This window comes from Tetragenococcus halophilus subsp. halophilus DSM 20339 (assembly GCF_003841405.1).
Classification (GTDB): Bacteria; Bacillota; Bacilli; order Lactobacillales; family Enterococcaceae; genus Tetragenococcus; species Tetragenococcus halophilus.
The window spans coordinates 287,459-345,129 of record NZ_PXYA01000003.1 but is presented as its reverse complement, the minus strand read 5'-3'; the positions used below and the strand labels follow the sequence as shown (position 1 = coordinate 345,129).

The 57,671-nt window shown below is 35.3% G+C and carries 55 protein-coding genes and 2 pseudogenes (2 of these 57 running past the window's edge); 44 read left to right on the top strand and 13 right to left on the bottom strand.

Annotation, left to right across the window (positions count from 1 at the left end):
* Positions 1-148, top strand: partial view of a ribosomal protection-like ABC-F family protein gene (gene abc-f, locus C7K42_RS11400; RefSeq protein WP_103091967.1) — the final stretch only. The gene continues 1,343 nt to the left of window position 1, outside the view; 148 of the gene's 1,491 nt are visible here — the last part of the coding sequence; its start codon lies off the left edge, out of view; it ends in the stop codon at positions 146-148.
* A gap of 170 nt (positions 149-318) precedes the next feature.
* Here abc-f and C7K42_RS11395 read toward each other — a convergent pair whose 3' ends face one another.
* Positions 319-1,338, bottom strand: a complete 1,020-nt coding sequence (locus C7K42_RS11395) for a lactonase family protein (protein WP_103099560.1) — start codon at positions 1,336-1,338, stop codon at positions 319-321.
* 170 nt (positions 1,339-1,508) lie between these two features.
* Between C7K42_RS11395 and C7K42_RS11390 the strand changes: the two genes are divergently transcribed.
* Both C7K42_RS11390 and C7K42_RS11385 read left to right on the top strand, forming a co-directional pair.
* Positions 1,509-1,859 (top strand): PTS glucitol/sorbitol transporter subunit IIA, encoded by a 351-nt coding sequence (locus C7K42_RS11390; RefSeq protein WP_014123949.1) that lies wholly within the window; start codon positions 1,509-1,511, stop codon positions 1,857-1,859.
* Positions 1,860-1,874: 15 nt separating this feature from the next.
* On the top strand, positions 1,875-3,050 hold the full coding sequence (locus tag C7K42_RS11385; protein WP_014123950.1) for an AI-2E family transporter: 1,176 nt from the start codon (positions 1,875-1,877) through the stop codon (positions 3,048-3,050).
* Positions 3,051-3,094: 44 nt separating this feature from the next.
* On the opposite strand, the gene C7K42_RS11380 is transcribed toward C7K42_RS11385, so the two are convergent.
* A complete protein-coding gene (locus C7K42_RS11380) occupies positions 3,095-3,385 on the bottom strand; it encodes a rhodanese-like domain-containing protein (RefSeq protein ID WP_041591761.1) in 291 nt (96 codons plus the stop codon).
* Positions 3,386-3,644: 259 nt separating this feature from the next.
* Here C7K42_RS11380 and rpsO point away from each other — a divergent pair, with 259 nt between their 5' ends.
* The 3 genes from rpsO (at position 3,645) to C7K42_RS11365 (ending at position 7,012) form a co-directional block, all read left to right on the top strand.
* Complete coding sequence (gene rpsO / locus C7K42_RS11375) at positions 3,645-3,914, top strand: 30S ribosomal protein S15 (protein WP_014123952.1); 270 nt, start codon at positions 3,645-3,647, stop codon at positions 3,912-3,914.
* Between the two features lie 451 nt (positions 3,915-4,365).
* Entirely contained in the window at positions 4,366-6,513 is a 2,148-nt protein-coding gene (pnp, locus tag C7K42_RS11370; protein WP_103099559.1) for a polyribonucleotide nucleotidyltransferase, read from the top strand.
* A gap of 88 nt (positions 6,514-6,601) precedes the next feature.
* Positions 6,602-7,012, top strand: a complete 411-nt coding sequence (locus C7K42_RS11365) for a hypothetical protein (protein WP_014123954.1) — start codon at positions 6,602-6,604, stop codon at positions 7,010-7,012.
* A gap of 78 nt (positions 7,013-7,090) precedes the next feature.
* Here the strand turns inward: C7K42_RS11365 and C7K42_RS11360 are convergent, their stop codons facing one another.
* The gene (locus tag C7K42_RS11360) at positions 7,091-7,549 is read right to left on the bottom strand and encodes a GNAT family N-acetyltransferase (RefSeq protein ID WP_014123955.1); all 459 of its coding nucleotides are present in this window, start codon (positions 7,547-7,549) and stop codon (positions 7,091-7,093) included.
* A gap of 174 nt (positions 7,550-7,723) precedes the next feature.
* Between C7K42_RS11360 and sufC the strand changes: the two genes are divergently transcribed.
* The 11 genes from sufC to C7K42_RS11305 all read left to right on the top strand — a co-directional run bounded on the left by sufC (position 7,724) and on the right by C7K42_RS11305 (position 20,194).
* Positions 7,724-8,497: a Fe-S cluster assembly ATPase SufC gene (gene sufC / locus C7K42_RS11355; RefSeq protein WP_014123956.1), complete on the top strand. Its 774-nt coding sequence runs from the start codon at positions 7,724-7,726 to the stop codon at positions 8,495-8,497.
* 14 nt (positions 8,498-8,511) lie between these two features.
* A complete protein-coding gene (gene sufD / locus C7K42_RS11350) occupies positions 8,512-9,804 on the top strand; it encodes a Fe-S cluster assembly protein SufD (protein WP_103099558.1) in 1,293 nt (430 codons plus the stop codon).
* The gene (locus tag C7K42_RS11345; RefSeq protein WP_103099557.1) at positions 9,801-11,036 is read left to right on the top strand and encodes a cysteine desulfurase; all 1,236 of its coding nucleotides are present in this window, start codon (positions 9,801-9,803) and stop codon (positions 11,034-11,036) included. Before sufD ends, C7K42_RS11345 begins: the two co-directional genes overlap by 4 nt.
* Positions 11,023-11,496, top strand: coding sequence for a Fe-S cluster assembly sulfur transfer protein SufU (gene sufU / locus C7K42_RS11340; RefSeq protein WP_014123959.1), 474 nt, complete (start codon positions 11,023-11,025; stop codon positions 11,494-11,496). Before C7K42_RS11345 ends, sufU begins: the two co-directional genes overlap by 14 nt.
* Before the next feature lie 110 nt (positions 11,497-11,606).
* On the top strand, positions 11,607-12,311 hold the full coding sequence (locus C7K42_RS11335) for an NAD-dependent protein deacylase (RefSeq protein ID WP_014123960.1): 705 nt from the start codon (positions 11,607-11,609) through the stop codon (positions 12,309-12,311).
* Between the two features lie 226 nt (positions 12,312-12,537).
* A complete protein-coding gene (locus tag C7K42_RS11330; RefSeq protein WP_014123961.1) occupies positions 12,538-14,277 on the top strand; it encodes an ABC transporter ATP-binding protein in 1,740 nt (579 codons plus the stop codon).
* Positions 14,267-16,129, top strand: coding sequence for an ABC transporter ATP-binding protein (locus C7K42_RS11325; protein ID WP_103083650.1), 1,863 nt, complete (start codon positions 14,267-14,269; stop codon positions 16,127-16,129). Before C7K42_RS11330 ends, C7K42_RS11325 begins: the two co-directional genes overlap by 11 nt.
* Before the next feature lie 38 nt (positions 16,130-16,167).
* Positions 16,168-16,902 (top strand): hypothetical protein, encoded by a 735-nt coding sequence (locus C7K42_RS11320; RefSeq protein ID WP_103083651.1) that lies wholly within the window; start codon positions 16,168-16,170, stop codon positions 16,900-16,902.
* 447 nt (positions 16,903-17,349) lie between these two features.
* Positions 17,350-18,375: a branched-chain amino acid aminotransferase gene (locus C7K42_RS11315; RefSeq protein ID WP_094243243.1), complete on the top strand. Its 1,026-nt coding sequence runs from the start codon at positions 17,350-17,352 to the stop codon at positions 18,373-18,375.
* A 110-nt stretch (positions 18,376-18,485) separates the two neighbouring features.
* The gene (locus C7K42_RS11310; RefSeq protein WP_103083655.1) at positions 18,486-19,427 is read left to right on the top strand and encodes an L-lactate dehydrogenase; all 942 of its coding nucleotides are present in this window, start codon (positions 18,486-18,488) and stop codon (positions 19,425-19,427) included.
* A gap of 17 nt (positions 19,428-19,444) precedes the next feature.
* Positions 19,445-20,194 carry a 2-keto-4-pentenoate hydratase gene (locus tag C7K42_RS11305; protein WP_103099556.1) on the top strand — a complete coding sequence of 250 codons (750 nt, stop codon included), beginning with the start codon at positions 19,445-19,447 and terminating at the stop codon, positions 20,192-20,194.
* Between the two features lie 98 nt (positions 20,195-20,292).
* On the opposite strand, the gene C7K42_RS11300 is transcribed toward C7K42_RS11305, so the two are convergent.
* On the bottom strand, positions 20,293-20,781 hold the full coding sequence (locus C7K42_RS11300; RefSeq protein ID WP_041591762.1) for an EF0163 family protein: 489 nt from the start codon (positions 20,779-20,781) through the stop codon (positions 20,293-20,295).
* Between the two features lie 168 nt (positions 20,782-20,949).
* On the opposite strand from C7K42_RS11300, the gene C7K42_RS11295 reads away from it, so the two are divergent.
* On the top strand, positions 20,950-22,350 hold the full coding sequence (locus C7K42_RS11295; RefSeq protein WP_103083653.1) for a class II fumarate hydratase: 1,401 nt from the start codon (positions 20,950-20,952) through the stop codon (positions 22,348-22,350).
* A 232-nt stretch (positions 22,351-22,582) separates the two neighbouring features.
* On the top strand, positions 22,583-22,837 hold the full coding sequence (locus C7K42_RS11290) for a hypothetical protein (protein WP_103083654.1): 255 nt from the start codon (positions 22,583-22,585) through the stop codon (positions 22,835-22,837).
* Between the two features lie 66 nt (positions 22,838-22,903).
* Here C7K42_RS11290 and C7K42_RS11285 read toward each other — a convergent pair whose 3' ends face one another.
* Positions 22,904-23,404, bottom strand: coding sequence for a DoxX family membrane protein (locus tag C7K42_RS11285; protein ID WP_103083963.1), 501 nt, complete (start codon positions 23,402-23,404; stop codon positions 22,904-22,906).
* 386 nt (positions 23,405-23,790) lie between these two features.
* Between C7K42_RS11285 and C7K42_RS11280 the strand changes: the two genes are divergently transcribed.
* The 3 genes and pseudogenes from C7K42_RS11280 to C7K42_RS11270 all read left to right on the top strand — a co-directional run bounded on the left by C7K42_RS11280 (position 23,791) and on the right by C7K42_RS11270 (position 27,852).
* Complete coding sequence (locus C7K42_RS11280) at positions 23,791-25,122, top strand: gluconate:H+ symporter (RefSeq protein WP_103091963.1); 1,332 nt, start codon at positions 23,791-23,793, stop codon at positions 25,120-25,122.
* A 30-nt stretch (positions 25,123-25,152) separates the two neighbouring features.
* Positions 25,153-26,713, top strand: a pseudogene (gene gntK / locus C7K42_RS11275) (gluconokinase).
* Positions 26,714-26,991: 278 nt separating this feature from the next.
* Positions 26,992-27,852, top strand: a complete 861-nt coding sequence (locus tag C7K42_RS11270; protein WP_103083966.1) for a GH25 family lysozyme — start codon at positions 26,992-26,994, stop codon at positions 27,850-27,852.
* Between the two features lie 49 nt (positions 27,853-27,901).
* Here C7K42_RS11270 and C7K42_RS11265 read toward each other — a convergent pair.
* The 3 genes and pseudogenes from C7K42_RS11265 to C7K42_RS11255 all read right to left on the bottom strand — a co-directional run bounded on the left by C7K42_RS11265 (position 27,902) and on the right by C7K42_RS11255 (position 30,670).
* Positions 27,902-29,140, bottom strand: a pseudogene (locus tag C7K42_RS11265) (NAD(P)H-dependent oxidoreductase).
* 17 nt (positions 29,141-29,157) lie between these two features.
* A complete protein-coding gene (locus tag C7K42_RS11260; protein ID WP_014123975.1) occupies positions 29,158-29,766 on the bottom strand; it encodes an NADPH-dependent FMN reductase in 609 nt (202 codons plus the stop codon).
* 199 nt (positions 29,767-29,965) lie between these two features.
* On the bottom strand, positions 29,966-30,670 hold the full coding sequence (locus C7K42_RS11255; protein WP_014123976.1) for a deoxynucleoside kinase: 705 nt from the start codon (positions 30,668-30,670) through the stop codon (positions 29,966-29,968).
* A 342-nt stretch (positions 30,671-31,012) separates the two neighbouring features.
* Between C7K42_RS11255 and C7K42_RS11250 the strand changes: the two genes are divergently transcribed.
* The 5 genes from C7K42_RS11250 to C7K42_RS11230 all read left to right on the top strand — a co-directional run bounded on the left by C7K42_RS11250 (position 31,013) and on the right by C7K42_RS11230 (position 38,698).
* The gene (locus C7K42_RS11250) at positions 31,013-32,482 is read left to right on the top strand and encodes a peptide MFS transporter (RefSeq protein WP_014123977.1); all 1,470 of its coding nucleotides are present in this window, start codon (positions 31,013-31,015) and stop codon (positions 32,480-32,482) included.
* Between the two features lie 227 nt (positions 32,483-32,709).
* Positions 32,710-34,422 (top strand): ABC transporter ATP-binding protein, encoded by a 1,713-nt coding sequence (locus C7K42_RS11245; RefSeq protein ID WP_014123978.1) that lies wholly within the window; start codon positions 32,710-32,712, stop codon positions 34,420-34,422.
* Positions 34,422-36,188 (top strand): ABC transporter ATP-binding protein, encoded by a 1,767-nt coding sequence (locus tag C7K42_RS11240; protein ID WP_103083365.1) that lies wholly within the window; start codon positions 34,422-34,424, stop codon positions 36,186-36,188. The genes C7K42_RS11245 and C7K42_RS11240 overlap by 1 nt, the downstream gene beginning before the upstream one ends.
* Positions 36,189-36,209: 21 nt before the next feature.
* Complete coding sequence (locus C7K42_RS11235; RefSeq protein WP_014123980.1) at positions 36,210-37,742, top strand: ABC transporter permease/substrate-binding protein; 1,533 nt, start codon at positions 36,210-36,212, stop codon at positions 37,740-37,742.
* Positions 37,742-38,698: an ABC transporter ATP-binding protein gene (locus tag C7K42_RS11230; protein WP_014123981.1), complete on the top strand. Its 957-nt coding sequence runs from the start codon at positions 37,742-37,744 to the stop codon at positions 38,696-38,698. The genes C7K42_RS11235 and C7K42_RS11230 overlap by 1 nt, the downstream gene beginning before the upstream one ends.
* A gap of 88 nt (positions 38,699-38,786) precedes the next feature.
* On the opposite strand, the gene C7K42_RS11225 is transcribed toward C7K42_RS11230, so the two are convergent.
* Together C7K42_RS11225 and C7K42_RS11220 are read right to left on the bottom strand one after the other, a co-directional pair.
* Positions 38,787-39,527 (bottom strand): hypothetical protein, encoded by a 741-nt coding sequence (locus tag C7K42_RS11225; RefSeq protein WP_157727958.1) that lies wholly within the window; start codon positions 39,525-39,527, stop codon positions 38,787-38,789.
* Between the two features lie 14 nt (positions 39,528-39,541).
* Positions 39,542-40,258 carry a demethylmenaquinone methyltransferase gene (locus C7K42_RS11220; RefSeq protein ID WP_014123983.1) on the bottom strand — a complete coding sequence of 239 codons (717 nt, stop codon included), beginning with the start codon at positions 40,256-40,258 and terminating at the stop codon, positions 39,542-39,544.
* A gap of 168 nt (positions 40,259-40,426) precedes the next feature.
* On the opposite strand from C7K42_RS11220, the gene C7K42_RS11215 reads away from it, so the two are divergent.
* Both C7K42_RS11215 and C7K42_RS11210 read left to right on the top strand, forming a co-directional pair.
* Positions 40,427-41,845: a glycoside hydrolase family 1 protein gene (locus tag C7K42_RS11215; RefSeq protein WP_014123984.1), complete on the top strand. Its 1,419-nt coding sequence runs from the start codon at positions 40,427-40,429 to the stop codon at positions 41,843-41,845.
* Between the two features lie 200 nt (positions 41,846-42,045).
* Positions 42,046-42,663, top strand: a complete 618-nt coding sequence (locus tag C7K42_RS11210; protein WP_094243247.1) for a hypothetical protein — start codon at positions 42,046-42,048, stop codon at positions 42,661-42,663.
* Positions 42,664-42,698: 35 nt separating this feature from the next.
* Here the strand turns inward: C7K42_RS11210 and C7K42_RS11205 are convergent, their stop codons facing one another.
* A complete protein-coding gene (locus C7K42_RS11205; RefSeq protein WP_094243248.1) occupies positions 42,699-43,250 on the bottom strand; it encodes an RNA 2'-phosphotransferase in 552 nt (183 codons plus the stop codon).
* A gap of 185 nt (positions 43,251-43,435) precedes the next feature.
* Here C7K42_RS11205 and cysK point away from each other — a divergent pair, with 185 nt between their 5' ends.
* The 6 genes from cysK (at position 43,436) to epsC (ending at position 48,986) form a co-directional block, all read left to right on the top strand.
* Positions 43,436-44,362: a cysteine synthase A gene (cysK, locus tag C7K42_RS11200; protein WP_014123987.1), complete on the top strand. Its 927-nt coding sequence runs from the start codon at positions 43,436-43,438 to the stop codon at positions 44,360-44,362.
* 479 nt (positions 44,363-44,841) lie between these two features.
* Positions 44,842-45,549, top strand: coding sequence for an acetolactate decarboxylase (budA, locus tag C7K42_RS11195; RefSeq protein ID WP_014123988.1), 708 nt, complete (start codon positions 44,842-44,844; stop codon positions 45,547-45,549).
* 23 nt (positions 45,550-45,572) lie between these two features.
* Positions 45,573-46,133, top strand: coding sequence for a DJ-1 family glyoxalase III (locus tag C7K42_RS11190; RefSeq protein WP_014123989.1), 561 nt, complete (start codon positions 45,573-45,575; stop codon positions 46,131-46,133).
* Between the two features lie 267 nt (positions 46,134-46,400).
* Positions 46,401-47,309, top strand: a complete 909-nt coding sequence (locus tag C7K42_RS11185; protein ID WP_014123990.1) for a PLP-dependent cysteine synthase family protein — start codon at positions 46,401-46,403, stop codon at positions 47,307-47,309.
* Between the two features lie 16 nt (positions 47,310-47,325).
* Complete coding sequence (locus C7K42_RS11180; protein ID WP_103099555.1) at positions 47,326-48,471, top strand: trans-sulfuration enzyme family protein; 1,146 nt, start codon at positions 47,326-47,328, stop codon at positions 48,469-48,471.
* Between the two features lie 2 nt (positions 48,472-48,473).
* Positions 48,474-48,986 (top strand): serine O-acetyltransferase EpsC, encoded by a 513-nt coding sequence (epsC, locus tag C7K42_RS11175; protein WP_103099554.1) that lies wholly within the window; start codon positions 48,474-48,476, stop codon positions 48,984-48,986.
* Between the two features lie 295 nt (positions 48,987-49,281).
* On the opposite strand, the gene C7K42_RS11170 is transcribed toward epsC, so the two are convergent.
* Complete coding sequence (locus C7K42_RS11170) at positions 49,282-49,485, bottom strand: hypothetical protein (RefSeq protein WP_014123993.1); 204 nt, start codon at positions 49,483-49,485, stop codon at positions 49,282-49,284.
* Between the two features lie 327 nt (positions 49,486-49,812).
* Between C7K42_RS11170 and pgaC the strand changes: the two genes are divergently transcribed.
* Positions 49,813-50,778: a poly-beta-1,6-N-acetyl-D-glucosamine synthase gene (gene pgaC / locus C7K42_RS11165; protein WP_014123994.1), complete on the top strand. Its 966-nt coding sequence runs from the start codon at positions 49,813-49,815 to the stop codon at positions 50,776-50,778.
* 151 nt (positions 50,779-50,929) lie between these two features.
* Here pgaC and C7K42_RS11160 read toward each other — a convergent pair whose 3' ends face one another.
* The gene (locus C7K42_RS11160; RefSeq protein ID WP_124175434.1) at positions 50,930-52,036 is read right to left on the bottom strand and encodes an IS4 family transposase; all 1,107 of its coding nucleotides are present in this window, start codon (positions 52,034-52,036) and stop codon (positions 50,930-50,932) included.
* Positions 52,037-52,122: 86 nt separating this feature from the next.
* Here C7K42_RS11160 and C7K42_RS11155 point away from each other — a divergent pair, with 86 nt between their 5' ends.
* The 8 genes from C7K42_RS11155 to C7K42_RS11120 all read left to right on the top strand — a co-directional run.
* Positions 52,123-52,446, top strand: coding sequence for a hypothetical protein (locus tag C7K42_RS11155; protein WP_041591763.1), 324 nt, complete (start codon positions 52,123-52,125; stop codon positions 52,444-52,446).
* Positions 52,410-52,739: a polysaccharide biosynthesis protein gene (locus tag C7K42_RS11150; protein ID WP_014123997.1), complete on the top strand. Its 330-nt coding sequence runs from the start codon at positions 52,410-52,412 to the stop codon at positions 52,737-52,739. Before C7K42_RS11155 ends, C7K42_RS11150 begins: the two co-directional genes overlap by 37 nt.
* Entirely contained in the window at positions 52,723-53,607 is an 885-nt protein-coding gene (gene icaB, locus C7K42_RS11145) for an intercellular adhesin biosynthesis polysaccharide N-deacetylase (RefSeq protein ID WP_014123998.1), read from the top strand. The genes C7K42_RS11150 and icaB overlap by 17 nt, the downstream gene beginning before the upstream one ends.
* Positions 53,594-54,607 carry an acyltransferase family protein gene (locus C7K42_RS11140; RefSeq protein WP_014123999.1) on the top strand — a complete coding sequence of 338 codons (1,014 nt, stop codon included), beginning with the start codon at positions 53,594-53,596 and terminating at the stop codon, positions 54,605-54,607. Before icaB ends, C7K42_RS11140 begins: the two co-directional genes overlap by 14 nt.
* 410 nt (positions 54,608-55,017) lie before the next feature.
* Entirely contained in the window at positions 55,018-55,329 is a 312-nt protein-coding gene (locus C7K42_RS11135; RefSeq protein ID WP_170157611.1) for a LacI family DNA-binding transcriptional regulator, read from the top strand.
* A complete protein-coding gene (locus C7K42_RS11130) occupies positions 55,274-56,044 on the top strand; it encodes a substrate-binding domain-containing protein (RefSeq protein ID WP_124175432.1) in 771 nt (256 codons plus the stop codon). The genes C7K42_RS11135 and C7K42_RS11130 overlap by 56 nt, the downstream gene beginning before the upstream one ends.
* Positions 56,045-56,144: 100 nt before the next feature.
* Entirely contained in the window at positions 56,145-57,443 is a 1,299-nt protein-coding gene (locus C7K42_RS11125; protein ID WP_014124001.1) for a PTS sugar transporter subunit IIC, read from the top strand.
* A 22-nt stretch (positions 57,444-57,465) separates the two neighbouring features.
* Positions 57,466-57,671, top strand: partial view of a tyrosine-protein phosphatase gene (locus C7K42_RS11120; protein ID WP_103083587.1) — the 5' portion only. It continues 505 nt past the right edge of the window; the window shows 206 of its 711 coding nt (coding positions 1-206); it begins with the start codon at positions 57,466-57,468; its stop codon lies beyond the right edge, outside the window.

Here is a 57,671-nt window from a genome sequence, read left to right as displayed (position 1 = left end):
TATTTGGGATGAACCATTAAATTATTTAGATGTGTTTAATCATGAGCAGTTAGAAGCTGTTATTCAAAGTGTGCAACCGTCTATGCTAGTTGTAGAGCATGAGGCGACTTTTTTGAAAAATATTGCAACTAAAATGATTTATTTGTGATTTATATTTTATAAGCACATAAGATTGACAAACTAGTGTGGTTATCGGTAAATAAGCACATAAGTACGAAAAAGTAGTGTGCTAAAGACGCCTATAGCCCATAAAAAAGAACCAAGCGACTTTTTATCTAAAAATAAAAATCGCTTGGTTCTTAAACTTTATTTTAAAACTTAATCAAACAATACACAAACACATTCAGGAGCATAGAAGTCGCTATTGATGAGCTTTAGTTTGCCTGTTTGATCATTACGTTCAAATAATGAAAGATGATCAGATTTTTGGTGGCCGCAGACAATAAATTGTTCTGTTGGGTCTAAATTAAAATCGCGGGGGAAATCACCTTCAGTTGAAATGTTTTGAACAGTTTCTAAATTTTCACCATTATCTTTAACAGCAAAAACAGTAATCGAATTATGACCGCGATTTGAAACATAAAGGAATTTCCCATCTGAAGTAATGCGAATAGCTGCTCCTCCATTAAAGTCGTGATAGTCTTTTGGAATGGTCGATATTTTGTTTTTTTGCGTGAATTTACCTGTACTTGCGTTATAAGATAATACTGTGACTGTACTATCTAGTTCACCAAAAAGATAAGCGTATTTTCCATTTGGATGAAAAACAAGATGACGTGGACCTGTTCCTGCGGGTGCTTCAAATTCAGCAATTTCAGTTAGTTTTCCCTCATCAGATATATCATAGGTGTATACACGGTACGTACCTAAATCACAAACAGCCAAGCGTTTGTCAGGAGTTAAATTTGCATAGTGAGCGTGTGCATGGTCTTGATTTTCATGAGGGCCGGTTGGTTCGTCGTGATATATTGCATCACTAGCTTTTAACGAACCATCTGCTAAAATTTGATAGACATTTACTTCACCTTTGTGATAATTCGCCCCATACACGAGTTGGCGATCATTATCCACTGCAACATAACATAAAGGCGCACCTTCTTCTGTGACAGCATTTAAATAGTGAAAAGATGAATCATAAGCTGCAACTCCGCCCTTGTCATCAACAGTGGTTACACTATAAAGATTTTTGGCTTTACTTAGGGCTAAATAAGTAGGGCTAGTTTCTTTAGCAGCCAGTGTTAGATCCGTTAATTTTTTATTTTCCGTATCTAACTGCGCTGAATAAACTCCTTTACTTTCACCTCTGGTATAAGTTCCTAGTAAAATTTTTTCAAGCATTGTATTCCTCCTTGTCTTGTAAGTTGACTACACTTTATTTTATCATAGAATAATAAGAAAAAAATCTGTTTTATTTGTTAAAAAGCATTATTTTAAAACGGAAATCCCTTTGGCTGGTGGATGAATGTGGTATAATTTTAATTATAAAAGAAACTAGGAGGAACTTATGCATGCAACAAGGTAAAATTTTAAGCATCGGTGATCAAGCAGTTGATGAAAATGAAAAAATGCTAATCTTTTTCGGTAAAAGCGTGACAAAAGGATTGGCACCTTATTCGATTATCCAAGAGATCAACGAGCCAGAAAAAGTCGAACTAACTGTTGGAGATAAGATTTTTTTTGGTCAGCAAGAATATCAGATTACTTATGTAGGTCATCTGGTAAACCAAAATTTACAAACAATACAACATAGCTCATTTGTATTTTCCGATGACACACAAGATAAATTATCCAGCAGTGTTTATTTAACACCGGCAAAAGTACCGGATATTTCTGAAGGGATGACGATTACTTATTGCTAGAGGGGGAAGTTTGTTATGGATAAAAAAGGAAAGCGATCATTTTCGTGGTTTTGGAAATGGTTTTTAAATAATCAGTTTGTAACAGGATTGTTGATTGTTTTATTAATTTTATTAATTATCAATCTTTTTACAAAAGTTTCTTATCTTTTTTTCCCTGTAGGACAATTTTTGGCTATTGTTGCTTTGCCGATTATACTAGCTGGGATTTTATTTTATTTGCTAAATCCAATTGTTGATTTTTTCGAAAGAAAAGGCATAAACCGATATTACAGTATTATTGGTTTATTTATTCTTGTTGCAGGTTTAATTGCTTGGGGTATCATTGTAATCATTCCAGAAATACGTGAGCAGACCACTACTTTTGTTGACCGTTTACCTGGCTATATCGATACTGTTCAGGTATCTTTGGCGAACTTTTTTTCTGATCCTATTTTTGACAAGGTGCAAGATCAAATTGCTATTTCTGGTGAAAGAATTATGTCATCTATTACTGGAATGGTACAAAATATTTCGAAGACGACAGTGCAAAGTATTGGAAATTTTTTCGGCGCAGTCGCCTCAATTTTTATTGCGATTGTTACAATGCCGGTAATTTTATTTTATTTATTAAAAGATGGGAAAAAAATTGCGCCTTATTTTGTGCAATTTTTACCTACAAAAATGCGACAGCCTACTTTAAGAGTGCTAAAAGAAATGAACCAGCAAGTATCTTCTTATATTAGAGGACAGTTAGCTGTTGCTTTTGCGGTAGCCATTTTGTTTATGGTAGGTTTTTCAATTATTGGTTTGGATTATGCAATTACCTTAGGTGTTATTGCTGGCTTTTTGAATTTAGTTCCTTATATTGGTTCATTTTTAGCGATGATACCGGCGATCTTTCTAGGAATTGTTGGAGGTCCTGTACTGTTAGTTCAAGTGAATATTGTTTTTGCTATTGAGCAGCTCATTGAGGGACGATTGATCTCGCCTTTGGTGTTAGGAAATCAACTTGCTGTTCATCCAGTAACAATTTTGTTTGTATTGCTGACGGCAGGTAAATTGTTTGGCATTTTTGGGGTTGTGTTAGGAGTTCCCGCTTATGCAGCTATCAAAGTAGTGATAACAAACATCTTTAATTGGTATAAAACAGTCTCAGGATTATATACTGAAGACGAGGACCAAAAACAAGCAACAGAAGATAAAAATAAATAAAAAAGCGTTACAGTTTTCTGCAACGCTTTTTTTGGGGTCTAAGTTTAAGCAGCAGCTTTTTTCAATGCTTTCATTCCGCCAATGACATGAATGGCTTGAAATCCATTGTTGTTTAAAAACTCAGCGATAATTTCAGAGCGACGTCCAGAATGACTGAGGACGTAATAAGTTGTACTTTTATCTAATTCGCTCAAGCGATTAGGTAGGCTGGTGGTTGGTATAGAAATTGCCCCTGCCAGATGATTTTCTTTATAAGCGCCTTTATCACGAATATCCAAAATAGCAATAGATTCTTCAAGTAATGAACGGAAATCTTGTATAGCAATTGATTGCATATTATCCCTCATTTCTTTTTGGATAAACTTGATTTTAAGTGTTTTTCTTCTATGATGCAAGTTTTTGAACTAGAATACAAAAGATATGAAACTTTTCTTAATAATTACAGCAAGAGTTTAATAAGTAAAACTTGCTTTTTTTGCTAGAATCAAGTAAAGTGTACCTGTGTCTATTATAGGCATGGCCTGTCTCTTAGTTTGACGAATCACCAACGTTTTACTCAGTTACAGGAATAAGTAAAAAAAAGAGGTGAAGAAAATGGCAATTTCACAAGAACGCAAGACTGAAATCATCGAAAAGTTTGCGCGTCATGAAGGAGATACTGGTTCCCCAGAGGTTCAAATCGCTGTTTTGACTGAAGATATCAATTCATTGAATGAACATCTTCGTGAACATAAAAAAGATCACCATTCACGTCGTGGTTTGATGAAAAAGATTGGACATCGTCGTAACCTTCTAGCATATTTGCGTAATAAAGATGTTACTCGTTACCGCGAATTGATCCAAGCCTTAGGATTACGCCGTTAATCAAGTCAAAAAGAAAAGTGGGGTTCTTATGGATCTCACTTTTTTGCTGTGAATCACTGCGATTTAGCGACCAACGGGAGCTAAGAGAGGATGATGAACAGTACTAGGCGAGAGGAACGAGCGTAGTTCCCCAAACCGAATCACTGCGATTTAGCGACCAAAGGGAGCTAAGAGAAGATCCTTCAAGAGCTTAGCGGCTGTGCCGCTTAGCACTTGATGAGATTAAAGCGCGGGCGAAAGCGAGACGTAGTGTCCTTTGCTTTCGAATCAAAGAAATAGGCAGTATGGTTTGCAAAAACAATGGTGTCTTTTTTTAAAATATATTGAAATAAACTATAAAAGCTGTGAGTGTTGGCTTGATCTAACTACTAACCAAATAAAAGCACTGAATATTTTCAATGTTTTTATTTGTTTAGTAGCAAGCCCTACACACAGTGGAAAAGGAGAAGTTATGACAAAACAAGTTTTTGAAACAACTTGGGGAGGACGTCCTCTACAAGTGGAAGTTGGACAACTGGCCAAACAAGCAAATGGTGCTGTATTAGTACGATATGGTGAAACAGTAGTATTAAGTGCAGTTGTGGCTTCAAAAGAAGCTAAGGGAACGGACTTTTTCCCACTGACTATCAATTATGAAGAAAAAATGTACGCTGTAGGAAAGATTCCGGGAGGCTTTATAAAAAGAGAAGGCCGTCCTAGTACCGATGCAACTTTAACTGCGCGGTTAATTGATCGCCCTATTCGCCCAATGTTTGCAGAAGGCTTCCGTAATGAAGTACAAGTAACAAACACAGTTATGAGTGTGGAACAAGATTGTTCGCCAGCCATGGCAGCTATGCTAGGTTCTTCTTTAGCTTTGTCAATTTCTGACATCCCATTTGAAGGTCCTATTGCGGGTGTAGAAGTTGGACGTGTGAATGGTGAATACATTTTAAACCCGACAGTAGAACAACATGAAAGTTCAGATATTGATTTAACCGTTGCTGGTACTAGTGAAGCAATCAATATGGTCGAATCAGGTGCTCAAGAAGTGACTGAAGCAGATATGCTTGGCGCTTTGATGTTCGGGCAAGAGGCTATTCAAGAATTGGTAGCTTTTGAAGAAGAAGTAGCCGCAAGTTGCGGTAAAGAAAAAATGGATATTTCTTTATTACAAGTAGATGAAGATTTACAAAAAGCTATTTATAATAATTACTATGAAACCATGAAAACGGCAGTTTTAACAGAAGAAAAATTAGCGCGTGAAGATGAAATTGAAAATGTAAAAACAATTGTTAAAGAAGCTTATGAAGAGCAAATCACAGCACTAGAAGAAGAAGCTAGTGATCATCTGGCTCAAGAAGTAAATCAAATTGCTGAAGATTTAGAAAAAGATGTCGTTCGTGAACTCATAACCATTGACAAAATACGTCCTGATGGTAGAAAAGTTGATGAAATTCGTTCACTTTCTTCTGAAGTTGGTTTATTACCACGAGCTCATGGTTCAGGACTGTTTACTCGTGGACAAACGCAAGCTTTATCAGCTTGTACATTAGCGCCTTTAGGTGAACATCAAGTAATCGATGGTTTAGGTGTAGAAGAATCTAAACGTTTCATCCACCACTATAATTTCCCTAAATACAGCGTAGGTTCAACGGGCCGCGCAGGTTCTCCAGGTCGCCGAGAAATTGGTCACGGTGCATTAGGTGAACGAGCATTGTCGCAAATTATCCCAAGTGAAGCAGAATTTCCTTATACTATTCGTTTAGTTGCAGAAGTTCTAGAATCTAATGGTTCTTCTTCACAAGCAAGTATTTGTGCTGGAACTTTAGCATTAATGGATGCAGGTGTTCCTATTAAAGCACCTGTTGCTGGTATTGCGATGGGACTTGTATCAGATGGTGAAAATTATACGATTTTGACTGATATTCAAGGTATGGAAGACCACTTAGGAGATATGGACTTTAAAGTTGCCGGAACTAAAGATGGTATCACTGCTTTACAAATGGATATTAAAATTCAAGGAATCACCGAACAAATCTTACGTGAAGCTTTAGCTCAAGCTAAACAAGCGCGAATGGAAATTTTACAACAATTAACATCAACGATTGCTCAACCAAAAGAAGAATTAAGCCCTTATGCGCCGAAAATCGAAATGATGTCTATTGACCCTGAAAAGATCAAAGATGTTATTGGTAAAGGCGGCGACGTGATTAACGGTATTATAGATGAAACCGGCGTTAAAATTGACATTGATCAAGAGGGAAATGTGTCCATTGCTTCTTCAGACGCTGAAATGATTAAAAAAGCAAGTGGAATTATTAAAGACTTGACCAAAGAAATCAAGCCAGGAGAAGTTTATTTAGGAAAAGTTGTTCGAATTGAAAAATTTGGTGCTTTTGTTAATATTGCTAAAGGAAAAGATGGCTTAGTTCATATTTCGCAAATTGCAAAGGAACGTATCAATAAAGTAGAAGATGTTCTTCATGTAGGCGACGAAGTACTTGTCAAAGTAACTGAAATAGACAAACAAGGGCGCATTAATCTTTCAAGAAAAGCAATGCTAAAAGATGATGAGAAGAATGATGATAAAAAAGATAGTAAAAGTACTAAAGAATAATTGAAACTTAAAAAATACCTTATAAGCGATTTTTGTTTGCTTATAAGGTATTTTTTAAAGATAATAATAGAGATAGGGGGAATGGTAAATGCGGTCAAATTGGCAAAATAAAATTATTCAGTTCATGCGAGGAAGATACGGTGTATTTGATCCGTTAAATAAGAGGTTACTTATTTTAACAGCGGTGTTAATCATTTTTAATGTGTTTATTACGATTCCATTCGTGAATTTACTTCCATTACTGCTATTGGTTATTGTTTATTACCGTTTCTTCTCCAAACGTATTTATGTTCGTTCAAATGAAAATCAGAGATACTTACGTTGGGAAAATAAAATAAAAAACTTCTTTCGTCTAAGAAAAGAAGCTTTTCAAAATCGTAAAACATATACTTATTTTCATTGTCCAGAATGTAAGAAAGCACTGCGGGCGCCTAAAGGCAGAGGTAAGATCAAGATAACTTGTTCCCAATGTCGTCATCAGTTTACTAAAAAAGTATAAGTTATGCTTTAAATAATTACAAAAAGCTGAGATAGCTTAATATTCATTAAATGATGTTAAGTTGTCTCAGCTTTTTTACTATCGTTGTACTTCACGCCACATTAACTTTTTACCTGTTTTAGGATCTTTTTGTCCTGTTAGTTCGAAATTAAACGACTCATAAAAAGGAATTGCTTGTTCATTTTTTTGATGGACACGAATATAGATATGATTCACTTTAAAGCGATCTTCTAAATAAGTTAATACCGCTTGGAAAAGGGCATGTCCGTAACCTTTCTTTTGCTGGTTATGGTCAATCATAAAACGATCAAATAAAATCGTCCGATTTTGTTTATCTTCTGCTCCGATCATAGCAAAACCGACAATTTGGTTGTCTACACACAGTGCAATCGGTGTCCAGTCATAGGATGAATCATAAGCAGCTTCTAATAGGGATTCAGCATTATCTTCGATCAATTCTTCTTGTTCAGGTGCAACGGATAATTGGATGATTTTATGCCAATTTTTTTGCGTGACTGGTTCCAAATGATATCTCATTGAAATCGCCTCCTTTTATATAAAGTATAACAAAATAAAAAAATTTTTCTAAGGATTTAACTCAAAACAAAAAATAGTTTTGCAAAATCAAAAATTAATTAGGATTAGTATTTGAACTTTATTCACAATTGGTCTACAATGAATGAGAATGCAAAAGAGTTTGGAGGGAAATTAATGTCCGTTTTAGAGATAAAAGATTTACATGTATCCATTGAAGATAAAGAAATTTTAAAAGGGGTTGATCTTAGGCTTAATACAGGCGAAGTTCATGCGATTATGGGGCCTAACGGGACTGGGAAATCTACACTATCAGCTGCCATCATGGGCAGCCCTAATTATGAAGTTACCCAAGGAGAAATCCTATATGACGGTCAAAACGTTTTAGAAATGGAAGTAGATGAGCGTGCGCGTTTAGGCTTATTTTTAGCCATGCAGTATCCTAGTGAAATTCCTGGTATCACGAATGCCGAATTTATGAGAGCTTCAATTAATGCCAAACGCGCAGAAGAAGATCAGATCCCAGTTATGCAATTTATAAAAAAATTGGATAAGACGATGAAATTATTGAATATGCCTGAAGAAATGGCTGAACGTTATTTGAATGAAGGTTTTTCTGGCGGGGAGAAAAAACGTAATGAGATTTTACAACTTTTGATGTTAGAACCAACTTTTGCGGTTCTAGATGAAATCGATTCCGGGCTTGACATTGATGCGTTAAAAGTGGTTGCTAAAGGTGTAAATGCTATGCGAGGAGAAAACTTTGGCGCTTTGATTATTACTCACTATCAAAGGCTGTTAAACTATATTACACCTGATGTCGTACATATTATGATGGATGGCAAAATTGCTTTGACTGGGGATGCGGAACTGGCAAAACGCTTGGAAAATGAAGGCTATTCAGGCATTAGTAAGGAATTAGGTATTGAATATCAGGAAGAAGAAGCGTAAGGAGGTCAAGTGACATGAAGAAAAGTTTAATGAATCGTCTTGATGCGATTGACGTTTTTTCATCCCGTAAAAACGAACCTAATTGGATGCGCGAAATGCGACAAGCTGCGTTAAAAAAAGTAGATGAATTAGATTTGCGAAGGATTGAACGAGTGCGTTATGATCGTTGGCCGCTTTTTAATATTGACGAAAAAAGTTTAACAACAGAGCAAACGATAAGTGAGAATACTTCTGATTTTAATGAAAAAAAAGAAGGTCCTGTTTTAGTTCAACAAGATGATAATAATATTTTTGAGCAATTACCCCAAGAATTAGTAGATAAAGGGGTTATTTTAACTGATATATTTACAGCTATGCAAAAATACCCTGACTTAGTCCAAAAATATTATATGACAAGCTGCGTATTAATGGATGAAGATAAAGTAACAGCTGCTCATGCCGCTTTTATGAATGGTGGTTTGTTTTTATATGTCCCTAAAAATGTGGTGATTGAACAACCCATTGAAGCGGTTTTCCATCATAATGGTGATTCGAGTGCACATTTTTACAAACATGTATTAATCGTAGCAGAGGAAAATAGCGAATTTAGTTATCTTGAGCGGTATATGTCAGAAGGTAATGCTGCACAAAAAATATCTGGTAATATAATCGTTGAAGTGATTGCAAAAAATGAAGCCAAAATTAAGTTTTCCGGTATTGATCAATTAGGAGAAAATCTTTCTTGTTATATCAAACGACGTGGATATTTAATGCGTAATGCTTCGATTGAGTGGGCAATGGGTATCATGAATGAAGGCGACGTTGTGGGGGATTTTGATTCTGAATTGGAAGGAGAAGGTGCTCACGCAGAAGTTAAAGCCGTTGCTATTAGTGCAGGCGATCAAAAACAAGCAATCGATACGCGCGTAAGCAATAAAGCGCCTCACTCGATCGGTCATATTTTACAACATGGGGTTATCCGCGATCGCGCGACTTTAACTTTTAATGGTATTGGACATATCTTAAAAGGTGCAAAAGGCTCGGATGCGCAACAAGAAAGTCGGGTGTTGATGCTTTCTGATAAAGCACGCGGTGATGCAAATCCGATCTTATTGATTGATGAAAATGAGGTGTCAGCAGGACATGCTGCTAGTGTTGGACGAGTGGATCCTGAACAAATGTATTATTTGATGAGTCGTGGTTTAGCAAAAGAAGAAGCAGAACGATTAGTCATTCGCGGCTTTTTAAGTGCTGTATTAAGTTCAATTCCTGTAAAAGAGGTAGAAAAAGAGTTGATTGATGTCATTGAAAGGAAGTTAGATGCATGATAGATGCTAAAAGCTTGCAAGAAGAATTTCCAATTTTAGGCCAAGAAGTCAATGATGAACCATTAGTGTATTTAGATAATGCTGCTACGACGCAAAAGCCCAAAGCTGTCTTACAAACGATTGAAGACTACTATTATAAAGCTAATGCAAATGTGCATAGAGGGGTGCATTCCTTAGCAGAACGCGCTACAAAAAAGTATGAAGCAGCACGTGAAAAAGTACGCCAGTTGATTCATGCACATGAGAGAGCCGAAGTGCTTTTTACTCGAGGAACGACGACTAGTCTGAATTGGATAGCCCAAAGTTTTGGCGATGCTTTTATCCATGAAGGAGACGAAATTGTTATTTCTTATATGGAACATCATTCCAATGTAGTCCCTTGGCAGCAGTTGGCTAAAAGAAGGAAAGCTGTACTGAAATACATCCCTTTAACAAAAGATGGGTTTTTGGATATTGATGAAGCTAGAAAACAAATTACAGATAAAACGGCACTTGTAGCCATCACTCATGCTTCTAATGTGTTAGGTGTGATTAATCCAATCCAGGAATTGACACAATTAGCTCATAAACACCAAGCTGTAATCGCAGTGGATGGGGCACAAGCTGTCCCTCATATGCCGGTTGATGTACAAGCTATTGATGTTGACTTTTATGCTTTTTCAGGTCATAAAATGTGCGGACCCACAGGAATTGGTGTATTGTATGGTAAACGATATTGGTTAGAGCAAATGGAACCAGTAGAATTTGGTGGTGAAATGATTGATTTTGTACATCCTTATGAAAGCACATGGACAGAGTTACCTTGGAAATTTGAAGCAGGGACACCTAATATTGCAGGAAGTATTGCTCTAGCTAGCGCAATTGATTATTTAACCAAAATTGGCTTTGCAGAAATTTATCAGCACGAAAAAGAATTGGTGAATTATGTTTTACCGCGATTACAAGCAATTGATGGTTTGACGATTTATGGGCCGCCGGAGCCACGTGACCATACGGGCGTGATCGCTTTTAACTTAGATGGTTTACATCCACATGATGTAGCGTCCGCGCTAGATATGGAAGGTGTGGCCGTTCGCGCGGGCCACCACTGTGCTCAGCCACTTTTAGAATACTTAGACCTTGCAGCTACTACCAGAGCAAGTTTTTATCTATATAACACAAAGGAAGATGCAGATCGTTTAGTAGAGGCGATCAAAGTGACAAAGGAGTTTTTCAAAAATGGCACTTTCTAAATTAGAAAATCTATATCGTCAAGTGATTTTGGATCACTCCAGTCATCCACATAATCAAGGAACATTAGAAGATTCCAGTCAGCATACGGAATTAAATAATCCAACTTGTGGTGATGTAATTCATTTGGAGTTACAAACAGAAGAAGGTGTAATAAAAGATATTGCCTTTTCTGGGCATGGCTGTTCAATTTCAACAGCTAGTGCCTCAATGATGACGGAGATAGTTAAAGGAAAAACAATAGAAGAAGCAATGGACTTAGCAGAAGACTTTTCCTTGTTGGTCCAAGGAAAAGATGTAAAGGACATCGAAGTGTTAGGAGATGCCGGCATGCTTAGTGGCGTCTCAAAATTTCCGGCTCGCATTAAATGTGCTACGCTTTCTTGGAAAGCTTTAAAAAAAGCGGTTGAAGAACCAGGGGCTAGTGTAGCTGAAACAGGTTTTATAAAACATGAGGATTAAAAATCATCGGCCAATAGCTTATTATCATAAACACACAAGAACGTTATAGCTTGTGTGTTTTTTGTACAGGCAAAATGAAAATGATACACTGGATTTAAGGAGGCTAAGAGATGAGTGAATTAAATGATTTATTGCATGCAGCAAATAAAGTAGTATTTTTGACTGGAGCAGGTGTTTCTACTGCTTCGGGTATTCCAGATTACCGTTCAAAAAATGGATTATATGCTACCGGAGGGTCTCCAGAATATTTGTTAAGTCATGCTTGTTTGATCAACGAACCAGAAAAGCACTATGATTTTGTTATAAATAATATGATACATCCTGAGGCTGAGCCAAATGTTATTCATGAAAAAATGGCTAGTTTTACACAAAAAGGCAATACTGATATTGTTACTCAAAATGTAGATGGATTGCATTTGGCAGCGGGTACAGATCCGCAACACTTAGTTGAATTTCATGGCGATATTTCCCATGTTTACTGTCAAAAATGTGGACGTAGTGCTACTATGGAAGAATATTTAGCAAGTATGTATCATAAAAATTGTGGTGGTATATTACGTACTAATATTGTATTATATGAGGAAGCTATTGACACACAAAAAGTTGAAAAAGCTGTAAAAGCGATCAGTGAAGCTGATTTGATTGTTGTAGTGGGAACTTCTTTTGTCGTATTTCCTTTTGCCAGCTTGGTTCAATATGCTTCGCCTAATGCAACGATGGTAGCAGTTAACCGGGACCCGATTTCTTTACCAGCAAATGGAAAAATGATCACAGGTGATGCGGTAAAAGAGTTTGAACAAGTGGAAGTTGACTAGCAGTAAAAAAAGCTGTTATAAAATCATATATTTTTTCAAAATAGCCGAAAAATGTCACTTGATGTAGACAAGATGGCCTTTTTCGGCTATTTAAGTTTAACTTATTGCTTTTAGGAAAAGATAAATGATGTAAACAGTTTATAAAATTTTATCTTTATTTAGAAACCGTTTTATTTTTTGCTATAATAGATTAACTGTATTTTTAATAGTTGAAGGAGTGCTGCCCATGATAAAAAAACTTTTAAGCTGCGTAGAGGAATATAAAAAGACGACAGCACTTAGTATGTTCCTGGTTATTTTTGAATCATTTATAGAAATTTTAATTCCAACCTTGATGGCTATTATTATTGATGAAGGCATTTCACAAGGGAGAACTTCAGTTGTTTGGCAACTTGGTGTTTTGCTAATTTTATTGGCACTATTAGGATTGTTTATTGGTGCTTTATCAGGAAGATATGCGGCCATTGCATCCGCGGGTTTTGCTAAAAACTTACGTAGAACTTTATTTTTTAATGTACAAAAATTTTCTTTCTCCAATATTGATAAATTTACAGCGCCTAGTTTAATTACACGGATGACAACAGATGTAACAAATTTACAAAATGCTTATCAAATGTTGGTACGTATTATGATTAAAAGTCCGGTTCAATTTAGTTTTGCTATCATTATGTCGGCTTTGATCAATCCTAATATGGTATTGATTTTTATTGGCATAGCCCCATTTTTAGCGGGAACACTTATTTTTATCGGACGCAAAGTTCATCCTATTTTTGAGCGAGTTTTTCGAAGTTATGACCATTTAAATAATATCGTACAGGAAAATTTACATGGTATACGGGTAGTAAAATCTTATGTACGTCAAGCTTTTGAAGTACAAAAATTTCAGAATATTTCGCAAGTTGTTTATAAACGATTTTCAAAAGCGGAGAAATTACTGGCATTTAATCAACCACTTATGCAATCGACTGCTTATATTTGTATTCTACTTATTTCATGGGTAGGTGCCCACTTAATTGTTGGACAAACGATGTCTACTGGAGAATTGTCCAGTTTGTTTGTTTATACCTTTCAAATTTTAATCAGTTTGAATATGTTTTCTATGGTGTTTGTTATGTTTTTAATTTCCCGCGCTTCTGCCCAACGGGTGGTGGCAGTTATGGAAGAAGAAAGTGACTTAAAAAATAATGATGTTGCACTAACAACTGTTGTCGATGGTCGTGTTCGTTTTCATCATGTCTTTTTTCAATATCCAACGGCTTTAAATCATCGTGTACTAAAAGACATTTCTTTTTCTGCTGAAACTGGCGAGATAATTGGTATTGTAGGTGGAACAGGAAGTTCTAAGACCACACTAGTACAATTGATTCCACGCTTATATGATGTAACAGATGGGCAAGTCGAGCTTGCGGGAAGGGACGTAGGCGACTATGATATGGATACGCTTAGACAAAATGTCGGTGTCGTTTTACAAAATAATGTATTGTTTTCAGGAACAATTATGGAAAATATTCGTTGGGGAAATCCTGAAGCTACAGAACAAGAAGTTAGAAATGCTTGTATTATGGCGCAAGCTGATGAATTTATCCAGGAACTTCCCGATGGCTATCAAACTTATATTGAACAAGGGGGTTCAAATGTTTCCGGGGGGCAAAGACAACGTCTATGCATCGCTCGTGCGTTACTGAAGCAACCTAAAATTTTAATTTTGGACGATTCAACAAGTGCTGTGGATACTAAAACTGAATCGAAAATCTTGGAGATATTTAGGACAAAACTACCATATACAACAAAGTTTATTGTTGCTCAGCGGATTACTTCGGTACAAGATGCTGATAAAATTTTGGTCCTTGATAACGGAGAGATCACCGATATAGGCACACATCATCAATTATTACAAACGAGTGCTATCTATCAGGAAATTTATGAAGCACAAACGAAAGGATTTGGTGAAGTAGATGCAAAATAACAACATATTAGCACCTTTGCTACGTATCCTTATTTATATTTGGCGTGATTATAAACTAATCCTCATGCTAGTTATTCTTTTTGTACTTTTGAGTACAGGGGCTAATACATTGGGGTCTTTATTTATTCAACAAGTGGTGGACGATTATATTACGCCACTTTTGTCACAGAGCAATCCAGTTTATACTGGACTTTTAAAAATCATTTTAGTGATGGCTTCTATTTATCTGATAGGTGTCATTGCCTCATTATTGTTTAACCGTTTAATGGTCACAGTCAGTCAAGGCACGCAAAAAAATATTCGTGATGACATGTTTGCTAAGATGCAAAGTTTACCGATACGTTTTTTTGATGAAACGCCTTCAGGAGATATTATGAGCCATTACACTAATGATATTGATACGCTTCGTCAAATGATCTCTCAGAGTATACCTCAGGTTTTTCAAGCGGCAACACAAATGTTAGGTGTTTTTATTGCGATGTTAACTTTAAATGTGCCACTGACCTTTGTCGTTTTATTTACTGTTGTTTTGATTTATCTTGTAGTCAAAAAAATCGCTGGCTTAAGTTCGCGTTATTTTGTTTATCAACAACGTTCATTAGGTGAGGTAGACGGTTATATTGAGGAGATGACATTTGGTCAAAAGGTTGTCAAAGTATTTACTCATGAAGAAGCATCCAAGCAAGGCTTTGTCAGAAAAAATAATCGTTTGTTTGAAGATGCATCCAAGGCCAACCAACTAGCAAATATTTTGCTACCTATCATGATTAATTTAGGAAATTTGCAATATGTTTTAATTGCATTAATAGGTGGACTGTTATCGATCAACGGACTGATTACTTTATCTATTGGTACTTTAATTGCCTTTTTACAATTGAGCAGAAGTTTCAGTGGTCCGCTTAATCAAATTTCTCAACAGGTAAATTTTATCGTAATGGCTTTAGCAGGAGCCGCTCGTATTTTTGAATTGATCGATACAGTTCCAGAAGAAGACCACGGAAAAGTTACCTTAGTTAATGTTTACAAACAAGGAGAACAGTTGGAAGAAAGTAGTTCTCGTACCGATCGCTGGGCATGGAAACAAGTACGATCTGATGGTAGTATTCAATATACTGAAGTTAAAGGAAATATTGATTTTGCTCATGTGACCTTTGGTTATAAAGAAAACCAAACGATTCTTCATGATATTTCTCTTTATGCGTATTCTGGTCAAAAGGTTGCTTTAGTGGGTGCTACTGGTGCTGGCAAAACAACCATCACAAATTTGCTCAATCGTTTTTATGATATTGATCGAGGGACAATTTTTTATGATGGTGTTGATATTACAAAAATAAAAAAGGCAGATTTACGACGTTCACTTGGTATTGTTTTGCAAGATACAAATTTATTTAGTGCAACAGTGAGAGAAAATATACGCTATGGTAATTTGGAAGCGACAGATAAACAGGTAGAAGAGGCGGCAAAACTTGCTAATGCTCATCATTTTATTGAAGAATTATCGGATGGATATGAAACGTTAATTAGTGGACAAGAGTCCAATTTATCACAAGGACAGCAACAATTATTATCCATTGCTCGCGCTGCTTTAGCTAACAACCCGGTGTTGATCTTAGATGAAGCCACTTCTAGCATTGACACTTTAACTGAAAAACTTGTACAAAATGGTATGGATTCACTGATGAAAGGAAGAACCGTCTTTGTGATTGCCCATCGTTTATCAACCATTCAAAACTCTGATGTAATTATTGTTTTAGATCATGGAAAGATTATAGAACGAGGTACACATGAGCAACTTATCCAAAATAAGAAAACATATTATCAATTGTATACAGGTAAGCTGGAATTATCCTAATGTAGGAGTGACAGAGTAACAGAAAGGAAATTTTCTAAATGCAGTTAGATCAAGAACAAATTCGCAAAATCGGGCAAAAGCAAATTGTTGAAACAATAAGACTGCGATTACCCTACGCGGTCACATTGTTTGCTTACAATATTTCAAAAACAGATATGAGTGTTTATAGTTTATTACACCAAAATACAGCAGAAGCTGGAAACTTATGGATGACATTACGTGTTGCTGATCATCCCTTGTGGTTGAAAAATGCACAGCAAGTCTCAATTGATATTGGTTCTCCCGCTGATTTGACCCGCTTGCCCACGACTATCTCAAAGGTTTTGTCCTGTGATATGAAGACGAAAAATTGCTATCAAATGACAAACAGTGAGCTCGCGGTCTTAGAACTATTAGATAGCTGTCAACGAAATGGCTTAGTATGGGCGGTTCGTTTACCAGAAGAAATTTTTACTGCTTTTAAAAAACGTCCTTTGGATTTGCAAAAAGATTTCATGCAAGCCGAAGTTTTTTTAACGAATCGAAATAATGTCAATGCATTACTTTTGCCCTTTACAATCCCTTGCTTTCAAGCGCAGCTAGCTAAATTATACGGGAGAAATTTATTATTTTCGCAGTTTTCCCGTCATCATTTACTGAAACTTTTACCGACAAATCAATGGATCCAACCAATGTTAGAAAAAGAGCAAAAACTTTTAGATTGGCGACAACAGATCATTTATGACTATGGAGAAGATTTTTATCAGCGATGTCAACAAGCTTTACAAATTTAACTGATTTTATCACTGGGTTAAAGGAATCAAATTTTATCTAAAAAGACGATAGATAACAAATTGTCTTAATTTTAAAAACTTTTAGAAGAAAGGTTGACTTATTTTGTCAGAAGAGTTAGATTATTCAGTAAATAAACAACAAGAAACACAAAGATGAGAACTTTTTGAGACATGAGACGTTTACAGAGAGGTTTTGATTGCTGGAAGAAATCAGCGTCGTCTTCAAATATATCAGCTCAGAGTGGTAAAAATGGGAATTTTTGCTGGTTGCCTACCATTAAAAAGGGACGCGTATCGTTTAAGTAAGTTTTAACTGTACGTGGAGGTTTTGAAGCATTTTCAAAGCAAAAATAGGTGGTACCGTGGAAACGCCCTATAAAGCATAGGCTTTGTGGGGTGTATTTTGTTGTTGTAAAGTTTTTATTTTTAGTCGAGGGGGATTTTCATATGGCAAAACAAAGAGTAGAAGATTTAGATTGGAATAATTTGGGCTTTCATTATCGAGACCTACCTTATAGATTTAAGGCAGAATTTAAAGAGGGTAAGTGGCAAGAAGGGGAATTAACAACAGATGCTACCATGTATCTGTCTGAGGCAGCAGAAGTTTTACATTATGGACAAGAAATTTTTGAAGGCTTAAAAGCTTATCGACAAAAAGATGGAAGTATCAACCTTTTTCGTCCCGAGATGAATGCAAAAAGATTTGAAAATTCCGCGCAGAGAATGGCAATGGAAGCTTATCCTGCTGATAAATTTGTAGAAGCGGTCAAAGAAGTGGTCCGTGCCAACGAAGAATTTGTACCACCATATGGCACAGGGGGTTCCTTGTACCTTCGTCCATTTATGATCGGTACAGAATCGATTGTAGGTGTAGCGCCTTCAACAGAGTTCCAATTTCGTATTTATGCAACGCCAGTGGGTGCTTATGTTCAAGGTTTGACACCTACACCTTATCTGATTAGTGACTTTGATCGTGCGGCTTTTGCGGGCACAGGTCAAGTTAAGACTTCGGGTAACTATGCAGGCAGTCTATATCCAGCGATGCAAGCTAAAAAAGAAGGTTACGCGGATTGTTTGTATTTAGATCCAAGAGAGCATAAATACATCGACGAATTCGGCGGAGCTAATTTTTATGGCATTACTAAAGATGGACAATTTTTAACACCTAAATCAGATTCGATTTTGCCGTCTATTACTAAGCAATCTTTATTTGAAATTGCAGAAAAACAAGGATTAAATCCTCAAGAGACAACCATTGCAATAGAAGACCTAGATCAGTTTGTTGAAGCTGGTGCCATGGGAACAGCAGCTGTTATCTCTCCTGTAGGTTCTTTAACCTATCATGGCAAAAAGTATATCTTTAACGAAAATGAAGTAGGACCCAAGACACAAGCATTGTATGATGAACTTGTAGGGATACAATTAGGCGATCGTCCAGCGCCAGAAGGTTGGATTCAAAAAGTTGAGGTCTAAATAAAATTGATAGGAAAAGAAAACCAATAGTGCTTTATAAAATTGGTTTTCTTTTTACTAAAAAGCATACAGACAAAGTTTAAGAATTGTCAATGATGGGAAGTGAACAAATGACTCGAAAAATAGGTGTCATTGGTATGGGACATGTTGGGTCTACCGTTGCGCATGATATTATTGCCAAAGGTTTAACTGATGAAATGGTTTTGATTGATACCAATGAAGCCAAGGTAAATGCAGATGCTTTGGATTTTGAAGATGCTATGGCAAATGCAACTTTTCATACCAAGTTAATTGTCAATGATTACTCTGCATTAAAAGATGCTGATGTTGTCATTTCAGCTATAGGAAATATCAAATTATTGGAAAATAATACGACAAACGATCGCTTTGTGGAATTACCCTTTACTAGCCAACAAGCGGCTAAAGTCGCGTTAAAAATTAAAGATTCAGGGTTTGATGGCGTATTAATTGATATTACAAACCCTTGTGATGTCATTACAGCGATTTATCAAACGATGACAGGTTTACCTAAAAATCAAGTAATTGGTACAGGTACACTGTTAGATTCAGCTAGGATGAAACGTGCAGTAGGAAAGGTATTTAAGATCGATCCGCGTTCTGTTGCTGGATATAACTTAGGCGAACATGGAAATTCACAGTTTACTGCTTGGTCGACTGTTAATGTTTTTGGAAAACCGATTGTAGAAGTCGCGCAAGAGCGTCCCGTTGATTTTACTCAATTAGATGAAATTGCTCGGGCTGGAGGCTTTACTGTATTGCATGGCAAAAACTATACGAGTTATGGTATTGCAACCGCAGCTGTACGATTGGCTGATATTGTAATGCGTGATGCTAGAGCAGAACTGCCAGTTTCAAACTTTCGTAATGAATATAATACCTATCTTTCCTATCCAGCTGTGATCGGAAAAACTGGTGTCCTCGAAGCATTACAACTTAATTTAACAGATGAAGAGATTGAAAAATTGCGACTTTCAGCGCAGTATATTAAAACAAGATTTGATGACACAATGGAAACTTTACAAAATAACTAATATTTGGGAGGAAAATTATGTCAGTTGTGGAAAAGCTTTATCAAGCTTATCAAACAAATACACCTTTAAAGTTAGGTGAATTAGGCCTTAATGACAAAACAGAAGCTTATCAGATTCAAGATGAGGTGTTGCAACTTAAAGAAGAAGCAGGGGAAAAGCTAGCTGGGTATAAGATCAGCTTAACTAACCAAGAGACACAAGAACTTTTTGCTAGTGATTCTCCTTTGTATGGGGGTATGACAGATGTCACAGTAAAAAACACTGTTTCTTTAAAGGAATATAATAGTCCGCTATTAGAACTGGAACTGGTCTTTTTAGTAGATGAACCCATTTCTTCTGATGACACTGCAGAGCAGGTTTTTGAAAAATGTCGAGTAGCTCCTGGTATCGAAGTTCCGGATGGACGTTATGAAGACTGGTTCCCTAAAGCGTCTTTATATGAAGTCGTTGCCGATGGTGCAGTAAATGGCGCAATTGTCATAGGTAATCCGCAAAAATTGGCTTACTCAGATGTTGTCGCTATTAAAGCAACATTGACTTTAGATGATGATAAATTTGTAAAAGAGGGACCTTCAACAGAAGTGTTAGGACATCCAGCTAATGCTGTTATCTGGTTGGCTAAAGAGTTAGAAAAACATGGAAAAAAATTAAAAGCAGGACAATTTGTTTCTTCAGGTACCTTTGTTTTACCAGAACCACTACAACAAGGATACTATCAAGCTGAATTTGAAAATGTTGGTAGTGTGAACTTAGAAGTAACAAATTAAATAAACAACAATAAATTTTAGGAGTTGAGGGTATGAAATATCTCAGCTCCTAAAATTTGTTAAGAAGTATCATCAAGATTTCGCTGTTTCAAATTTTGTTATTCTTTGTAACTAAATTCGAAATGGCTGATTTTTGGAGATGGGTCACCTGTTATGTCTATCTCTAAAATGATTTCTTTCGTTTCTCCTTGTGTTGTTTCTTCACCCACTAAGATATATTTTTGTGGGTGATCGATATCTTGGGCGATGGTTTTAATATTTCCTGTACTTTCATCTTTTGTTGTATCACTGTCAAGTTGACTATTGTTAATGGCATCTTCGGTCATGTATTCTTCTACTTGTTCATTTCTTTCAGAAATATCAGAAAAATTCAACCAGTTTTCACCAAAAGCTTTCAAAGTCGATTCGATTGAAACATTTTGATCATTAGAGCTATTATCTGTGGTTTCAGTAGTTTCACTTATTGTCTCAGATGTTTCTGCTAAAAAGAAGTCATCATCGCGTTGGCTCAGACGTAGTAAGTAAAAAATACAAATGATAAAAAGGATGATTCCCACGATCCAAAAGAAAATATGACGCTTTTTCATAGCATCCACTCCCCAATTATGTTAATTCTATTATAACAATTTTTTTCGTTTATAGACACGTGATTTTTAATAATGAAATAAATCGTTTTATTGCTAATTTTTACAGTAATAAGAATAAGTGCTAATATAGCAATATATAATAATATTATGAATGAAAGAATGAAAACAATGAAAAATAAACAAGAAAAAGTAAGAGTAGAAAAAGATTCGCTGGGTGCAATAGAAATTCCAGCAGGTGCGTGGTGGGGACCGCAAACAGAACGTAGTCGCCGTAACTTTACTGCGGGAGGAAAAATGCCATTAGTGGTTATTAAAGCAATTTTGCAAATCAAAAAAGCAGCAGCTCAAGCGAATGCCGAGTTGGAAGTATTGGCAAATGATAAAGCAAATGCTATTGTTGCTGCTGTAGATAAGCTAAATTCGTTAGCAGATAATCAATTACGTGTACATTTTCCACTTGTAGTCTATCAAACGGGTTCGGGCACCCATACAAATATGAATGTAAATGAAGTGATTGCTTATTTGGCAAATGAACAACAGCCACAATTGAATGTTTTACCTAATGATGATGTGAATAAAGGACAAAGCTCGAATGATATTTTTCCTACAGCGATGAATATCGTTGCTTCACAATCTATTATTGAAGTGAAAGCTTCTTGTAAGAAAATGAGCCAGACTTTAGAAGAAAAAAAGCAAAAGTACTGGGATACCGTTAAAATAGGACGTACTCATTTGCAAGACGCAACACCATTAACTTTTGGTCAAGAATTATCTGCTTATCAAAGTATGCTTATGCACGATCTAAGTTTTATTGAAGAAATAGAGCCCAGCCTGCATGAATTAGCTATTGGCGCTACGGCTGTAGGAACTGGGGTGAACGCTCATTCAAAACTAGCAGAAAAAATTACAAGTAAATTATCCAAGGTGTATCAAATCCCTTTTACAGCGGAGGTCAATAAATTTTATAGTTTGTCTGCGCATTCGCAATTAAATGCTATGCATGGCGCACTAAAAACTTTAGCTGCTGATTTAATGAAAATTGCGAATGATTTACGTTTTTTAGCTTCTGGTCCAAGAGCGGGGTACGGGGAGTTAAGCATTCCAGCCAATGAGCCTGGGTCCTCTATTATGCCAGGGAAGGTAAATCCAACTCAGGCAGAAGCTCTGACGATGGCTGTAATTCGTGTGATGGGAAATGACACTACAATTTCTATGGCTAGTAGTCAAGGTAATTTTGAAATGAATGTTTATAAGCCTTTATTAATTTCCACTTTTTTAGAATCTACTGATTTACTATCGAAAACAGTCAATTCTTTTACTGAAAAATTTTTGGATGGTTTACAGGCAAATAAAAGACATATGAAAGAACTAGTTGACCAGTCATTGATGCTGGTAACAGCTCTTTCTCCTCATATAGGTTATGAAGAAAGTGCCAAAATCGCACAAAAAGCCGAAAAAGAAGGGATAACATTAAGAAAAGCAGCGCTTGCTTCTGGTAAAGTTAGTGCAAAGCAATTTGACAATTGGGTAGATGCATTGGCTATGACAAATCATGAATCTATTGACTAAATGATAGTTTTATATAAAGATACTGTTTATTTTAAATAGCGAACGTTTTGTTTAAAGCGATTTTAAAGTTTCTCTAATTAGTTGCAATTTTGTAAGTTTTTATGTTAGTTTCAGAGAAGGTTATCTTTGGTTGCCTTTTAAATAATTGGTAATCTGTAAAAGTTCCAACAGAAGTAAATGTTTTTTTCTTTATTGGAATCTTCATTATTAGAAAAGAAAGAAGAGTGGATTTATGATGTCAACAGGTATGGGGATCATGTCGATGCTTTCCCCGGTATTAACTTATGTAGCATTAGCAGCTGGAATATATGCGATCATCCGTTTAGCTGTAAAACACGCAATTAATGATACAAAAGAAAAAACAACAATCAAAACAAAAGCAGGAGCTTTCTTTACTGGTGCTTGGTTCTGGTTGATTGTTGCTGTCGTTGTGTTTATTATATCGATGGCTATGTCTATCCTTCCTTATATGGGGATGGGCATGTAGTTTTAAAAGATAAATAAAAGGCTGGAAGACGTCAAAAACGTTTTCCAGCTTTTTTATTTTCTATTTTTATTTCTTTTGGCCTACTTTTAAAAATGGCATTTTATTTCTTAAAAAGGGAACGAACCAATAGTCAAGTCCAATTTTTCCTGCATTAAAACCCGCTACTAAAATAAAGAATTGGATAAGGATAAAGGTTGGATTAATAGAGACCGTTCCTGCCAGTAAGTAACTGAAGTTCATGAGAAGTCCAAAAAAAGCTGCAGCAGTGGTTAATGTACCAAATATTAAACCTAAGCCAACTAATAATTCTCCCCAAGAAACTAGAAAATCAAATAATTCAATATTAGGAAGTACAAATCCTTCTAGAAAATCTGTATACCAAGGATAAGCATTCACTCCAGTATCATCTAGTACCGGAGATTCAACTGCACCTTGAATCATTTCTTGGGCACTAAAAGATCCAGTAGCCTTTTGCCAGCCCGAAGTTGCCCACTTAAAACCTAAATAAACACGGAAAATCGTGATAATCCCCATCGCGATTTTCGAAGTTCTTAACCAATTTAGCATAAAAGTTTCTCCTCTCAATTTTTTAAGGGTGTAGAGTTCATCCAATAATAATTATCTCTATGATAATCAAATACGAGACGAAAAATATGTATAATCATACCCTTTTTTTATATTCACTGTCAAATAGTAAGTAAACAATTAAGATAACAACCGCAATTAAATACTAGCGTTTATATCCTATAAGAAATTGACTTTTGTTTTCGTATTGTACTTTTACTAAGACTTTCCTTTGCATAACTAGTAATTTTTACTAAAACAAAGTAAAAGATAGAAATAGTATTATTGCGTTGACCACTATATATAGCAATAAGTGGTTCTTTCTATGGCCATCTAAAGGGGGCTTTTAAAAGTACGTTCTACAAAATTATTAAGCTGGAGGAAAGAAAATGAAATTATTAATTGTCGCATTAGGTGTCGCTTTTTTGATTTTTTTGATTGTTAAAGTAAAATTGAACACCTTTATTTCTTTAATAGTCACTGCTTTTTTAGTTGGTTTGGCTCTAAATATTCCATTGGATCAACTACCTGAAATCATCACTAGTGGTATGGGAGATCAATTAGGCGATTTGGCTATTATTTTTGGTATGGGTTCTATGATTGGAAAGCTGGTTTCTGATTCTGGAGGCGGATATCGTATCGCCAATACCTTGATTGACAAATTTGGAAAAAAACAGATACAGATCGCTGTGATTATAGCTTCATTTATTGTCGGCTTAGCACTATTCTTTGAAGTAGGCTTAGTTGTCTTGCTGCCTATTATTTTTGTTATTGCTAGAGAATTAGAAATTCCACTTTTGGTATTATCTATTCCGATGGCAGCCACCTTAAATATTATGCATGGATTTATTCCGCCACATCCAGCGCCCACTGCAATTTCGGGGATCATGGACGCAGATATTGGCCAAGTCATTTTATTTGGTTTAATTGTGGCAATCCCAACAATTATCGTTTCTGGACCTGTATTCAATTATTTTTTGCATAAATTCTACCCTAAAGTTTACCGTATTCAAGAAAAAATACCGGGCTTAGGTGAAGTAAAAGAATTTAAATTAGAAGAAACGCCTTCTTTTTGGATGAGTGTTAGCACAGCTATGATGCCGGTAATCTTAATCGGTATTGCGACTGCTTTGGGTGGTGTGTTACCTGCTGGTTCCACGCAAGAAATCATTGAATTTGTTGGCGAACCAGACGTTGCAATGCTTTTATCATTGTTATTTGCAATGTATACCATGGGGTATCAGCAAAAACGTTCAATGAAAGAAATTAGTACAACAATTGAAGAAGCTATTACACAAATTGCAATGATGTTATTTATTATTGGCGGAGGTGGTGCGCTTAAACAAGTATTGGTTGAAGGGGGTATTTCTGAATACATTTCTTCCTTGTTTACAGACATTAATCTTTCACCGATTTTTGCCGCTTGGCTTGTAACAGCGATTTTACGTGTAAGTCTAGGTTCTTCTACAGTTGCTGCTATGACTGGTGCAGGTTTAGTCGCTCCTTTAATCGCACAAACAGGAGTAAATCCAGCTATGATGGTACTTGCTGTAGGTGCAGGAAGTATTTTTGCCGATCACGTAAACGATGCTGGTTTTTGGATGATCAAAGAATATTTTGGTCTTTCGCTTAAAGAGACATTTTTAACTTGGACAACATTGACTTCTGTATTATCAGTTACCAGTTTAATTTGTGTTTATGGTCTTTCTTTAATAGTATAGTTGTAAAGACAGGAAAGGAAGTTTTTGTAAATGGATTATGTTATTGGAATGGATATCGGAACAACCAGCACTAAAGCTGTTTTATATGATTTAGCTGGAAATGTCATCGATTATACCAACTATTCGTATGAATTATATCGTGATGCAACAGGAATGGCTGAACAAGAACCAGAAGAGATTCTTGAAGCAGTTACTGCTAGTTTAAAAAAAGTTATCGCACCGATCAATTGGCAAAATGATAAGCTGAGAACTGTTTCTTTTTCTAGTGCCAACCAAAGTTTGATAGCTTTGGATAAAAATTTTCAACCGCTAACTCGTATTATCACTTGGGGGGGATACGCGAGCTGCAGCAGCGGCGGCAAAGATAAAAAATTCGGAGCAAGGACAGGATTTATACGAACGTACAGGGACACCTATTCATCCGATGTCTTCATTATGTAAAATCACTTGGTTAAAAGAAGATGTCCCTGAGGTTTATAATAAAGCTGCTTACTATTGCGGTATCAAAGAATATGTTCTTTACCGCTTATTCGGTATATGGCAAATGGACGTGTCGGTGGCTAGTTGTACGGGGATGTATAACATCTTTGAACTACAATGGGATGACAAAGCTTTAGCTCAAACAGGTGTATCTAAAGATCAATTGCCAAAAGTTGTGGACGCTTATGAACAGTTTTCTGGTATGAAAGAAGAATACACGAAAGTTACCGGTTGCCCACAGGACGTTACCTTTGTTCAAGGCGCTTTTGATGGCGCTCTATCTAACTTAGGTGTCAACGCCATTGATGATGGCGTAGCAGCTGTAACCATTGGAACTTCAGGGGCGATTCGTATGGTTAGCGATCATCCAGTGATCGATCCTAAAGGACGGATCTTTTGCTATGCTTTGACTAAAGAGCTATGGGTGATCGGTGGTCCAGTTAACAATGGCGGTACTGTTTTTTCTTGGGCAAAAGATAATTTATTTGATGCTGAAAAAAGTACAGCCGATCTTTTGGCCAAAGATAGTTATGATTTATTGACTGAGATTGCTGCACAAGTTCCTGCTGGTTCCGATGGCTTATTATTTCATCCCTTCTTAGGAGGCGAACGGGCACCGATATGGGATGCAAATGCGCGTGGTTCCTTTTTAGGCTTAACGCAAATGCATACAAGAGCACATATGATTCGTGCTGTTTTGGAAGGGATTGTCTACAATTTATATACAGTACTTTTGGCTTTAGAAGAAGTGTTGGGACAACCTCAATCTATTTTAGCAACAGGTGGTTTTGCTCGCTCAGAATTGTGGCGCCAAATGCTATCTGATGTTTTCGAACGACCCGTAACGATACCTCAAGCTTTTGAATCTTCTTGCTTAGGTGCTGCTGTCGTCGGAATGAAGTCTATAGGCGTCATTGATGATTTAGCTGAAGTCAAAAACTTTGTCGGTAAAACCGAAACTTACGCTCCTAATCCAGATCATTTTGAGGTTTATCGGGAACTGGTTCCAATCTATATTCGTTTAACACGTCAATTAAAAACTGAATATCAGACAATTGCTGAATTTCAGCGCAAATTTGCACAAAAGGATTTAAATTTTGATGAAAGTTAATCATCAAGATAAATTAGTTTGAACAATTTGTTGTTTGTTGGCCATTAATATAGAACTCTTTTTTTACTATGGTTTATTAGTAAGAAAAGAGTTCTTTGTTACTTTGAGGTCAAGGATAACAAGCTAAGTTCCTTAATCAAAATGAGTAATGTATTTAAAAGTAAATAATTACATAAGAACCCTATACTTACGAGCTTAAATAAATTAAATGATATAAAAAGGTTTACACTATGAGCGCTTCCTGATATCGTAAAAAATAACTTAATTTTTCAGAGAGGATGATTTTTATCGATTTACGTAAAATAACAAAACGAAGATTTTTGCTGAAAGCAACTATGGCAGTTTGCTTGATTTTTGGTTTTTTCTCTGTAAAAGTAAATGCGCAAGAAGAAGCTGCTGATACAAAGAATACGATGTCTTATACAGGCGAACCTGCTAATAATTTTGCAAGAGCCGCTGCTAGTACGTCGACTGATGTATTTAATATTGGTGATAATACGCGTCCTCCACAAGACGCCGTAGATGTTTCTTCTTATCAAGGAGAAATGACACAAAATGATTATGAAATATTGGCCCAAAATGGGGTGAAGTCTGTTATTGTAAAAACAACACAGTCTTCTAATTACACAAATCCTTATGCGCTTGAACAAATCAAATTTGCTGCTAACGCTGGTTTGAATGTTAATCTTTATCACTATGCAAATTTTGCTACTAGCAAAGAAGCGAAAGCAGAAGCAAATTATCTTTTGTCCTTTTTGCAAGAAAATGACTTAAATAAAAAGATAAAGATTTTTGCAGATATGGAAGATCCATCAACTGAAACGGTCGACATTGCTTCTTATTTAGAAGATTTTTGGGACATATTAAGTGATGATGGTTATGATAATCATGGTGTATATACTGGGGCTAGCTATCTGTATCGCAGTGCTGTAAGTGCTACGGTTGGAGCTGAGAATACTTGGATGGCGCAATATCCATATGAACCTTCTGATGATGATCTATGGCAAACAGCTTATGGTGCTTGGCAATTTAGCCCAACTGCACAAATACCTGAAGGTGATTATACAGGATATCTTGATGTTTCTACTGATTATACAGCTTTATTTGAAAATGGTGCTGGCGCTCAGCCTTTTAACTAAAAAAACTGATCATTGCCTGAGTTTTGAGCAATGATCAGTTTTTACTATCTTAAGCTTTGACTGAAGCGCTGGAAACACTGTCGGCGCTTGCTTTTTCAGAAGCTCCTGAAACACTGTCTGCTTGTTCGGATTGCGTGGTTGAAGCACTTGACGTTGCATCAACTTCAACTGTTTCGTCTTTAGCAAGTCGCTGTCCTGTTTGTTGTAAGTACCAGTCAATAATAGGTTGAAAATCTAGTACGTACTCATTAACGCCCATATAGTTTCCTGAGTCATCATGCATTGCTTGATAACTGTGTACTACATATTTATCTGGTCCATGTGTTGGTACATGGATACGAACGACATCCTGTTTGCCATGACGTAATTGGGAAAGGACCCATTTAACATTTTTATAAGTAGCAGGTGGGTGACAGTTTGCTAATGGGTTTCCAACTTGTCCTGGTACACGTCCAGCAAACATTTCTGCTTTATCCTCGGTATAATTATAGAATAAGAATTGGTTATTACTATCAGCAAAAGTCAATTCCATCGGCATAGAAGCTAGGAGTGCGTTCAATTGGTTAACAGTTAAAACACCACGGTTTAACTTCACATAAGTATCACCTTCAGCGGCGTCTACTTTTTCGCTAGCTTGTTCTACCCAATCTTCAGCGGACATATCGATACCTTCAATAGTTGTATCAATTTTACCAGTAGCTTCCAAATCTTCTTCTTCTGATAAATCTTTTTGCGGTTCGTTCATTGAAGATAAGACTTGGATAAATTTAATGAACTTTTCTAAACAAGTTTTCAAAAAATCAACCGTTCCCTGATCTTTTAAATTATTTTGCTCATCAAAAGCTTCTTTTACTTCACCTAGTAGAAATTCATTACCCGGCATGACAATTGCGTTTACGCCGGGAGCTTCTAAAATTTGACGTAAGTGTAATTGTGCACGAGACGAACCTTGATTATAATAAGACGCACCAACTAACATGACAGGTTTATTTGAAAGAGGTTGGATTTTAAAAGATAACCATTCAAGTACACTTTTTTAACCAGCGGGGATCGTATGATTATGTTCAGGAGTTGCAATGATCACGCCGTCTGCATTTAAAATTTTACGATTAAGCTTTTGAATAGATGCACTATCTGTTTGATCAAGACTTTGATTAAACAAAGGAATATCTTTAATTTCTAAGATTTCAATATCAATAAGTGATTTAAAGTGTTTTTTTATATATTGTAGTAATAAACGATTATAGGAAAAATCAGCGTTAGAGCCTACAATTCCGACTAATTTCATCATAAGAATTCTCCTTTTTAAATAGTTTCCCAATCAAAATTTTCAGCTTCTTTTTTGTGAACCTCATGGGCATTGCTCAGTTGGTTTGTAAGTTCAACAAAAACTTGAAAATCTTTGAACAAACCATCTAATTTATCTACTTGATCGAAGTCTTTCAAATCATTTTGCTCATTAAACGCTTGCAATGAATGACCTAGCAAAAATTCTGAACTAGGCATAATACGAGCTTTTAGTTCAGGTGAGTCTAGAATTTGTCGTAAATGAGATTGCGCGCGCGACGAACCTAATGTTCCATAAGAAGCGCCTGTAATCATTACAGCTTTATCTACAAATGGATAAACATCATATGAAAGCCAGTTTAAGGCATTAGTCAAAGCAGCGGGAATGGAGTGATCGTATTCAGGGGTGCTAATAATCACACCATCTGATTGTTCAATTTTTTCTGCCGCTTTTTTTACAACTTCTGGAAGACGGTTTGATACTGGTTTATTAAAAATTGGAAAATCTTTGATTTCCATTAATTCAATGGTGGCTTTATCTGAAAAATGCTTTTGCATAAATTGTAATAATTTTCGATTGGTAGAGTTATCTGAATTGGTTCCTACTAATCCAATGAAATGGTTCATAAGAAAACTTCCTTTCTGCCAAATACTATAACAATAAAAGAATACTTTGTTACACTTTTCATTATAAAACTTTCACAAGGAAAGTCAATAACTTTCCTTGTGAACTAGAAAAAAAGTAATGATAAGAGAAATTTAACAAAGATTTTTAACAATGATGTAGTACAGAAAAAGTAGCTGTATTAACTATAATAAATAGACACTACTCCCGTTTTTGCTTGATTTTTTTAAATGTTTTTGGCGATAATTTCCCCAGATCTTTCAATTTTGTTTCAATTAAATTTAAAGCTTCATTGCGATTTTCAATATTGTTTACATAGTCATATTTTTCACGATCAATTGTTAACAAACTAGCAGAGGGGTAGCCATCTGCCCACTTTTCATAAGCATAATGAACACGATGGTAGTAATCTATTAATTCTGGTTCCCGTTCTATACTTTCCATCTTTCGTCCACGCTTTTGGATTTCACTGATAGCATGCTCTGAGTCAATTTTTAAGTAAATGACTAGATCGGGCAAACCATTCCAAGGGATACCATTAACGTTTGCTTGCATTTCTTGGGATAAAGTTACATAGACATTAAAATCTTCATCGGCGATCTCTCCGTGTTCATGTAACTGCGAAGCCATCACAAAATCAGATGCTAAAGAAGAATCCATAACGGCATTTTGTTGCGTAATTGCTTGACGTAATTGTTGATAACGAAAAGTTAAAAAAGCCATTTGCAGGATAGCACCATTTGATTTTCTACTTTCTTTACCTGAGGAATAAAATTTTTCTAACATATTCAAAATCAATCCATTATTTTCAACATCTTCATAATAGACAGCGGAGTTTAAATCTTTTGCTAAAATTTTTGCTAAAGATGTTTTTCCTGCAGCAATGGTTCCCATAATATAAATCATAATTATCCCTCCTATAATACTCATTTTCTCAATAGTTCTATTCTTTTGTCTAGTAGAAAGCGCTAAATTCAAAAGTGATAAAAATTTAATAAAAAGTACCTAAAAAATAAAAATAAATTTATTTAATTTTTGTATTAAAATAAACATTTGCAAAAATTGGCTATTTATAGCTATCTTTCTTATTTTAAAATAAACTTGTTTTTTTAATTTTATTAGAAAAAGTTTAGTTACTGAAATTGTCAGACAAAAGGGATATTGACGGAAAAGTTTCAGAAAATTAAAATTGAGCTTGTCGTTTTATACGAAGTGAAACAAAATTGAATTTGAATATGGAGGGTTAGCATGAACTCGAATGAAAAGGATGCCTCTTTTTTAGGACACCCTCGTGGACTTTCTACATTATTTTTTACAGAAATGTGGGAAAGATTTAGTTATTATGGTATGCGCGCGATACTACTATACTATATGTATTATTCGGTAGCAGATGGCGGCTTAGGTTTTGACCAAAGTACAGCTTCGGCTATTATGTCGATCTATGGTTCGCTTGTTTTCTTATTAAGTGTTGTCGGCGGCTATGTAAGTGATCGTGTTTTAGGTAGTAGACGCACAGTCTTTATTGGTGGCATTATGATCATGCTAGGTCATATTGCTTTATCCTTGCCTTTTGGAAAGGCAGCTTTGTTTGCATCGATCATACTCATCGTATTAGGTTCAGGTTTACTAAAACCTAACATTTCGGAAATGGTCGGTGACTTATATGATGAAAAAGATTTAAGAAGAGATGCAGGTTTTAATATCTTTGTTTTCTCGACCAACTTAGGTGCATTTATTGCCCCACTTTTTGTCGGTTATTTGGGCCAAGAAGTGAACTTTCATCTAGGCTTTTCACTAGCAGCAATTGGAATGTTTTTTGGTTTAATTCAATATGTGCGTGGCGGTAGGAAATACTTACCAGAAGAAACATTAAAAGCGCGCGACCCTATAAAGTCAGAAGAGGTAAAACCTTTAGTACGTAAAAGTCTATTAGTTATTGCCGCAGTAGCTGTGCTTATACTGTTTATGCAATTCGCAGGAATATTAGACATTAATAACGTTATCAACTTGATTACGATTTTTGCAGTTGTTGTTCCGATATATTATTTTGTTATGATTATTAAAAGTAAAAAAATCACGACGACGGAACGTTCCCGGGTGTGGGCTTATATTCCACTGTTCATCGCCTCCATTCTTTTTTGGTCGATTGAAGAACAAGGCTCTGTTGTACTTGCTTTGTTTGCTGAAGAACGGACAAATTTATCGCTTTTTGGATTTACTATTCCTTCAAGTTGGTTTCAAACATTAAATCCTTTCTTCATTATGATTTATACCCCAATTTTTGTTTGGTTATGGACAAAATTAGGAAACAAACAACCTTCTTCGGCGAAAAAATTCACTTATGGTTTATTTTTTGCCGGGATTTCATTCTTATGGATGATGCTTCCTGGTATATTATTCGGTACAGATGCCAAGGTTGGACCGCAGTGGTTATTGATGAGTTGGGGCTTAGTGATTATAGGCGAAATGTTGATTTCACCTATTGGACTTTCGGTAACAACTAAGTTAGCTCCTAAAGCCTTCCATTCTCAAATGATGAGTATTTGGTTCTTAAGTGATGCTGTGGCACAAGCCATTAATGCACAAATTGTTCGCTTATACAGTCCTGGTACTGAAGTGCTATATTTTGGTATTATAGGTGTAATTACAGTAGCTTTTGGTGTGATGTTAATGTTTATGGTACCGCGCATTCAAAGATTAATGAGCGGCGTTAATTAAGTATTGGAGTCAAGCCAGTTAAACTAGCAGTCTTAATAAGGGCTGCTAGTTTTTTTGTGCAAACAGTGTTTAAAATGCTGGTTTGTTTAAAAATATTGAATATATAGACTTAAATGAGATATTTCTATTTTTGTATTGCCTTTGAATATAGAATTCTAGGAATATTTGTTATAATATAAAATGATTCTAAAACATATACATATTTTATAAATGAAAGAGGGAACAAGTTGAGTGTTTTTAAAGATTTTAAACGTTATAAATTCCTTGTTTTAATTGTACTTATCTTAACTTTCGCTAACACTATCGGCGAATTACTGTTACCCAAGATGATGTCACAAATTATAGACATTGGTGTTACTGATCAAAATATTTCCTATATTTTAAGACTTGGGACATTAATGATCGGTGTAACCTTGATTACTATTTTAGTTCGCGCTTCAGCGGCTTATTTTTCAGCTAAAACGTCAATGCTATTTTCCAGAGACTTAAGAAAAAGAATGTTTAATAAAGTGAATCGTATGACTTTTGATGAAACTGAATATTTTAGTATTTCTTCATTAATTACACGTACGACAAATGATATAGCACAAATCGAGCAATTAGTGTTGATGGGCTTACGTCCTTTAGCAAGAGCGCCTTTAACTTTTATTGGTGGTTTGTTTATGGCTTTTACTACCAGTGTTCGTTTGTCGATGATTGTATTTGTGAGCTTACCATTTTTAGCCGTTGTTTTATATTTTGTTATCAAAGTAGTCGTTCCTTATTTTCCTCGCTTGCAAAAAGCGTTAGATCACATCAATCTTTTGCTACGTCAGCGTTTAACGGGTCTAAAAGTGATTCGTGCTTTTTCTAGAGATAAGCAAGAAGAAGAATCTTTTGAAGACGCTAATGATAAATATTACCAAATTGGTTTGAAGGTAAACAAAGTTATGCAGACGATCAATCCCATATTGACATTGATTTTGAACTTGTCTATTGTTGCGACTTTGCTTCTTGGTGTACGCTTTGTCCAACAGGGTACGTTATCGATTGGCGCTTTGATGGCTTTTGTCCAATATATTACACAGGTATTAAACGCTGTGATCATGGTAACGCGTATGATGACTATGCTACCTAGAAGTGTTGCTTCTATTGACCGAGTTAATGCGGTGTTAAATTACCCTTCACGTTCAGTAGGGGGAAGTAATGTGTTAAATGAACCGATCACTTCTGTAAAAGCACAAGATCTGACATTTTATTATCCTGATGCGAATCTTCCGGCTTTAGAAAATTTGAACTTTTCAGTTTATAAAGGCGAGGTTATGGGGATTATTGGTGGTACAGGTTCAGGGAAATCTACATTGTTGAAGTTATTCATGCAATTTTATGATCCTTCAGAAGGAAAACTGTTGATTAATGACCAAGCAATAGACACATTGAATCCAGAAAGTGTACGCGAAAAAATCAGCTATGTACCACAACAAAATTATTTCTTTTCAGATAGTGTTCGAGGCAATCTATTTTATAGTAATCCAGATGCCAGTGATGAGAAAATGCTTGATAGTTTGGAAACGGCACAGGCAATGCAGTTTTTACCAAAAGAAGAGCCGTTAGAAAAAACAGTTGCTCGTGGCGGGCGTAACTATTCAGGGGGTCAAAGGCAGCGTTTGGCTATTTCGCGTGCTTTAACACGTCCAGCTTCATTATATGTTTTTGATGATTCATTCTCAGCGCTTGATTATAAAACAGATCATGAATTACGCTTAGCTTTACAAGGCAAACTTAATGATGCTGCAACCATTATTGTTGCACAAAGAGTTGCGACAATTCGGCATGCCAATAAAATTCTGGTATTGGAAAATGGAAAAGTACAAGGCCTAGGCTCACATGACGAATTAATGCAAAGCAATCAGATTTATCGTGAAATTGCTATTTCTCAAGGAGAAGAGGAGGATGTATGATGGCAAACTTTTATGAAAGCTATCCGACAAGTTGGCAGACTGTTAAACGCTTATTTAGCTATCTAAAAAATTATAAAAAAATTCTTCTTTTGTCGTTAACGATGACTATTATTTCTACCATAATGGAAGTTGCAGCGCCGATTGTTATGGGGTCAATTTTAAACCATGTCCAATCGGCGATGACTAGCCAAACCAGTCTTGATTTTAATTATGTGCTTCAAACCGCTTTGTTGTTAACAGCCTTATATATATTCTTGGCCTTAAGTAAAATTGTTGTTGAACGCTTATTGGTACGTTTGTCACAATCATTGATCAAGATTATGCGGACGGAAGTTTCGGAAAAAATTAAAAAAGTTCCCCTTAGTTTTTTTGATCAACATTCGACAGGAGATTTATTAAGTCGAATCACTAATGATGTGGAAGCTATTGGACGCAATGTACAACTAAGTGTGAGCCAAATCGTTAATAGCATGTTGATGTTTGTAGGAATTATTATCATGATGGTTTTCATCAGTCCAATTTTATTTTTAGTCTTTTTCATTACTGTGCCCTTAAATATTTTAGCTACTAAAATTATTATGGGGCGTTCACAAAAATACTTTCGAGCAAAGTCTGAACGCCTAGGCGCAATGGTTGGTTATGTCGAAGAAAATTTTACTGGTACAGACTTAATCAAAGCTTATAACTATCAAGACCAATCAAATGAAGAGTTCAAAGCATTTAATGATCGTTTATTTGATGTTTCTTACCGTGCTAGTTTTATGGCTGGAATACTCAATCCAGTGATGACTTTTATTGGCAATGTGGCTTATGTATTAATTGCGATTGTAGGTGGTTTGCTGGTTGTTAACGGGACGATCATGGTAGGAGATGTGCTCGCCTTTATGCAATACAGTCAAAATATCCGTCGTCCTATTGATGTGATTGCTGAAATGGCTAATACACTACAAGAGACGATTGCCTCTAGTAACCGGGTGTTTCAATTCTTGGATGCACCTGAAGAAGTTGAAAATACCAGTCATAGAATTGAAGGCCCTATTGAAGAAATCAAGCTTGATCATATCGGTTTTGAATACGAGCAAGGACAGCCGGTTATTCGCGATTTAACACTTACAGTTCAACAAGGGGAAACGGTAGCGATTGTCGGACATACAGGAGCAGGTAAGACCACGCTAGTTAATTTATTATTACGCTTTTATGATGTAACAAGAAATCAGATTTTGATTAATGGTATCGATATTCGTACTGTACCACGCGATAATTTACGTTCCTTTTTTGGCATGGTTTTACAAGATACCTGGTTAACTCAAGGGACGGTCTACGATAATATTTTATACGGAAAAGTCGATGCAACAGAAGATGAAGTCATCCAAGCTTCTAAACAAGCGCATGCGCACCACTTTATTGAAACTTTGCCTAATGGCTATCGTACAGTGTTAAATGAAGATGCAACGAATATTTCACAAGGACAGCGACAGCTTTTAACGATTGCTCGAGCTTTTGTAAGTGATCCAGATATTTTGATTTTAGACGAAGCAACGTCCTCTGTGGATACGCGGACTGAACAACTGATTCAACAAGCAATGGCAAATCTGATGAAAGGTCGTACTAATTTTGTTATTGCACATCGTTTGTCAACAATTGTTGATGCGGATAAAATATTAGTTATGGACCAAGGTGATATTGTTGAACAAGGAAGTCACAAAGAACTTCTGGCAAAAAATGGAATTTATACGGAGTTATACAATAGTCAATTTTCGGAATAAAAAACGAATGCGGGGTTACTAATGGAAAATCTGTTAGAAACATTCAATGAACGACGTGGCGATTTATGGAGTGAACTAATAAATCACTTAGGTATTTCGGTTGTCTCTCTTTTGATAGCCATGTTGATAGCTATACCCTTGGCGATTTGGGTAGTTAGGCATCCTAAAGTCGCTGAAACTGGCTTGCAAATCGCAGGTATTTTACAAACAATTCCTTCTCTGGCCTTACTAGGATTGTTGATCCCTATAGTTGGAATAGGTACGACACCTGCGATTATTGCGCTTGTCATTTATGCCTTATTACCCATTTTTCAAAATACCTACTTGGGTATTTCAGAGATTGATCCAGCTATTGAAGAAGCAGCTGATGCTTTTGGTATGTCTAAAATGCGTAAATTATTTAAAGTAGAACTTCCGATGGCACGCCCAGCTATTGTTTCTGGTATACGTACGGCTATGGTATTGATCATAGGCACTGCGACTTTAGCTGCATTAATTGGTGCAGGTGGTCTTGGAACGTTTATTCTTTTAGGTATTGATCGTAACGATATGCCATTGATTATTATTGGTACAATTTCAGCTGCATTATTATCTATTATTTTAAGTTCATTGATACGTTGGTTTGAGCGTGCAAAACCTTGGCATTCAATGGTCGGTCTAGCTATTCTTATTATTTTGCTAGGTGGCGGCGGTGTTTACTCAGCTTATGCTAATCGACAACAAACAGTCACCATTGCTGGAAAATTAGGTTCAGAACCTGAGATTTTGATTAATATGTATAAGGATTTAATTGAAGCAGAAGATGCTGATATTAATGTTGAAATAAAACCGAACTTTGGAAAAACCACTTTTTTATATAATGCAGTAAAAAATGATCAAATTGATATTTATCCAGAGTTTACTGGCACGGTCTTAGAAACATTGATTGATGACGAATCGATTGATACGCAAGGATTATCAGAAGAAGAAACTTACAATCAAGCTAAAGAACATTTACAAAAACAAGATCAACTTACGCTATTAGAGCCTATGAGTTATAATAATGCTTACGCTTTAGCTGTTTCTGATGAATTTAAAGAAGAAGAACACTTAGAAACGATTAGTGATCTTGCAAATATTCAATCAGATATTCAAGCAGGAATGACATTAGAGTTTATCGATCGTGAAGATGGCTTGCGGGGTATTGAAGAATTATATGATTTAGACTTCGAAACAAGTTCAATGGAACCTGCTTTGCGTTATCAAGCCATTGACGATGGTCGTGTCAATTTGATTGATGCTTATTCTACAGATAGTGAACTAAGGGAATATCATTTAAGTATTTTAGAAGACGATAAGGAACTTTTTCCCAAATATCAAGGTGCTCCTTTGATGAGTACAGCATTTGCAGATGACAACCCACAAGTGGTGGAGGCTTTGGATAAATTGGGTGGAAAAATTACGGAAGAAGAAATGCAAGAGATGAACTATGAAGTCAACGTGGAAGAGGAAACGCCAGCCGACGTAGCTCATAGTTATCTTACTGAAAATGGGCTACTAGAGGAGGATGAATAATGAGTACAGCAATTGAGTTTCAAAATGTTTCAAAATCCTTCGGCGATAACTTAGTCATCCCAGACATGAACCTCGAGATTAAAGAAGGCGAATTATTTGTTCTAGTGGGGACTTCTGGTAGTGGAAAAACCACTTCTTTAAAAATGATTAACCGTTTAGAAGAACCAACAGATGGCGATATCTTAATTAATGGAAAAAAAGCTAAGAGTTATCCTTTACAGCAATTGCGCTGGTCAATGGGCTATGTTTTACAACAAATTGCGCTTTTTCCTACGATGACGGTTGCGCAAAATATTGCGGTGATTCCTGAGATGAAGAAAGTTTCTAAAAAAGAAATTAATCGTTTAGTGGATGAATTACTAACAAAAGTTGGTTTAGATCCTGGAAAGTATCGTGATCGCCTACCTAGTGAGCTTTCTGGTGGTGAACAACAGCGAATTGGCATTTTACGTGCAATTGCTTCTAAACCTGGTATTGTCTTGATGGATGAACCTTTTGGCGCACTAGATCCTTTGTCGCGTACGACCTTACAAGATTTAATTATTGAGCTACATGAAGAACTCCATAACACGATCATCTTTGTTACTCATGATATGGATGAAGCTATTAAATTAGGTGATCGCATCGGTATTATGGGAGATGGGAAATTACTGCAGGTAGGTTCTCCTGAAGAACTCGCCCAAAATCCGGCTAGTGATTTTGTCTATGATTTTTTTCACTCTAGTGCGAACAAACTAGGCTATCAAATCCCTATTAGTCGTGTTGTGCAAGTCGAAGGATATACTACACCACAGGATGAAAATATTGCAGCTGTTCAATTGCAAGAAGATACCACTTTACAAAAAGCTTTTGCAGCTTTAAGTGACTATAATTATATTGAAGTCCTTAGCAAGCAAGAAGAATTTTTGGGTTATCTGTCACGAAAACAAGTATTTCACTATTTGAGTAGCCAATAGAAAATAAGCAAAAAAGGCTTTGGTCAATTGACCAAAGCCTTTTTAGTCGCCTAAAAATGAGTTTATCTTAGGTTACGATTAATGCTATTTAATAAAAAGGCAAGGGTCGAAGAAAGATAAACTGTCTCTTCCCATGCTTTAGCCTTTTTACTTGTTCAAACTTTTGATGATTGATTTTTTCTTGTTTATTACAAATGATCGTAACAATCGAGTTATTCAAATCAAGTGTTTGATAAATATTATTAAGCATCTGTTTATTGGGATTATTCTGGGTCGTGCCTTCTCCTTGCCAATCAGACATATTGCCATAAGGTAAATCAGTTATCACGATATTGACGTTTTTTAAATGGGGCGGCTTCTTTCTTGTGATATCCCAATGAAAACATTGGATGTCCTTTTTAGGATAAGTCGTATGAAATAGCTGTTTTTCTAAACGGTTGGCGCTGTTAAGCGCTTCTAGTTGCGTCTTTTCATCTTGCTTTTCATCATTGTACTGTAAATCTTTCTTTTTTTTAGACAGACCTTCTGGTGTCAGAAGATTTAAATTTTTTTGAGCATATTCAAGAGCTTTAGTATCAATGTCGCTACCGTATATATTTTTTAGGTTTTTACTGTAGCAAAAACCTAAAACTGTAAGTAAATGTCCACCTCCACAGCAAGGATCATATAAAGTTAATCCATCTGCACTGTTTAGAAAAGAGAGGCTTCTGGCCATGATTTCACTTGCGACTCTAACCGGAAAAGCGGGTGTTCGGGGCGCGTTCACCAATAGTTTATCGCTGGAGAAATCACTATAGTCTTTTTTTATCGGTTCAAATTTAAATTTCAAAAATAGACACTTCCTTATTTTCTTTTATAGCCGATATGCAATGCGCAAGCCCCAAACATAAATGTCGTATAGGAAGATTTTATTAGACCGGTATCTTGAAACATTTGTTTAAGTTCTTTAGCGTGCACAAATTTTTGTGTCGTTTGTTGAAGATAGACGTAATCCTGTCGTTTATTATGCTTTAATTTAGCAATTGTAGGAACAAGTTTAAAGTAAAGATACCAGAAAGGATAAATCAGTTTATTTTCCGGTTGTGAGGTTTCCAAACAAGCAACCATACCCCCTGGTTTTAATACGCGTTTCATTTCTTTTAACACTTGAAAAGCATCTGGTACATTCCGCAAACCAAATCCGATGGTTACTAAATCAAAAGAATCATTTTCAAAAGGAAGAGACATTGCATCTCCTTGGATCAAAGATGTTTGTGGGCTAAAATTCGTTTGCTTTAACTTATTTTTAGCTATCTCTAACATTTTTTGGCTAAAATCTAGGCCGACAACTTTCCCCGTAGGTCCTACGATTTCTGCTAGATCAATTGTCCAGTCACCAGTACCACAGCATAGATCAAGGGCTTGATCTCCAACGGATAGAGGGATTTGTTCCATCGTTTTTTTGCGCCAATGTTTATGCATTCCTAAAGAAATGGCATTATTTGTGCTGTCGTAGGTGCTTGCAATACGATCAAATAAGGCTTGAACCTTGGCCTCGGATGTTTTATTTGTACGTGGCATTTTTTCTTCCTTTCAGCGTAAGTCAATTAATAAAATTGTACCAAAACAAAGCTAAAATATAAACGAATGTGTCTGTTTTTAATTACTTATCGTTGATAAGAATTAAATAAAACTAATGACCAACAATATGATTTGGTTTAAAATGAAATTATAGGAGGAGATAATGGTATGACAAAACTAACTGGTTTTAAAGAAAATTTTTTATGGGGTGGCGCAGTAGCCGCTAACCAAGTTGAAGGAGCTTTTGATGCAGATGGGAAAGGATTATCTGTTCAAGACGTTACTCCTGATGGCGCTATGGGGCGTATTACAGACGGTCCAACAGAAGATAATCTGAAATTAAAAGCGATTGATTTTTATCATCATTATAAAGAAGACATTGCACTTTTTGCAGAAATGGGCTATAAAGTTTTTCGTACTTCAATTGCTTGGAGTCGTATTTTCCCTAATGGCGATGATAAAGAACCTAACGAAGCTGGTCTACAATTTTATGATGATGTATTTGATGAGTGCTTGAAATATGGGATTGAACCTTTAGTTACATTGTCTCATTATGAAACACCTTTACATTTGTCCGAAAAATATGACGGCTGGAAAGATCGACGAATGATTGGTTTTTTTGAAAAATATGCTCGAACAGTCTTTAACCGTTATAAGGATAAAGTAAAATATTGGTTAACTTTTAATGAAATTAACTCTGTTTTGCACATGCCATTTATTTCAGGTGGGATTAAAACACCTAAAGAAGAATTAAGTGACCAAGAGTTATATCAAGCGGTTCATCATGAACTAGTAGCTTCTGCTTCAGTGACTAAAATCGCTCATGAAATCAATCCTGAGTTTCAAGTAGGATGCATGGTTTTGGCTATGCCGACTTATCCAATTTCATCAAATCCTGAAGATGTTTTAGCAGCAAAAGATGCAGAAAATACAAATTATGCCTTTACTGATATTCATGTACGTGGACAATACCCTGGACATTTGTTACGCTTTTTTGCGGAAAATGATATCGATATTCAATTTGCAGAGGGTGATGCAGAGTTACTAAAAAATCATACAGTAGATTTTATTTCCTTTAGTTATTATATGAGCGTTGCAGCTGCAGCACATCCGGAAGAATATAGTTCTGGCGCCGGCAACGTTATAGGAGGTATCGAAAACCCTCATTTAGAAAAATCAGAATGGGGATGGGCAATTGATCCTGTGGGACTTCGAATTGTTCTAAATGATTTTTATGATCGTTACCAAGTACCTTTGTTCATTGTGGAAAATGGTTTAGGAGCAAAAGATCAATTAATCCAAGATGAAAATGGCCAATATACCGTTGAGGATGACTATCGTATTGATTATATGCAGCAACATTTAGCACAAGCTAAAGAGGCAGTAAAAGATGGCGTTGATTTAATGGGTTATACCTCTTGGGGATGTATCGATTTAGTGAGTGCATCTACTGCACAAATGAGTAAACGTTATGGTTTTATTTATGTAGATCGTAATGATGATGGTTCTGGTTCATTCAATCGTTATAAGAAAAAATCGTTTAATTGGTATAAGAAAGTGATCGAAACAAACGGCGAAAATTTATAATTTAAAAAGATATAAAAGGCGGGAAAGCTTATGTTCTCGCCTTTTTTTAAATGATAAAATAACGAAAATAATTATTTTAAACGGGATTTATTTATTGACTCTTTAAGGTTTTCGGGTAAAATAAAATAAAAGGGAAACTTGCTGCGCATTCAAATGTATGTTACAATTCTGTACGTTTTGCAGAGGAGTTGAACGTAAAGATGAAAAATAAATTTAATCTTCAAGCATTACTGATCAGCTGTCTTGCAACATTTATTTTGAGTGTAGCAGTGAAAAATGACGCAAATACTTTTGTGGCTGCACCTTTTCAATCAATTCAAGAAAGAATATCAGATGAATCCCATGATGAACAACAGCCTCAAAATTCACAGGAGCAAAGTCAGGTACCAGAGACAACGAGCACAACTTCAATGAATGAACAGCAAATGACAACGTCTTCTAGTACGACACAAAGTCCTGCTGAAAAAACAAGCGATTATTCAGAAGAGGCAAGGTCTGAAAATCAAGCGTCAACTAGTAGTAGTGTTACTGATGATTCAATAACAGAAACGACTGATAATCAAGAACAAGAATCTACTGAAGTAACAGATGAAACAACTGAAACTGAAACAAGTGAACGCTCAGATTCAAATCAAACCAGTGAAACTACAGATACAACTGAACAGACCGAAACAACAGAGTCTGTAGAAGATACTGAAAGCACTGAAGCACAAGAAGATTCTAATGTTGAATTTCCAGAAGCAAATCGTCAAGAAGAAACTGCTGAAAATACAGCAGAGCAAGAGCCAACGCAAAATTCTGCACAAGCACAAGAATAATAATATAATAAAAGACAAGTATAGACGGCAGTTTTCTATATTTGTCTTTCTTTTTTTAGATAAATCGCTGGTAAGTTTTCTACTAACCAAACGCCACTTTTTGGAGAATAAAAGGCGTAACCATCAGTGGCTGCTTTTTTTGCATACACCTGAAAAATTATAGGGGAAGTGTCATGTCGACTACCAATTTTTATTGCGGTTTCTAGCTTTTCTGATAAATGAACAAATTCTCTTCCCATCTTATTTAAACCTTCAGCTTGAATGATTTTAGCTGCAGCTTGGCTAGTTCCATGATATAAAATTTTAGGAGGTATTACAGCTTCTTGTAGCGGCAAGACGGAAACACTATGTCCATATAGCGCTCTGATTTTTGTTCCTTCAATGACGTATCTTTGTCTGGGGCTATTATTGATAATTTCTTCGATTTTTTGTCGGTCGATTTTTCGGCTATAGTGTGCATTAAACTTATTTATTAATTCATTGATTTCTACTCGTCCATATTCGTCTAATGTAATGTTAATTTTTTCAGGATGATGACGTAAAACAAGAGCCAGTTGTTTGCTTATTTTAGTGAGTTTTTCATCCATATAATCCCTCCTGCTCTTATTATTTTAGCAAAACGGAAGCTATATATCATAGTAATAACTCCTCTAAGCTAATTAAATAAGACACCGTTATATTTGTTTATAAACTTACCTTTTGTTAGAATTAAATTAATGAATGTGTTGCTGTTTTTTTAGAAATTGACAATGAAATGAAAGGAAGAGATTTCATGAGTAAAACAGGAAATATTGTAGAATTAATTGGAAATACACCTATGGTTAAATTAAATCAAGTTGTACCAGAAGACGCTGCAGAAATTTATGCAAAGTTAGAATTTTACAATCCTGGAGGTTCAGTTAAAGATCGTATCGCGCTTGCTATGGTAGAAGCAGCGGAAAAAGATGGACGTCTTCCAGCTGGAGGAACGATCGTTGAACCAACTTCAGGTAATACAGGAATTGGTTTAGCTTTAGTTGCCGCGGCTAAAGGCTATCGTTTAATCATTACGATGCCAGAAACAATGAGTGTGGAAAGACGCTCTTTGATGAAAGGCTATGGCGCTGAGTTAGTTTTGACGCCAGGTGCAGATGGCATGAACGGAGCTATCCAAAAAGCGCATGAGCTGGCTGATGAAAATGGCTATTTCCTACCTATGCAGTTTGAGAATCCAGCAAACCCTGAAATACATGAAAAAACGACTGGACAAGAAATCATCAAAGATTTTGAAGGTAAATCTCCTGATGCATTTATTGCAGGAATAGGTACAGGAGGAACTGTCACAGGTGTTGGACATGCACTGCAAAAAATAAACGAGGATGTTCAAATTTATGGTTTAGAGGCAGCTGAAGCAGCTTTGATTAAAGAAGGAATCAAAGGAAAGCATAAGATCCAAGGTATATCTGCAGGACTTATTCCTGAGACTTTGGATCGTTCAGTTTATCAAGATATAGTAACAGTATCAAGCCAGCAAGCAATCGATATGGCGCATAAAGTAAGCAATAAGGAAGGATTCTTGCCAGGAATCTCAGGCGGAGCAAATATTTTTGGTGCAGTTGAAATTGCTAAAAAATTAGGAAAAGGAAAAACCGTCGTTACTGTAGTTCCAGACAATGGAGAACGTTACTTATCTACCGATCTTTTTAAATTCGATGAGTAAACTATTGAGGTTGTAGCCTTGCTACAGCCTTTTTTTATTCAAAGTTTTGTAGGTTGAATAATAATGAAAGAGCAGAATATTATCTATTGAATATGTAAGGTATCATAAAGTTTTATTTGGAGATTTGGGGCCATAACTCTAAGTGTAAAATTTATTGAGGTTTTCTAGTGGACAAATAAACAGTGAATAACGGACAAAAGTTCGACAATCTATTATTTGAAAACGAAATCACGGACAACAGTTTAGAAAAATTCTATCTGAAACGCCAATCACGGAGAGAAGAATGGAAAAGTTTTATCTGAAAAATAAGGATATAACTTTTATTTTACTAAACCAAATGCTTCTCAACGTTTTATTCTCTATCTTTGCCCCAAATAGCCTTGAATTGCTTAGTGTTTTCCCTTGAAGACTTTATAACTCTTATATTTTAACGAATGGATAAATTTTGATATGATATACGTAAAGGAAAGGTGAGCTTGATGTCTGGACGATTGTTTCATTATAATACGTTAGGTACTTTGATGAAAGGCGGGTTTGACGGTGCTTTTACGTTTGAAGAAGTATTAAAAAATGGAGGTATCGGTATAGGAACTGTAGATCGTCTAAATGGGGAATTAGTTATTTTGGACCATCATGGTTATCGCTTTGATGTAACTGGACAAATTCATGAAGTTTGCTTGGAAGATACAACTCCTTATGCTGCAGTAGTTGATTTTATTCCGGAAAATGAAACGACTTTAAATGAGAAAATAAATAAAGAGACTTTAGAAGAAAAAATGCTAGAACAATTTTCGAGTAAAAATGTTTTTCAAGCAGTAAAACTACATGGTAGATTTAATAAAATAAAATGCCGTTCGGTGCAAAAACAAGAAAAGCCGTATCCTGATCTAGTAGATGTTGCTAGAGATCAAGCAGAATTTACAGCCGAAGATATCACCGGAACTCTAGTCGGTATTTATACTCCAGAGCTTTTTGGAACGATCTCGGCCTCAGGTTTTCATCTACATTTTATTAGTGATGACCATCATTTTGGCGGACATGTGTTAGCCTTTGAAATCAATGAACCGATAATTAAATGGCAAACAATTGATACAGTGGAACAAAAATTTCCTACTGACGATGCCACATTTATGAAGACAGATTTTGATTATAGTAGTGTATTGGAAGATATCGCTGAAGCTGAATAAATAAAATAAGGAGGCGTTTGATTATGAATAAAGTAGCTGTAGTTTTTGCGCCAGGTTTTGAAGAAATTGAAGGACTAGCGGTTGTGGATGTTTTACGTAGAGCTCAAGCAGATGTGACAATGATTGGCTTGGCTCAAGAAGTGACTGGTAATCACAATATTACGGTAAAAGCTGATCAAGTCTTAGACGAAAGCTTACAAGATTATGACATGATTGTTTTACCAGGCGGGATGCCAGGTGCTAAAAACTTAAAAGAAAATACTACGGTTATTGAAAGTTTGCAAAAAGCTTATAATAATGGGAAACAAATTGCTGCAATCTGTGCAGCGCCAATCGCTTTAGAAGAAGCTGGCATACTAAAAGATAAAAATTATACTTCTTTTCCTGATTTTGCCGACGATATTCAATCAGGCAAACGTTCAGAAATGATCGTTGTAAAAGATGGGCAAGTGACGACAAGCCGTGGGCCCGCAACTGCGCTAGCTTTTAGCTATCAACTGGTAGATATATTAGGCGGTAATAGTGATGAAATTAAAGAAGCGATGCAATATAATAAATTAGTTAATTCCTTTTTGGATAAATAATGATTGACAAATGGAAAAAAACTCGTTATATTTAAGCTAATCATTTAGTACGGAGGGTCCAATATGAGTTACGCAAAGTTTAACACTTTTTCATATAGCTGTTGTCAGACGTCGCGTTGTGGCGATGCCTGGCTGGCTTTGCGTGAACTTTAATAAGTTATTTTAAAAGTTCAAACGACATACTGGCTTTGAAGGACCCAGGGCGCGGAAATCTTAATTGATTTTCGCGCCTTTTTTTTCGTATAAAAAGAAAGGTGGCAATAATAATTGTTAGTCAAACAAGTAACACAACTGATTGGAGATACTCCTCTGATTGATTTACAAATGGAAATACCCAAGCAAAGTCACATATACGCAAAACTGGAAATGTATAACCCAGGGGGCAGCATTAAAGATCGATTAGGAAAATATTTATTTCAAAAGGCGATGAAAGAAGGAAAAATCAACCAGCAAACAACAATTATCGAACCTACTGCGGGTAATACTGGTATTGGTTTTGCTTTAGTTGCACAAGCCTATCATCTGTCAGTTATTTTGGTAGTACCCGAAAACTTTAGTTTTGAAAAACAGGAATTAATGAAAGCTTTGGGCGCTAAAATTATTCATACGCCAAGTGATGAAGGAATTAAAGGCGCTATAAAGAAAGCCCGGGAATTAGAAAAATCATTAACGAATACATTTGTACCAATGCAATTTGAAAATAAAGAGAATCCAGAAACTTATTATCATACACTAGCCCCAGAAATTGCTAAAGACTTACAAAAGCCTGTCACTGCTTTTGTGGCAGGCGCAGGAAGTGGAGGTTCGTTTGCTGGGACAGCTAAATACATGAAAGAAAAATATCCTGATGTTAAAGTAATAGTTGCTGAACCAGAAGGCTCTATTTTAAATGGAGGTCCCCCACATCCGCATAAAACAGAAGGAATTGGCGTTGAATTTGTTCCTCCTTTTTTTAAAGATGTAAATATCGACGAAGTATTAACAATTTCTGATGAACAAGCTTTTTCATATGTTAATCAAGTAGCAGAAGAGCAAGGGTTGTTTATCGGAAGTTCAAGTGGAGCTGCATTAGCTGCCAGTTTGCAAGTTGCAGCAAAACTTCCTCCAAATAGTAATATTGTAACTATTTTTCCAGATAGTAGTGAACGTTATTTAAGTCAAAATATATATCAATAAGAAAGGAGAATTCATAATGGAATTCAATACAAAATTAATACACGGTGGCACTTCAATGGATGAAACAACAGGAGGGATGTCGGTTCCTATTCATATGGCAACGACCTTTCAACAAAAAAAGATCGGGCAAAGTAAATATGATTACTCACGTTCGGCAAATCCGACACGTGAAGCAGTTGAAGAGTTGATTGCTGATCTTGAAGGAGGAGCTGCTGGTCTTGCTTTTGCTTCTGGTTCAGCAGCAATTAATACGATTTTTTCTTTGTTTTCTGCAGGTGACCATTTTGTCGTCGGTAATGATGTTTACGGTGGGACTTTTCGTTTGATTGACTCAGTGTTAAAACGTCTCGGACTAACATTTACAGTTGTTGATACCCGTGATTTAACTGCGGTTAAACAAGCGATTACCCCTAAGACAAAAGCAATTTATCTTGAAACGCCTACCAATCCGCTACTTCGTGTGACTGATGTAAAAGCTGTCACAGAAATTGCGCATGAAAATAATCTATTAAGTATCATCGATAATACTTTTAGTTCTCCTTATATCCAGCGTCCAATTGAATTTGATGTAGATATTGTTATTCACAGTGCTTCTAAATACTTGGGTGGACACAGTGATGTGATTGCAGGTCTTGTGGTTACAAAAGACGCACAATTAGCAGAAGAGCTTCGTTTCTTGCAAAATGCGATTGGTGCTATTTTATCCCCACATGATAGCTGGCTCTTACAAAGAGGGATGAAAACATTAGGATTACGAATGAGAGCTCACTTACAAAATGCTGATGCTGTTTTTGACTATCTAAGTAAACAAGAAATGGTAGAAAAAATTTATTATCCAGGGGATCCTGAAAACGAGGACTTTACTATCGCTAAAAAACAAATGAATAGGTTTGGAGCGATGATCTCGTTTGAATTACAAGAGGGTTTGGATCCTAGCGCATTTGTTGAACAATTACAAGTAATTACCCTAGCAGAAAGTCTTGGTGCAGTGGAAAGTTTGATCGAAATTCCTGCTTTGATGACCCATGGTTCAATTCCGCGCGCAACTCGTATAGCAAATGGGATAAAAGATGAACTGATTCGCCTATCTGTTGGTGTAGAAGATCCAAAAGATCTTTTAGCTGATCTTGAACAAAGTTTTAACCATTTGAAAGGAAAATAGCTATGTTTGAAACAGCTCGTTCTATTTTAAAACAAGATCCTGCGACTCATAGTGTGGCTGAAGTTATTTTTACTTATCCTGGGATGCAGGCTCTTTTTTGGCATCGTATTGCGCAATACTTTTTTCAACATCATCATCCCTTTTTAGCAAGCTTAATCAGGCGTCATAACGAGCATCGTACAGGAATATCTATTGCACCTGGCGCACAGATTGGAAAACGTGTTTTTATTGACCATGGAGTGGGAACAGTTATTGGAGATACAGTAATTATCGAAGACGATGTGGTGCTGTTACATGGGGTTACTTTAGGATCACGTCGTATTGAAGATACTGGTAGAAGGCACCCTCATATCAAACAAGGAGTTTATATTGGTTCAAATGCTGAAATTTTAGGTCCTGTAACAATTGGAAAAAATAGTAAAATTGGCGCAGGCGCAGTTGTCTTACATGATGTCCCCGATTATGCAACTGCTGTAGGTAATCCAGCGCGCATTATTGAACATAATGGTGAATAAGATGCCGCTATTTCTATACTATGCACTAAAAAAACGCCAACTACTATTTGAACAAACTATATTTTAAAGAAGGAATATCATTTGATATAGATAGATAAAAAGAAAATTGTATGTTTTTTAGTTAAAATTTCTAGTCTCTATAAGACGAGGTAAACGCATTCATGAAGAGAATTAGAAAAAAAGTAAAGTTATTTTTTCAAAAAGAAACGTTATTTAAAAAGAAAAAAATGACAAACATTTTTTTCTTTTTAGCAAAAAATATGATAGAGGAATTTAAAAAGGATTCAAAAGGCCATTAACCTTTTGAATCCTTTTCGTCTTTAAAAGTATTATCACCCATATTATCTAAAGCGTATTCGCATGCTTGCAGTACAACACTTGTAAAAGTAGTATCATTTTCTTGTGCGATTTGACTGATGCGTTCATTTAAATTTTGAGGAAATCGGATGGTTTTATTTACCGAGTCGTTTTTTTCTGATCTAACTTTAAATTTAGCCATATTCTCACCTCTATCTTTCGATTTTATTCTAAGGGGTATTTTATTTGATGTATGCACGTTGTTATAAAACGCAAAACGCATTACATGAAAATTGCAAATTGACTTTCATGGTGGTAGACTAGCTTCTAATAATTGAAAATGCATGAATCATTGCGTAAAAGATGCGCCTTTACATTAATATTTGCGCTTTCTAAGTCTAGTACTACTTTTCTAAAGAACTGTAAATATTTTTAGAATAATTATCCATTTTTTAGTTATTAGAAATCTAAGTACAATCGTTCAGTTTTTATGAGTAAGTTTTAAAACTGAACTTTAAGGAGAAAAAACATGCAAATTATCTATCATTTATCTTCGTTTTTACTTTATTACCCTTTGGTGATGTCTGTATTTTGGTTGATCGGGGCCTTGTTTTATTATTTTTTAATTGAACGTAAGCAAACAGCCATTGATTATAATAAGCAGCGTGAAGGGATTACTTTTATTGTCTCATGCTTTAATGAGGCAGAAACAATTACTGCGACTGTGACAAATATCAGTAAGCTTTCTTATCCGCAAAAAGAACTTATTGTCATCAATGATGGAAGTCAAGATGATACAGCTGATGTGTTGTTAAAACTTAAAGAGCTTTATTCTTTTCAATTTATTGACTTGAAACAAAATCAAGGAAAAGCCAACGCCTTAAATTTAGCCGCTAAAAAAGCGAGATATAACTATATCATGTGTGTAGATGCGGATACAATCATTGATGACCCGGCACCATACTATATGATAGATAATTTTTATACTTATGAAAATCTCGGTGCTGTTACTGGGAATCCAAGGATACAAAATAAAAAGAGTTTATTAGGAAAAATACAAACAGTAGAATTTGCTAGTATTATTGGAGGCATTAAACGAGCACAATCAATGAATGGTTATATTAATACCATTTCCGGTGTGTTTACTCTGCTTAGTAAAAAAGCGCTAGAAGATTGCCAGTATTGGGATATCGATATGGTAACCGAAGATATTGCTCTGTCTTGGAAAATGCATTTACATAATTATGTGATTGCTTATGAACCTCATGTGCTTTGTTGGATGATTGTTCCTGAAACATTACGTGGATTACTTAAACAAAGGATTCGGTGGGCACAAGGAAACCAAGAAGTATTGATTCGTGATTTTAGGAAAGTATTTAAAAAGAAGAGTCTTCCTTTCTGGTTTTTGTTTTTAGAACAATTAGTTTCAATCGTATGGGTAACTTCTATTGTTTTTACACTTATTTATTTATTGTTAAATCTAAATTTTCACTAGTGGTGCATTAATATAATCAGAATATTCAGATTTTAACTTTTTCTAAAAAATGACAAAAAAATCAAATGCTTACGCAAGGGATGACTTTTCCAGAAAAAATTTTTTCATTATTTATCTGAATACTGTTGCAACGACGACAAATGCTATTTCGTCACGTAGGAACGAGTAATACCCACAATTCTTCAAAAGGTTGAAAAAGCAGATGTTTTAATAGGCGCTTGATTTGGAACGGGGATTTCTTACTTCCTGTCTCTACTTTGAGTAAATACGTCAATAGACTGGCAATCATGGCGAGAATGATTTGATTGCTTACCCCTTTTTCACTGTATGAAAATAGCTTTTTAATCGTCATATGTTGCTTGATATGCTTAAAAAATAGTTCAATTTGCCATCTCGCTTTGTACATGTCGGCCACTTCTTGGGCGGTCACATCAAAACGGTTGGTGACAAAGCGTAATTGTTTTCCTTTTTCATCCTGAATCGTGACCAAGCGAAACGGGGAAGTTAAATAAACCTGAGTGCCTAACACTACCATTTGGTCACGCAAAATGTTTTTACTCTGAGAAGGTTCATAAGTTTCTAGGACATGAACTTTGGCATTTTTCTTCACTCTTGTGACGAAAAAGTAGCCGTCAGCTTCCATCTCGTCCAGTCGCTCGTAATCAATATAGCCACGATCAAAGATATAGGTCGCTTCCGGTTGATTGACAAAAACTTCTAAGTGATTGTCATCATGTTCAACCGCATTCGTGACTTCAAACTGATCCGGATACAAGTGTTCTTTATCCATAAAACAGAGTTTTAAGTGCAGTTTGATCCCTGCTTTGGTTGAGCGAAAGTCTGCCCAAGGGTACCGAGTGGTATTTAACGAAAAAGTGGAAGAATCCACGAGATAGAGTGCGTTTCGTTTGGTCACCGGTATTTTTGACCGTACTTTCTCCAGTAATTGGGCGAAGATCGCCCACAAAATTTCGTCATCCATCTGGGCGAGCTCACGGGAAAGCTGCGAATGACTAATGGCATCTAACGTCATGGTCTGTTGTAGATCAGGCGAAACAAACGCTGTATCTATTTCACGTAAACTTTCGCACTCATTGTCGATGCCATAGAGAAACACTTTCAAAAAGTGTTCAAAATCAAACTTTTTATGATACTTGTCGGCTTGCGAAATTTTCTCACGAATAGAAAAAGGTAATTTTTTTAAAATAATATTCGAAAACCATTTATTAAAAGCTGAAATTGTTTTATACTTATCCATGTTGTTGTCCTTTGTATTGGTCTTGGATAAGTCATCCAAGACCAATACAAAGGATTTTTTTATGGATGGAAATAGTGTGAAACATAATGAGTGAATTTAAAATGTTTCATGCACCACTAGTGCTAAATTTTATTGATTATTATTTTTACGAAGAAACACTAAACATTATTTTAGCTTCAAGTTTTGTGTTGATCACGGCAAATATTATTTTATTTTCTGTACAACTTTGTATTGATAGCCGTTATGAACGGAAAAACATGTTTTATTTCTTATTTTTAAGTTGGTACCCGCTTTTTTATTGGATGATTAATGCTATTACAAATGTTTTTGCGCTACCCAAAGCCTTAAGAAGAAAGAAAGGAGTTTATGCAACATGGAAAAGTCCGGACAGAGGCAGCAAAACACGTTAAGAAAAGTTTTGGATAAGTTAAGGGAATTGGCGCTTGTTTTTTTCTCTTTGTTATTATGGGGATTTTCTTTATTAGCGTTTTTAACTATTATATTTACTTTATTGGGCGTTGATCTATATTATGTACAATTGATACGAACGGTTTTAAAGATTACACGTTTAGACCTAATGGATTTAATTCACTTAAATCTTATCGTTGGTGCAGGTATCATTGTTTATTTAACCGTAACTTATTATTTTGGCCCGTTTAAACAAAGAGGTGGAAAAATAAAAGAAAATGAAAAAGCAAAGTAGATTTTACTTAACAATATTCTTGCTTCTTTTTAGCTTGCTCTTTTTTAATCATATAAGTGTAAAGGCGGCAGAAGAAAGTACTGAAGAGTCAGCTGAGCGTTTGGATTATGAGCCAAATTCAGTATTAGCGCTAAACTATCACAGGGTGCGTAATATTAATTGGTTAGATCGTTTTTTGATGTTTTTTTCTAATCCATATGAGTTAAAACGTTATAGTGTTTCAACTGAAGAGTTCAAGCGACAGATGAATTGGTTGATCGACCATGACGCAAAGTTTCTAACATTAGATGAGTTATTAAAATATAAAGAAGCTGGCCAATTTCCCGAAAGAAGTGTATGGATTAACTTTGATGATATGGATCATACGATATATGATAATGCTTTCCCTATTTTAAAAAAATTAGCTATTCCGGCAACAGGATTTGTTATTACAGGCCAAATTGGGAACTCGAATTTTAGTGATATGAACATGATTAATACAAAGGAATTAAATGAAATGCATCAAACGGGATTGTGGGAATTTGCCTCACATACCCATGATTTACATTATTTAGATGCTAAGAATCGTTCATTGTTAGCAAGAAAAAATTATACAACTATCTATCAAGATTTACAAAAAAGCAATCAATATTTAAAAAACGAGTGGGACATTGATAACCGGACACTTGCTTATCCTTATGGTGAAGGAAATGATACAGTAGCAAAAGCACTAGAAAACACAGGAATTCAATATGCTTTTACATTAGAAGAAAAAGTGATCACGCCCGATTTGAATGATCAATATTTACCACGTATTTTGATGAATAATAGTTCTTTTGAGCGTTTAATTGAGATATGGAAAGGATTTGAGACAAATGAAGTCGACTAAAAATATCCATCAATATGTTTTTGTTATTCTTATTATAATAACGATTATCTCACAGATTTTGCTTAATTATACTTTCAGATCTTCTGTGGATGATAATCAAATTAAAACTTTATTTTGGGTTCGTCATCTTTTTTCTTTTGGCATACCCGGGGTACTTATTTTATGGCAGGTTCAAGATACTATCTTACATTCAAAAGAAAAAGCTAAGGACTATTTATGGGGACGCATACGTTATATTTTCATCCCTTATCTTATTTTTGGTCTTATTTATAGCATGTACGAAAGTCAAGTTAATGAAGAAAGTATTTATGATAGTTTCTTGAATATTGTCATTCAAGGAAATTGGCATGGTGCATTTATACTGGTTATTTTGCAATTTACTATTTTGAATCTTTTATTAAGAAAAAGATTTCGGTATTATAAAACATTGGTAATAATTAGTCTTGTGGTCAGTGTAGTATATCTTAGTAACCAACAAATTTTCCAATATCCTTTTTTTAATAATAGTACAAATATATTAGGCTGGTTGTTCTTTTATTTTTTGGGAACCTATGTCGGTTATCATTATCATACTTTAAAAAAACTAATTAAAAATAATAAACCTATCATTGTTTTTGTTACTATATTCGCATTCTTCTTATTTACTTATTTTAATGAAGGCTATGGCGCTGAAGTGAATTTATTAGAACCAGCCTTACTTCCTTATTTTGCTTGTTGCTTTTTCTTAATATATAGTTTGGCAATGAGCTTAGTAGGCTTAAAACAAGATTTAACTAAAAAAATTGCATCCTATGGTTCGTTCATATTACTATTCTTTCCTATAATTGCTCCCTTTTTATTTTCTTTCTTTGGTTTTTTAGAGGAACAAACTGCTTTATTGTTTATTTTTGGGTTACTATTTATTTTAGGTATGTCACTTGGTGTTGCAGAAATCCTCAACCAGTATACATTGACCCGATTTTTGTTAGCAAAAGCATTTTTTACTGATGATACTAATTAATTATGGCTGATGAAAATATAGAAAAGCCTACTTGTCTTTTTAAAGAGTGAATCCTTATGCTTTATTTTAATGGAGAGTAAAACCGCTCTATGCACTTTTTTATAAAATGCAAAACGCATTACAAAAATAAGTGGTAAATCTACTTATAGTTTAGTCTTCTGGTGGCTATTTTTAAATAAAATAAAGGGAAGTTTGCAAAAAGTCCCTTCATTTATTTAATAAAGAAGGGAAGTTTTACTAATTAACCTTTATTTATTAAAAAAGGAGGCTAATTTGCTAGACTTCCCTTCTTTTAATATAAATATAATTGTTTTTTTAGTAGATTATTAATAAAGACTTGACAGATTATAATAGACCTGATACTATTCTTGATATCAAGGAAAACGATTACACAGTTTGGAGCGTTGTTATTGGATGATAAGAGAATTTCGATAAAAGATTTAGCAAAAATAACTGGTTACTCTGTTGCAACAGTTTCTCGAGTATTAAATAATAAGGAAGGAAAATTTTCGGAAAAGACTAAGGAGAAGGTCTTAGCTGCTATAGAGGAAACGAATTATGCAACTAATTCTATAGCTAAAAGTTTGCGGGTTAGGAAAACTAATACAATAGCTGTGGTTATTCCTGATTTAAGTAATTCTTTTTTTGCTAGATTAGTACAAGAAATTGAAACACTACTATTTTCAAGGGGGGTTTACATTAATTATTTGTACAACAGATAGAGAACAGGAAAAAGAAGATCAATATTTAAAGATGCTTGAAGGGAAGATGGTAGATGGTATCATAATGATTTCCGGGAATGATGACTTAGCGAGTTCTAATTATTTTAAAGGGAAACCTATAGTTTTTATTGATCGTGGAATTCAAGATGAAGAAAATATTTCGATAGTTGGTTCTAATCATTATCAAGGAGGGAAACTTGCTGCACAAAAATTATTTGATAATAAATGTAAAAACATAGCTTTTATTACTCAAGATAAGAATTTACAAATAAATAAAGAAATTTTTCGAGGCGCAAATGAGTTATTGACTAAGCAAGAAATTCCTTTAGATAACAACATAATTGTAAGCGCTATGCCAGACGATAAATTTTCAAAAACGGGAGCGACCACTTCTACTGTTACTGAATTAATACACAAGGGAAGATTTAATTACGACGGTGCTATATGTACAGACGATAGAGTTGCTGTGGGAGCTATTTTAGCCTTAGAAAAATGTGGAAAAGTAATTCCGGAAGATTTTAAGATTATTGGATATGGTAATGATCCAATTTCTAAATATTTTACTCCTGCACTTACCAGTATAAGACAAGATTATGCTTTATTGGCTAAAGAGTCAGTAAAAGAGTTATTCTATCGTATAGAAGAGGAAGTAGAAAGAGTTGCACATGCTATAACAATTCCAGTTAGTTTGGTAAATAGACAAACTACAATATAATCTTTGATATTCAAAGATTATATAAATTTGTTTATAAGGTAATCGTTTACCTTTTAGGTAATTATACTGTAAAATCTTTATAAAAGAAAGGAAGTAAGCAATGGATAATAGTAATGAAAAATCTGGTGGTAAAATGGAACGTTTAGCAGAAAGATTAATTGAGCCTCTTGGGAAATTTGCTAATAATAAGTTTTTACTAATAATGAGAGATAGTTTTATGGCTGTAACTCCTGTGATCATTATAGGTAGTATATTTTTACTTATTTCAACATTGGGTCAGGATTTATCTGGTAATGGACCGCTAATACCACAGTTAAGTAACTTTTCTGAAAGTTTAGATGTGGCTTATGGATTAACAATGAATTTTACTGCTTTATATGTTTGTATAACTGTAGCACTAGCTTATTCGAGAATGTATCAAATTGATCAAATGTCAGCAGCAGTTATTGGGTTGAGTTCGTTTCTTTTATTGAGTATTGGGCAAATTGAAGATGAACAAATAGATGTTTCTTCTTTTAGTGCAAATGGAATGTTTGTTGCTATTGTTGCTGTTTTTGCAGCAATGTCATTTTATCGGTTTTGTTTAAATAAAAATATTAGGATTAAAATGCCATCTAGTGTGCCGCCAGCAGTGGGGAATGCTTTTTCATCACTTTTACCTATGCTGATTATTATGTTGTTTTTTTGGTCTATTAGAAGTTTATTAAATGTTAACTTGGTTGATGCGTTTAATTCTTTTTTACAACCTATTATTAACGCAGGTGATAATATTTTTGCTTTTACTATTTATAAAGCTGCTAATAATTTTTTATGGAGCTTTGGAGTTAATGGTTCAGGTATGCTAGGAGGTATATTTAAACCTTTAGAGGCGCAATGGCTATTAGATAATGCGTCGTCGTTTGCTTCAGGAACAGCAATTGCAGAGCTTCCTCATATTTGGACAACTCCTTTAAATAGGATGGTTACTTGGACATCAGCAGCTTGGGGACTAATTTTTTGGTTATTTGTTTCAAAGGTTAAATATCATAAAATAATAGGTGCTGCTGCTGCACCATCGGCTTTCTTTTCGATTGCTGAACCCTTAATTTTCAGTTTACCAGTAATGTTAAACCCGTTCTTGATGATCCCTTGTATACTTTCACCTGCCATTGCAGGATTTGTTGCTTATTTAGCAACTATGTTAGGTTTTGTCAACCCTACTTTTATTGATATGCCTTTCGTAACTCCTCCTCCAATTTTAGGTTTTGTTTCGACAGGAGGTGACTGGCGAGGAGTTGTTATTGTATTAATAAGTTTTCTTATTGGAATTCTAGTTTATTGGCCTTTTTTCCGTGCATATGAAAAATATGAAATGAAAAAAGAACAAAATAAAAACGCAAGCGTTGGCGAAACAGTTTGAAAAATAGACGGGGGAATTATTAATGACAGATAAAAAATACGCAAGAAGGTTAGTCCTAGATGCTACTTTAAATACGAGAGACTTGGGTGGCTATATGACGAAAAATGGAGAGATAACTAATTTTGGAGTGATACTGAGATCTGATGTCCCAGCATGTTTAAGTAAAAAAGATGAAAAAATATTAGATCCCTATCATATTAAAACAGCTATTGATTTAAGAGGAAAAAC

Bases quoted from the DNA above. Each gene is read 5' to 3' on its own strand.
- C7K42_RS11395 (WP_103099560.1), bottom strand. From the start codon at position 1,338: ATGCTTGAAAAAATTTTACTAGGAACTTATACCAGAGGTGAAAGTAAA.
- C7K42_RS11390 (WP_014123949.1), top strand. From the start codon at position 1,509: ATGCAACAAGGTAAAATTTTAAGCATCGGTGATCAAGCAGTTGATGAA.
- C7K42_RS11385 (WP_014123950.1), top strand. From the start codon at position 1,875: ATGGATAAAAAAGGAAAGCGATCATTTTCGTGGTTTTGGAAATGGTTT.
- C7K42_RS11380 (WP_041591761.1), bottom strand. From the start codon at position 3,385: ATGCAATCAATTGCTATACAAGATTTCCGTTCATTACTTGAAGAATCT.
- rpsO (WP_014123952.1), top strand. From the start codon at position 3,645: ATGGCAATTTCACAAGAACGCAAGACTGAAATCATCGAAAAGTTTGCG.
- pnp (WP_103099559.1), top strand. From the start codon at position 4,366: ATGACAAAACAAGTTTTTGAAACAACTTGGGGAGGACGTCCTCTACAA.
- C7K42_RS11365 (WP_014123954.1), top strand. From the start codon at position 6,602: ATGCGGTCAAATTGGCAAAATAAAATTATTCAGTTCATGCGAGGAAGA.
- C7K42_RS11360 (WP_014123955.1), bottom strand. From the start codon at position 7,549: ATGAGATATCATTTGGAACCAGTCACGCAAAAAAATTGGCATAAAATC.
- sufC (WP_014123956.1), top strand. From the start codon at position 7,724: ATGTCCGTTTTAGAGATAAAAGATTTACATGTATCCATTGAAGATAAA.
- sufD (WP_103099558.1), top strand. From the start codon at position 8,512: ATGAAGAAAAGTTTAATGAATCGTCTTGATGCGATTGACGTTTTTTCA.
- C7K42_RS11345 (WP_103099557.1), top strand. From the start codon at position 9,801: ATGATAGATGCTAAAAGCTTGCAAGAAGAATTTCCAATTTTAGGCCAA.
- sufU (WP_014123959.1), top strand. From the start codon at position 11,023: ATGGCACTTTCTAAATTAGAAAATCTATATCGTCAAGTGATTTTGGAT.
- C7K42_RS11335 (WP_014123960.1), top strand. From the start codon at position 11,607: ATGAGTGAATTAAATGATTTATTGCATGCAGCAAATAAAGTAGTATTT.
- C7K42_RS11330 (WP_014123961.1), top strand. From the start codon at position 12,538: ATGATAAAAAAACTTTTAAGCTGCGTAGAGGAATATAAAAAGACGACA.
- C7K42_RS11325 (WP_103083650.1), top strand. From the start codon at position 14,267: ATGCAAAATAACAACATATTAGCACCTTTGCTACGTATCCTTATTTAT.
- C7K42_RS11320 (WP_103083651.1), top strand. From the start codon at position 16,168: ATGCAGTTAGATCAAGAACAAATTCGCAAAATCGGGCAAAAGCAAATT.
- C7K42_RS11315 (WP_094243243.1), top strand. From the start codon at position 17,350: ATGGCAAAACAAAGAGTAGAAGATTTAGATTGGAATAATTTGGGCTTT.
- C7K42_RS11310 (WP_103083655.1), top strand. From the start codon at position 18,486: ATGACTCGAAAAATAGGTGTCATTGGTATGGGACATGTTGGGTCTACC.
- C7K42_RS11305 (WP_103099556.1), top strand. From the start codon at position 19,445: ATGTCAGTTGTGGAAAAGCTTTATCAAGCTTATCAAACAAATACACCT.
- C7K42_RS11300 (WP_041591762.1), bottom strand. From the start codon at position 20,781: ATGAAAAAGCGTCATATTTTCTTTTGGATCGTGGGAATCATCCTTTTT.
- C7K42_RS11295 (WP_103083653.1), top strand. From the start codon at position 20,950: ATGAAAAATAAACAAGAAAAAGTAAGAGTAGAAAAAGATTCGCTGGGT.
- C7K42_RS11290 (WP_103083654.1), top strand. From the start codon at position 22,583: ATGATGTCAACAGGTATGGGGATCATGTCGATGCTTTCCCCGGTATTA.
- C7K42_RS11285 (WP_103083963.1), bottom strand. From the start codon at position 23,404: ATGCTAAATTGGTTAAGAACTTCGAAAATCGCGATGGGGATTATCACG.
- C7K42_RS11280 (WP_103091963.1), top strand. From the start codon at position 23,791: ATGAAATTATTAATTGTCGCATTAGGTGTCGCTTTTTTGATTTTTTTG.
- C7K42_RS11270 (WP_103083966.1), top strand. From the start codon at position 26,992: ATGATTTTTATCGATTTACGTAAAATAACAAAACGAAGATTTTTGCTG.
- C7K42_RS11260 (WP_014123975.1), bottom strand. From the start codon at position 29,766: ATGAACCATTTCATTGGATTAGTAGGAACCAATTCAGATAACTCTACC.
- C7K42_RS11255 (WP_014123976.1), bottom strand. From the start codon at position 30,670: ATGATTTATATTATGGGAACCATTGCTGCAGGAAAAACATCTTTAGCA.
- C7K42_RS11250 (WP_014123977.1), top strand. From the start codon at position 31,013: ATGAACTCGAATGAAAAGGATGCCTCTTTTTTAGGACACCCTCGTGGA.
- C7K42_RS11240 (WP_103083365.1), top strand. From the start codon at position 34,422: ATGGCAAACTTTTATGAAAGCTATCCGACAAGTTGGCAGACTGTTAAA.
- C7K42_RS11235 (WP_014123980.1), top strand. From the start codon at position 36,210: ATGGAAAATCTGTTAGAAACATTCAATGAACGACGTGGCGATTTATGG.
- C7K42_RS11230 (WP_014123981.1), top strand. From the start codon at position 37,742: ATGAGTACAGCAATTGAGTTTCAAAATGTTTCAAAATCCTTCGGCGAT.
- C7K42_RS11220 (WP_014123983.1), bottom strand. From the start codon at position 40,258: ATGCCACGTACAAATAAAACATCCGAGGCCAAGGTTCAAGCCTTATTT.
- C7K42_RS11215 (WP_014123984.1), top strand. From the start codon at position 40,427: ATGACAAAACTAACTGGTTTTAAAGAAAATTTTTTATGGGGTGGCGCA.
- C7K42_RS11210 (WP_094243247.1), top strand. From the start codon at position 42,046: ATGAAAAATAAATTTAATCTTCAAGCATTACTGATCAGCTGTCTTGCA.
- C7K42_RS11205 (WP_094243248.1), bottom strand. From the start codon at position 43,250: ATGGATGAAAAACTCACTAAAATAAGCAAACAACTGGCTCTTGTTTTA.
- cysK (WP_014123987.1), top strand. From the start codon at position 43,436: ATGAGTAAAACAGGAAATATTGTAGAATTAATTGGAAATACACCTATG.
- budA (WP_014123988.1), top strand. From the start codon at position 44,842: ATGTCTGGACGATTGTTTCATTATAATACGTTAGGTACTTTGATGAAA.
- C7K42_RS11190 (WP_014123989.1), top strand. From the start codon at position 45,573: ATGAATAAAGTAGCTGTAGTTTTTGCGCCAGGTTTTGAAGAAATTGAA.
- C7K42_RS11180 (WP_103099555.1), top strand. From the start codon at position 47,326: ATGGAATTCAATACAAAATTAATACACGGTGGCACTTCAATGGATGAA.
- epsC (WP_103099554.1), top strand. From the start codon at position 48,474: ATGTTTGAAACAGCTCGTTCTATTTTAAAACAAGATCCTGCGACTCAT.
- C7K42_RS11170 (WP_014123993.1), bottom strand. From the start codon at position 49,485: ATGGCTAAATTTAAAGTTAGATCAGAAAAAAACGACTCGGTAAATAAA.
- pgaC (WP_014123994.1), top strand. From the start codon at position 49,813: ATGCAAATTATCTATCATTTATCTTCGTTTTTACTTTATTACCCTTTG.
- C7K42_RS11160 (WP_124175434.1), bottom strand. From the start codon at position 52,036: ATGGATAAGTATAAAACAATTTCAGCTTTTAATAAATGGTTTTCGAAT.
- C7K42_RS11155 (WP_041591763.1), top strand. From the start codon at position 52,123: ATGAGTGAATTTAAAATGTTTCATGCACCACTAGTGCTAAATTTTATT.
- C7K42_RS11150 (WP_014123997.1), top strand. From the start codon at position 52,410: ATGGAAAAGTCCGGACAGAGGCAGCAAAACACGTTAAGAAAAGTTTTG.
- icaB (WP_014123998.1), top strand. From the start codon at position 52,723: ATGAAAAAGCAAAGTAGATTTTACTTAACAATATTCTTGCTTCTTTTT.
- C7K42_RS11140 (WP_014123999.1), top strand. From the start codon at position 53,594: ATGAAGTCGACTAAAAATATCCATCAATATGTTTTTGTTATTCTTATT.
- C7K42_RS11125 (WP_014124001.1), top strand. From the start codon at position 56,145: ATGGATAATAGTAATGAAAAATCTGGTGGTAAAATGGAACGTTTAGCA.